This is a genomic window from Streptomyces sp. NPDC046215, assembly GCF_040646215.1.
In the GTDB taxonomy this organism is placed as follows: domain Bacteria; phylum Actinomycetota; class Actinomycetes; order Streptomycetales; family Streptomycetaceae; genus Streptomyces; species Streptomyces stramineus.
This window is the reverse complement of the sequence record NZ_JBEYZW010000046.1, coordinates 1-55,407: the sequence shown is the minus strand read 5'-3', so window position 1 is coordinate 55,407 and position 55,407 is coordinate 1. Positions and strand designations below refer to the sequence as shown.

General features: G+C 72.9%; 55 protein-coding genes and 1 tRNA gene (1 of these 56 only partly in view). 35 read left to right on the top strand and 21 right to left on the bottom strand.

Features of this window, described 5'->3' with window-relative positions:
• Both ABZ951_RS20690 and ABZ951_RS20685 read left to right on the top strand, forming a co-directional pair.
• Positions 1-182, top strand: part of the annotated coding region (locus ABZ951_RS20690) for a glutamate--cysteine ligase (protein ID WP_361280417.1) (this coding region is incomplete at its 5' end). The annotated region extends 1,000 nt beyond the left edge of the window; 182 of its 1,182 annotated nt are in view.
• An 88-nt stretch (positions 183-270) separates the two neighbouring features.
• Entirely contained in the window at positions 271-1,608 is a 1,338-nt protein-coding gene (locus ABZ951_RS20685; protein ID WP_344086063.1) for a cytochrome P450, read from the top strand.
• Positions 1,609-1,625: 17 nt separating this feature from the next.
• Here the strand turns inward: ABZ951_RS20685 and ABZ951_RS20680 are convergent, their stop codons facing one another.
• Positions 1,626-1,805 carry a hypothetical protein gene (locus ABZ951_RS20680; RefSeq protein ID WP_344086060.1) on the bottom strand — a complete coding sequence of 60 codons (180 nt, stop codon included), beginning with the start codon at positions 1,803-1,805 and terminating at the stop codon, positions 1,626-1,628.
• A gap of 1,052 nt (positions 1,806-2,857) precedes the next feature.
• Positions 2,858-5,197 carry an Orn/Lys/Arg decarboxylase N-terminal domain-containing protein gene (locus ABZ951_RS20675; protein WP_344086057.1) on the bottom strand — a complete coding sequence of 780 codons (2,340 nt, stop codon included), beginning with the start codon at positions 5,195-5,197 and terminating at the stop codon, positions 2,858-2,860.
• A gap of 355 nt (positions 5,198-5,552) precedes the next feature.
• Here ABZ951_RS20675 and ABZ951_RS20670 point away from each other — a divergent pair, with 355 nt between their 5' ends.
• On the top strand, positions 5,553-6,680 hold the full coding sequence (locus tag ABZ951_RS20670) for a M4 family metallopeptidase (protein ID WP_344086054.1): 1,128 nt from the start codon (positions 5,553-5,555) through the stop codon (positions 6,678-6,680).
• Between the two features lie 95 nt (positions 6,681-6,775).
• Here ABZ951_RS20670 and ABZ951_RS20665 read toward each other — a convergent pair whose 3' ends face one another.
• The 3 genes from ABZ951_RS20665 to ABZ951_RS20655 form a co-directional block, all read right to left on the bottom strand.
• Positions 6,776-7,453 (bottom strand): transglycosylase SLT domain-containing protein, encoded by a 678-nt coding sequence (locus ABZ951_RS20665; protein ID WP_344086051.1) that lies wholly within the window; start codon positions 7,451-7,453, stop codon positions 6,776-6,778.
• A gap of 1,145 nt (positions 7,454-8,598) precedes the next feature.
• A complete protein-coding gene (locus ABZ951_RS20660; protein ID WP_344086048.1) occupies positions 8,599-9,141 on the bottom strand; it encodes a hypothetical protein in 543 nt (180 codons plus the stop codon).
• Positions 9,142-9,243: 102 nt separating this feature from the next.
• On the bottom strand, positions 9,244-10,191 hold the full coding sequence (locus ABZ951_RS20655; protein WP_344086045.1) for an alpha/beta hydrolase: 948 nt from the start codon (positions 10,189-10,191) through the stop codon (positions 9,244-9,246).
• Between the two features lie 288 nt (positions 10,192-10,479).
• On the opposite strand from ABZ951_RS20655, the gene ABZ951_RS20650 reads away from it, so the two are divergent.
• Positions 10,480-12,537 (top strand): phosphocholine-specific phospholipase C, encoded by a 2,058-nt coding sequence (locus tag ABZ951_RS20650; protein WP_344086042.1) that lies wholly within the window; start codon positions 10,480-10,482, stop codon positions 12,535-12,537.
• Between the two features lie 69 nt (positions 12,538-12,606).
• On the opposite strand, the gene ABZ951_RS20645 is transcribed toward ABZ951_RS20650, so the two are convergent.
• The 5 genes from ABZ951_RS20645 to ABZ951_RS20625 form a co-directional block, all read right to left on the bottom strand.
• Complete coding sequence (locus ABZ951_RS20645) at positions 12,607-12,870, bottom strand: WhiB family transcriptional regulator (RefSeq protein ID WP_344086039.1); 264 nt, start codon at positions 12,868-12,870, stop codon at positions 12,607-12,609.
• Between the two features lie 133 nt (positions 12,871-13,003).
• Positions 13,004-13,354 (bottom strand): PRC-barrel domain-containing protein, encoded by a 351-nt coding sequence (locus ABZ951_RS20640; RefSeq protein WP_344086036.1) that lies wholly within the window; start codon positions 13,352-13,354, stop codon positions 13,004-13,006.
• A gap of 219 nt (positions 13,355-13,573) precedes the next feature.
• A complete protein-coding gene (locus ABZ951_RS20635) occupies positions 13,574-14,566 on the bottom strand; it encodes an iron-containing redox enzyme family protein (RefSeq protein ID WP_344086033.1) in 993 nt (330 codons plus the stop codon).
• A gap of 184 nt (positions 14,567-14,750) precedes the next feature.
• Positions 14,751-14,966: a CDGSH iron-sulfur domain-containing protein gene (locus ABZ951_RS20630; RefSeq protein ID WP_344086030.1), complete on the bottom strand. Its 216-nt coding sequence runs from the start codon at positions 14,964-14,966 to the stop codon at positions 14,751-14,753.
• Complete coding sequence (locus ABZ951_RS20625) at positions 14,950-15,603, bottom strand: HemK2/MTQ2 family protein methyltransferase (protein ID WP_344086027.1); 654 nt, start codon at positions 15,601-15,603, stop codon at positions 14,950-14,952. Before ABZ951_RS20625 ends, ABZ951_RS20630 begins: the two co-directional genes overlap by 17 nt.
• Positions 15,604-15,814: 211 nt before the next feature.
• On the opposite strand from ABZ951_RS20625, the gene ABZ951_RS20620 reads away from it, so the two are divergent.
• Together ABZ951_RS20620 and ABZ951_RS20615 are read left to right on the top strand one after the other, a co-directional pair.
• Positions 15,815-15,970 (top strand): DUF6131 family protein, encoded by a 156-nt coding sequence (locus ABZ951_RS20620; RefSeq protein WP_344086024.1) that lies wholly within the window; start codon positions 15,815-15,817, stop codon positions 15,968-15,970.
• Positions 15,971-16,179: 209 nt separating this feature from the next.
• The gene (locus ABZ951_RS20615; RefSeq protein ID WP_344086021.1) at positions 16,180-16,626 is read left to right on the top strand and encodes a nitroreductase family deazaflavin-dependent oxidoreductase; all 447 of its coding nucleotides are present in this window, start codon (positions 16,180-16,182) and stop codon (positions 16,624-16,626) included.
• A gap of 56 nt (positions 16,627-16,682) precedes the next feature.
• Here ABZ951_RS20615 and ABZ951_RS20610 read toward each other — a convergent pair whose 3' ends face one another.
• Positions 16,683-17,738 (bottom strand): ABC transporter permease, encoded by a 1,056-nt coding sequence (locus tag ABZ951_RS20610; RefSeq protein WP_344086019.1) that lies wholly within the window; start codon positions 17,736-17,738, stop codon positions 16,683-16,685.
• Positions 17,739-17,815: 77 nt separating this feature from the next.
• Here ABZ951_RS20610 and ABZ951_RS20605 point away from each other — a divergent pair, with 77 nt between their 5' ends.
• The 3 genes from ABZ951_RS20605 (at position 17,816) to ABZ951_RS20595 (ending at position 20,542) form a co-directional block, all read left to right on the top strand.
• Positions 17,816-18,262 (top strand): MarR family transcriptional regulator, encoded by a 447-nt coding sequence (locus ABZ951_RS20605; protein WP_344086015.1) that lies wholly within the window; start codon positions 17,816-17,818, stop codon positions 18,260-18,262.
• Between the two features lie 263 nt (positions 18,263-18,525).
• Entirely contained in the window at positions 18,526-20,040 is a 1,515-nt protein-coding gene (proP, locus tag ABZ951_RS20600) for a glycine betaine/L-proline transporter ProP (protein WP_344086124.1), read from the top strand.
• 70 nt (positions 20,041-20,110) lie between these two features.
• Positions 20,111-20,542, top strand: coding sequence for a GNAT family N-acetyltransferase (locus ABZ951_RS20595; protein ID WP_344086012.1), 432 nt, complete (start codon positions 20,111-20,113; stop codon positions 20,540-20,542).
• Between the two features lie 52 nt (positions 20,543-20,594).
• Here ABZ951_RS20595 and ABZ951_RS20590 read toward each other — a convergent pair whose 3' ends face one another.
• Together ABZ951_RS20590 and ABZ951_RS20585 are read right to left on the bottom strand one after the other, a co-directional pair.
• The gene (locus ABZ951_RS20590) at positions 20,595-20,741 is read right to left on the bottom strand and encodes a hypothetical protein (protein ID WP_344086010.1); all 147 of its coding nucleotides are present in this window, start codon (positions 20,739-20,741) and stop codon (positions 20,595-20,597) included.
• A gap of 131 nt (positions 20,742-20,872) precedes the next feature.
• Positions 20,873-21,463 (bottom strand): GNAT family N-acetyltransferase, encoded by a 591-nt coding sequence (locus ABZ951_RS20585; protein ID WP_344086008.1) that lies wholly within the window; start codon positions 21,461-21,463, stop codon positions 20,873-20,875.
• Positions 21,464-21,565: 102 nt separating this feature from the next.
• On the opposite strand from ABZ951_RS20585, the gene ABZ951_RS20580 reads away from it, so the two are divergent.
• The 6 genes from ABZ951_RS20580 (at position 21,566) to ABZ951_RS20555 (ending at position 27,073) form a co-directional block, all read left to right on the top strand.
• Positions 21,566-22,201 (top strand): hypothetical protein, encoded by a 636-nt coding sequence (locus ABZ951_RS20580; protein ID WP_344086005.1) that lies wholly within the window; start codon positions 21,566-21,568, stop codon positions 22,199-22,201.
• 104 nt (positions 22,202-22,305) lie between these two features.
• Complete coding sequence (locus ABZ951_RS20575) at positions 22,306-23,226, top strand: hypothetical protein (protein WP_344086002.1); 921 nt, start codon at positions 22,306-22,308, stop codon at positions 23,224-23,226.
• Positions 23,227-23,302: 76 nt separating this feature from the next.
• Positions 23,303-23,376: transfer RNA gene (locus ABZ951_RS20570), tRNA-Met, on the top strand.
• Between the two features lie 184 nt (positions 23,377-23,560).
• Positions 23,561-24,871, top strand: coding sequence for an aminotransferase class V-fold PLP-dependent enzyme (locus tag ABZ951_RS20565; protein ID WP_344085999.1), 1,311 nt, complete (start codon positions 23,561-23,563; stop codon positions 24,869-24,871).
• 56 nt (positions 24,872-24,927) lie between these two features.
• The gene (locus ABZ951_RS20560) at positions 24,928-25,626 is read left to right on the top strand and encodes a class I SAM-dependent methyltransferase (protein WP_344085996.1); all 699 of its coding nucleotides are present in this window, start codon (positions 24,928-24,930) and stop codon (positions 25,624-25,626) included.
• 136 nt (positions 25,627-25,762) lie between these two features.
• Positions 25,763-27,073, top strand: coding sequence for an MFS transporter (locus ABZ951_RS20555; RefSeq protein WP_344085993.1), 1,311 nt, complete (start codon positions 25,763-25,765; stop codon positions 27,071-27,073).
• Here ABZ951_RS20555 and ABZ951_RS20550 read toward each other — a convergent pair.
• Both ABZ951_RS20550 and ABZ951_RS20545 read right to left on the bottom strand, forming a co-directional pair.
• A complete protein-coding gene (locus tag ABZ951_RS20550) occupies positions 26,988-27,833 on the bottom strand; it encodes a sulfotransferase domain-containing protein (protein WP_344085991.1) in 846 nt (281 codons plus the stop codon). The two genes, ABZ951_RS20555 and ABZ951_RS20550, sit on opposite strands and share 86 nt — an antisense overlap.
• Positions 27,794-28,492 (bottom strand): sulfotransferase family protein, encoded by a 699-nt coding sequence (locus tag ABZ951_RS20545; protein ID WP_344085988.1) that lies wholly within the window; start codon positions 28,490-28,492, stop codon positions 27,794-27,796. The genes ABZ951_RS20550 and ABZ951_RS20545 overlap by 40 nt, the downstream gene beginning before the upstream one ends.
• 264 nt (positions 28,493-28,756) lie before the next feature.
• Between ABZ951_RS20545 and ABZ951_RS20540 the strand changes: the two genes are divergently transcribed.
• The 5 genes from ABZ951_RS20540 (at position 28,757) to ABZ951_RS20520 (ending at position 32,892) form a co-directional block, all read left to right on the top strand.
• Complete coding sequence (locus ABZ951_RS20540) at positions 28,757-29,938, top strand: YcaO-like family protein (protein WP_344085986.1); 1,182 nt, start codon at positions 28,757-28,759, stop codon at positions 29,936-29,938.
• 31 nt (positions 29,939-29,969) lie between these two features.
• The gene (locus tag ABZ951_RS20535; RefSeq protein ID WP_344085983.1) at positions 29,970-30,734 is read left to right on the top strand and encodes a methyltransferase domain-containing protein; all 765 of its coding nucleotides are present in this window, start codon (positions 29,970-29,972) and stop codon (positions 30,732-30,734) included.
• Positions 30,735-30,751: 17 nt separating this feature from the next.
• Positions 30,752-31,573 (top strand): class I SAM-dependent methyltransferase, encoded by an 822-nt coding sequence (locus ABZ951_RS20530; RefSeq protein WP_344085980.1) that lies wholly within the window; start codon positions 30,752-30,754, stop codon positions 31,571-31,573.
• Between the two features lie 25 nt (positions 31,574-31,598).
• The gene (locus ABZ951_RS20525) at positions 31,599-31,832 is read left to right on the top strand and encodes a hypothetical protein (protein ID WP_344085977.1); all 234 of its coding nucleotides are present in this window, start codon (positions 31,599-31,601) and stop codon (positions 31,830-31,832) included.
• A 103-nt stretch (positions 31,833-31,935) separates the two neighbouring features.
• Positions 31,936-32,892 (top strand): HEXXH motif-containing putative peptide modification protein, encoded by a 957-nt coding sequence (locus tag ABZ951_RS20520; RefSeq protein WP_344085974.1) that lies wholly within the window; start codon positions 31,936-31,938, stop codon positions 32,890-32,892.
• On the opposite strand, the gene ABZ951_RS20515 is transcribed toward ABZ951_RS20520, so the two are convergent.
• Positions 32,792-33,769 carry a phytanoyl-CoA dioxygenase family protein gene (locus tag ABZ951_RS20515; RefSeq protein WP_344085971.1) on the bottom strand — a complete coding sequence of 326 codons (978 nt, stop codon included), beginning with the start codon at positions 33,767-33,769 and terminating at the stop codon, positions 32,792-32,794. The genes ABZ951_RS20520 and ABZ951_RS20515 overlap by 101 nt on opposite strands.
• 128 nt (positions 33,770-33,897) lie before the next feature.
• Positions 33,898-35,040, bottom strand: coding sequence for a glycosyltransferase family 4 protein (locus tag ABZ951_RS20510; protein WP_344085969.1), 1,143 nt, complete (start codon positions 35,038-35,040; stop codon positions 33,898-33,900).
• A 320-nt stretch (positions 35,041-35,360) separates the two neighbouring features.
• Between ABZ951_RS20510 and ABZ951_RS20505 the strand changes: the two genes are divergently transcribed.
• Positions 35,361-36,575, top strand: coding sequence for a GDSL-type esterase/lipase family protein (locus ABZ951_RS20505; RefSeq protein ID WP_344085965.1), 1,215 nt, complete (start codon positions 35,361-35,363; stop codon positions 36,573-36,575).
• A 70-nt stretch (positions 36,576-36,645) separates the two neighbouring features.
• Here ABZ951_RS20505 and ABZ951_RS20500 read toward each other — a convergent pair whose 3' ends face one another.
• Entirely contained in the window at positions 36,646-37,362 is a 717-nt protein-coding gene (locus ABZ951_RS20500) for a DUF6585 family protein (protein WP_344085962.1), read from the bottom strand.
• On the bottom strand, positions 37,359-38,429 hold the full coding sequence (locus ABZ951_RS20495; RefSeq protein ID WP_344085959.1) for a BTAD domain-containing putative transcriptional regulator: 1,071 nt from the start codon (positions 38,427-38,429) through the stop codon (positions 37,359-37,361). The genes ABZ951_RS20500 and ABZ951_RS20495 overlap by 4 nt, the downstream gene beginning before the upstream one ends.
• Positions 38,430-38,593: 164 nt before the next feature.
• On the opposite strand from ABZ951_RS20495, the gene ABZ951_RS20490 reads away from it, so the two are divergent.
• The 8 genes from ABZ951_RS20490 (at position 38,594) to ABZ951_RS20455 (ending at position 47,682) form a co-directional block, all read left to right on the top strand.
• Positions 38,594-40,924: a helix-turn-helix domain-containing protein gene (locus ABZ951_RS20490; RefSeq protein WP_344085956.1), complete on the top strand. Its 2,331-nt coding sequence runs from the start codon at positions 38,594-38,596 to the stop codon at positions 40,922-40,924.
• A 733-nt stretch (positions 40,925-41,657) separates the two neighbouring features.
• Positions 41,658-43,112 (top strand): MFS transporter, encoded by a 1,455-nt coding sequence (locus ABZ951_RS20485; protein WP_344085953.1) that lies wholly within the window; start codon positions 41,658-41,660, stop codon positions 43,110-43,112.
• Positions 43,113-43,131: 19 nt separating this feature from the next.
• Complete coding sequence (locus ABZ951_RS20480) at positions 43,132-43,737, top strand: response regulator transcription factor (RefSeq protein WP_344085950.1); 606 nt, start codon at positions 43,132-43,134, stop codon at positions 43,735-43,737.
• A 255-nt stretch (positions 43,738-43,992) separates the two neighbouring features.
• Entirely contained in the window at positions 43,993-44,217 is a 225-nt protein-coding gene (gene rpmB, locus ABZ951_RS20475; protein WP_344085947.1) for a 50S ribosomal protein L28, read from the top strand.
• Positions 44,214-44,504 carry a hypothetical protein gene (locus ABZ951_RS20470; protein ID WP_344085944.1) on the top strand — a complete coding sequence of 97 codons (291 nt, stop codon included), beginning with the start codon at positions 44,214-44,216 and terminating at the stop codon, positions 44,502-44,504. The genes rpmB and ABZ951_RS20470 overlap by 4 nt, the downstream gene beginning before the upstream one ends.
• A 447-nt stretch (positions 44,505-44,951) precedes the next feature.
• The gene (locus tag ABZ951_RS20465; RefSeq protein WP_344085941.1) at positions 44,952-46,400 is read left to right on the top strand and encodes an MFS transporter; all 1,449 of its coding nucleotides are present in this window, start codon (positions 44,952-44,954) and stop codon (positions 46,398-46,400) included.
• Positions 46,401-46,603: 203 nt separating this feature from the next.
• Positions 46,604-46,966, top strand: coding sequence for a metalloregulator ArsR/SmtB family transcription factor (locus ABZ951_RS20460; protein ID WP_344085938.1), 363 nt, complete (start codon positions 46,604-46,606; stop codon positions 46,964-46,966).
• A gap of 233 nt (positions 46,967-47,199) precedes the next feature.
• On the top strand, positions 47,200-47,682 hold the full coding sequence (locus tag ABZ951_RS20455) for an ArsI/CadI family heavy metal resistance metalloenzyme (RefSeq protein WP_344085935.1): 483 nt from the start codon (positions 47,200-47,202) through the stop codon (positions 47,680-47,682).
• Between the two features lie 509 nt (positions 47,683-48,191).
• On the opposite strand, the gene ABZ951_RS20450 is transcribed toward ABZ951_RS20455, so the two are convergent.
• Positions 48,192-48,716: a hypothetical protein gene (locus tag ABZ951_RS20450; protein WP_344085932.1), complete on the bottom strand. Its 525-nt coding sequence runs from the start codon at positions 48,714-48,716 to the stop codon at positions 48,192-48,194.
• Positions 48,717-49,038: 322 nt separating this feature from the next.
• Here ABZ951_RS20450 and ABZ951_RS20445 point away from each other — a divergent pair, with 322 nt between their 5' ends.
• From ABZ951_RS20445 to ABZ951_RS20435, 3 genes are all read left to right on the top strand, one after another.
• Positions 49,039-50,097: a vWA domain-containing protein gene (locus ABZ951_RS20445; protein ID WP_344085929.1), complete on the top strand. Its 1,059-nt coding sequence runs from the start codon at positions 49,039-49,041 to the stop codon at positions 50,095-50,097.
• Between the two features lie 197 nt (positions 50,098-50,294).
• Positions 50,295-50,855 carry an RNA polymerase sigma factor gene (locus ABZ951_RS20440; RefSeq protein WP_344085926.1) on the top strand — a complete coding sequence of 187 codons (561 nt, stop codon included), beginning with the start codon at positions 50,295-50,297 and terminating at the stop codon, positions 50,853-50,855.
• Positions 50,852-51,844 carry a hypothetical protein gene (locus ABZ951_RS20435; protein ID WP_344085923.1) on the top strand — a complete coding sequence of 331 codons (993 nt, stop codon included), beginning with the start codon at positions 50,852-50,854 and terminating at the stop codon, positions 51,842-51,844. Before ABZ951_RS20440 ends, ABZ951_RS20435 begins: the two co-directional genes overlap by 4 nt.
• A 126-nt stretch (positions 51,845-51,970) precedes the next feature.
• Here the strand turns inward: ABZ951_RS20435 and ABZ951_RS20430 are convergent, their stop codons facing one another.
• Positions 51,971-53,392, bottom strand: coding sequence for an MFS transporter (locus ABZ951_RS20430; protein ID WP_344085920.1), 1,422 nt, complete (start codon positions 53,390-53,392; stop codon positions 51,971-51,973).
• A 111-nt stretch (positions 53,393-53,503) separates the two neighbouring features.
• Here ABZ951_RS20430 and ABZ951_RS20425 point away from each other — a divergent pair, with 111 nt between their 5' ends.
• The 3 genes from ABZ951_RS20425 (at position 53,504) to ABZ951_RS20415 (ending at position 55,276) form a co-directional block, all read left to right on the top strand.
• Complete coding sequence (locus ABZ951_RS20425) at positions 53,504-54,550, top strand: helix-turn-helix domain-containing protein (protein WP_344085918.1); 1,047 nt, start codon at positions 53,504-53,506, stop codon at positions 54,548-54,550.
• A gap of 46 nt (positions 54,551-54,596) precedes the next feature.
• Positions 54,597-54,827, top strand: a complete 231-nt coding sequence (locus ABZ951_RS20420; protein ID WP_344085915.1) for a 4-oxalocrotonate tautomerase family protein — start codon at positions 54,597-54,599, stop codon at positions 54,825-54,827.
• Positions 54,828-54,895: 68 nt separating this feature from the next.
• Complete coding sequence (locus ABZ951_RS20415) at positions 54,896-55,276, top strand: carboxymuconolactone decarboxylase family protein (RefSeq protein WP_344085912.1); 381 nt, start codon at positions 54,896-54,898, stop codon at positions 55,274-55,276.
• Positions 55,277-55,407: the final 131 nt, after the last annotated feature.

Here is a 55,407-nt window from a genome sequence, read left to right as displayed (position 1 = left end):
TGCTCGAACACCTCGCACCCGCCTTGGCGGACAACGGCGACGGCCACGAAGTGGCCTCCCTGCTGCGGGGGTTCCTCGCCCGCGGCGCCCCGGCCACCCGGCAGCGCAGGGCCCTGGCGACGGGCGGCATCCGGGCGCTCGGCGAGCTGATCGCCTGCGAGAGCCCCCGGCGTTCGTCCTGACCGCGGCCGGGCCCCCGCTGCTACCGTGAAGCCGGGCCGGGCCCCCGGGGCCGGGCCCCGACACCGATCCGACCGTCGGGAGTTGCGGATGACCGGCGACACCGCTCGCACGACGGCGGGGCTGCCGCCGGGCCCGCGGCTGCCGGCCGTGGCGCAGACCCTGCTGTTCTCGCGGTACCGCCACCGGCTGTTCCCGCTGCTGCGCCGCCGGTACGGTGACGTGTTCACCCTCCGGCTCGCGGCGCCCGCCCGGCAGCTGGTGATCCTCACCCGGCCGGAGGACATCAGGACCGTGTTCTCCGGCCCCGTCGAGGTCCTGCACGCGGGCGAGGGGAACATGATCATCGGCCCGGTGCTGGGCAGCCACTCGCTCCTGCTCACCGACGAGGACGAACACCGCCGCGCCCGGAGGCTGTTGGTGCCCGCCTTCAACGGCACGGCCCTGGCCGGCTACCGGGCCATGGTCGGCGAGCTGAGCCGGTCCGAGGTGGAGCAGTGGCCGGAGGGACGCGCCTTCGCCTCCCACCGCCGGATGCAGGCGCTGACCCTGGAGGTGATCCTCCAGGTGGTGTTCGGCGTGACCGACCGGGCGCGGCTGTCGGGGATGCGCCCGCAGGTGCGCGGCGTCGCGGACCTCGGCCCGTTCACCCTCCTCGGCCTGCCGTACCCGCTGCTCCACCGCTTCGGGCCCTGGCGCCGGCACCTGGCCCACCAGCAGGGGCTCGACCGGCTCCTGTACGCCGAGATCACCGAACGGCGCGGCGCCGCGGATCTGCGCGGCAGGACCGACGTCCTCTCCCGGCTGCTGCAGGCCGGAGCGGAGAGCGAGGCGGCCGGGGAGGGCGGCGGGTTCGGCGACGCGGAGCTGCGGGATCAGTTGGTGACGCTGCTGCTGGCCGGCCACGAGACGACGGCGACGGCCCTGGCGTGGGCGCTGCACGAGCTGGCCCGCCGGCCGGAACTTCAGCGACGGGCCCAGCGCGCCGCGGACGAGGGTGACGACGCCTACCTCACCGCCGTCGTCAAGGAGGCACTGCGCCTGAAGCCGGTCGTGCACGAGGTGGCACGGCGCCTCACCGAGCCGTTCACCGTGGGCGGATACCGGCTGCCCGCCGGGGCCACGGTGATGCCCTCCATCGGGACGGTGCAGTCGGACCCGGCCTGCCACGACCGGCCGGACGCCTTCCGCCCCGAACGGTTCCTGGACGAACAGCCCCCGCCCCACACCTGGATCCCGTTCGGGGGCGGCGCCCGCCGCTGTCCCGGCGCCGGCTTCGCGCTGCTGGAGGCGACGGTCGCGCTGCGCGAGGTGCTCACGCGCTACGACATCCACCCGGAACACCCCCGGCCGGAGGCCCAGCGGGCCCACCACGTGACGCTGATCCCGGAGCGGGGCGCCCGCGTGCTGGTCACCCACCGCCGCTGAGCCGGGGGGCCGGTGTGTCAGCGGTTCCGCCGGCTGCCGCTCCGGGGCCTCAGCAGCGCGGCCGCCAGGACGGCCGGGACGGTGACCAGCAGGGCGCGCGTGACCTGCGAGGTGTGCTGGTCCGACGGCCGGGTCGCGGACTTGACGGAGCTGCGGTAGAGGGGGCGGGGCGGACTCCCCGGACGCGTGGGCGGCACCGGGGCGGGAGGCCGGGCAGGGGGTGCGGGGGCGGGGGCGGGAGCGGGGACGGGGGCCGAAGGTGCCGCAGCGGGTGGTGCGTTGACGACGGGAACGGGCGCGGGCGGAGCCGGGGGCTCGGAGACGGGCGGAGCCGGCGGTGCGGGTGTAGCGGGCGTGACGGGCGCGGGAGGAGCGGGAGCCGGGGGCGCCGGAGGAACGGGCGGAGCGGGCGGAGCGGGCGGGGCCGGTGGTAGTGGAGGCGTGGGTGGCGCCGGCGGCGCAGGTGGTGCGGGAGGAGCCGGGGGTGCCGGAGCCGGCGGCACGGGCTCGGGTGCGGGAGGGGCTGGGGGTGCGGGAGGAGCCGGCGGCGGCGCAGGCGGCCCCGGGGCGGGCGGTACGGGCGCGGGAGGTGCGGGAGCGGGTGGTGCCGGAGCCGGTGGTGCCGGAGGTGCGGGTGGTGCTGGAGGCGCAGGCGCGGGGGGCTCCGGTGCGGGAGGCGCCGGTGCGGGAGGCGCCGGTGGTGCCGGAGGCGCAGGAGCCGGTGGCTCAGGGGCCGGAGGCTCGGGAGCGGGTGGAACGGGAGCGGGTGGAGCCGGCGGTTCAGGAGCCGGTGGAGCAGGGGGCGCAGGAGCCGGCGGTTCAGGAGCCGGTGGAGCGGGCGGTTCCGGTGCCGGCGGTTCCGGCGGTGCCGGGGCAGGCGGCGGCACCGGAGGCGGCGGGGCAGGCGGTGCCGGCACAGGCGGGGCAGGCGCAGGCGGCGCCGGCGGCGCGTCGCGGCAGGTCAGCCACACTTCCGCCGCCACGGAGAGGACGCGCGCGGAGACGTTCACGCACCCCGTCCCCGTATCGACCACCTCGGCCCTCGCGGCGCCGCCCAGCGCGTCCACCCCGACGTGCGAGGGCGGGTGCGGCGGCACCAGCCTGGGCAGCCCGGTGACGAGCGCGGTCACCGCGGGCGTACCGCCGACCGAGACATCGGCGCCCGCGTCCTCCGCGGCCGCCTCCCCCGTCACCACGAGCACGGCCGCCGTGGCCAGCGACACCGCGCCCGCCGTTCTCAGCCATCCCCTCACGCGAGGTCGCCGAGACGGTCCGCGCGGACGCACTCGATCCGGTAGTCGCCGGTGTCGGGATCCACGGTGACGCCGTGGGTCTCGCTGCGGAAACCGGGGAACTCGCGGTCGAACGCCTCCAGCGCGCCGAGGTAGCGCAGCAGCGGCCCGTCGGCGGCGCCGACGCACTCCCCGGGCATCAGGACGGGGATGCCGGGCGGGGTGACGGTGACCATGGCCGCGGCCACGCGTCCGGCGGCGTCGGCGAGGGAGACCCGCTCCGTGCCGGAGCGGATGAGCTGCTGGTAGCACCACTGGGGTGGGGCGACGGGCTCCGGCAGTTCCTGGAAGGCCGTGTCCAGCAGGGTGACGAGGCCGGCCCGGCGCAGGTGGTCGTGCATGGAGTGGCACAACTCGCTCAGCGTCGTCCCGGCGTAGCGCCGTGGGTATTGCGCGAGGAGCCCGGGCAGCACTTGTTCGAGCGGGGCGTCCGTGTCGTAGAGGGACTTGAAGTCCATCAGGGCGTCGAGCAGCGTGCCCCACTTGCCCTTGGTGATGCCCATGGAGAAGAGGATGAGGGTGGTGTAGCTGTCGGTCTTCTCCACGACGATGTTGCGGGTCGCCAGGTAGGCCGTCAGGACCCGGGCGGGGATGCCCCGTTCGGCCTGGGCGCCGGTCGCGTCGATCCCGGGGCAGGTGAGCGTCACCTTGACCGGGTCCAGCAGCGCGTACCCGTCGCGGAGCCCGGGGAAGCCGTGCCAGTCGGCGCCCGGTTCCAGCTGCCAGCAGGAGGGTTGCGTACGCAGCAGGTCGGCCGGGGCGTCGGCGAAGGCGTGCTGTTCCCCGGTGGCCGGGTCGGTGACGGTGGGGGGCTGCCAGACGCCGAAGAACCAGGCGGGCCGGTCGCCCGCGGTGGCGATGCGGCGGCCGGTGCGGACGACGGCCTGACGGAAGCGGACGGCTTCGGTGACGGCCTCGTCGATCAGCCAGTGCCCTTGCGGCCCGTCCATCATCCCGGCGGCGACGTCGAGCGAGGCGATGGCGGGGTAGAGCGGCGAGGTGGTGCCGTGCATCATGAACGCCTCGTTGAAGCGCTCGTGTTCGACCGGGGCCCGGGGCGCGGACTTGACGTGCACCATGGCGCTCTGCGACAGCGCGGCCAGCAGCTTGTGGGTGGACTGGGTGGCGAAGACGGTGGGGCGCCCGGGGCCGGGGAAGGTGTCGGGGCCGACGGACATGCCGTAGCGCCCGGCGTAGAGGGGGTGGAAGCGGGCGTAGGCGAACCACGCCTCGTCGAAGTGGAGGCGCGGGGTGCTGGGGGCGAGTTCCGTCGCGACCTGTAGCGCGTCGTAACAGATGCCGTCGTAGGTGGAGTTGGTGAGCACGGCGTACTCGGCACCGGCCGGGCTCCCGCCCCGGATGAGGGGGTTGCGGGCGATGCGGTCCGCCACGGCCGCCGCCGCGATGCCCGCCGGGGGCAGGGGGCCGGCCAGCCCGTAGCCGTTGCGGGTGGGGACGAGGTAGACGGGCCGGGCGCCGGACAGGATCAGGCCGTGCAGGACGGACTTGTGGCAGTTGCGGTCGACCAGCGCGATCTCGTCGTGGGAGACGCAGAAGTGGCCCACCATGCGGTCCGCGGTGGAGTCGCCGTGGAGGACGAAGTAGGTGCGGTCGGCGCCGAAGATGCGGGCGGCGTTGCGCTCCGCGTCCCCGATGGGGCCGGTGTGCTCGAAGAGGGAGCCGAGCTCCTCGACGGAGATGGACAGGTCGCTGCGGAAGAGCCGCTCGCCGTAGTAGTCGAAGAAGGCGCGCCCGACGGGGGACTTCAGGAAGGCGACGCCGCCGGCGTGGGCGGGGGTGTGCCAGGAGTACTCGTGGGCGTCGTCGAACCGCCGCAGCGCCTTGAAGAAGGGCGGGAGCACGGTCTCGCGGTAGGCGCGTGCCGCGCCGGCGATCCTCCCGGCGATGAACGCGGGGGTGTCCTCCAGCGGCCAGATGTAGCCGACGACACTCTCCGCGACCCACAGCGGCAGGCGGTCGAGGTCGTCGTCGGCGTCGTCCGCCATGACGAGGAGAACGGGCAGGTTCTTGAAGCGCCGCCCGATCTGGCGCAGCACCGCGGCCCCGCCGGGCTCGCCCTTGGTGCCGTCGCCGTCCGAGAGGTGCCACTCCACGACCGCGGCCGCCAGGGCCGACTCCGTCCGCAGGACCGCCCGCGCGTCGGCCTCGGTACGGGCCCAGCGCACCTCGGGTCCGTGGGCCTCCACCGCCTTGCGGATCCTGCGCAGCTGTTCGCCCTGGGCACCGTCCCCCAGCGGGTCCTCGCGCAGTGCGAACAGCACTGTGTCGCCGGCCATTTCCGTCCCCCAAGGTGAGCTCGTCAGGTTTACCTGAACGACAGTGTGGTCAGGGGGAGTTGATCCGATCATGGGCGACCGGCCAAACCACCCGACAGGGGGACGGCAGCGGCCGGGAACCGATAAAGGAATCGAACAGGGGACGGGCGCGGTCGGCCTGGGTCCGGCGGCCGTGGGCGCCACAAGTGCGGTGCAACGCTGGGGAGTTGGAGCACTCGGCAGTATGGTGTGGCCGCCGTGAACCCGTGGGAGCGGGCTGCCGGGAGAGCGCCCGGAGCGTCGCGCAGCGCGGGCCGTCGGCGTGCGTCTCCGTGCACCGCACCGTGATCCACCGTCCCACCGAGAGGACATCCCCATGCCGTTTCCCCTGCGTTCACGCTCCAGACGCCCGTTACGCGCCGCGCTGCTGACTGCGGCGCTGTGCTCCGCCGTCGCCGCCGGCCTCACAGCGGCCCCCGCACAGGCGGCGGGCTCCCCCGCCGGGGCCCGCCCCGCGGGAGGCCCGGCCACGGGTGTCGGCTGCGGAAGCACCGTCGGAGAAGTCCCGCTCGACACCACGTACAACACCACCACCGGCCGCTACGAGCTCGACGACCCGGTGCGGGGCCACCACAGGACGTACGACATGGAGCACAGGACCTCGGGGAACGGCACCCTGGTCACCGACGACGACAACGTGTGGTGCGAGGGCGGCGAGCAGGCCGACGCGGTCGCCGCGCACTACATCCACGCCGTGTTCTGGGACTACTACCTGAGCGTCCACGGCCGCAAGGGCGTCCGGGGCGACGGGCGGGCGCCGTGCAGCCGCGTCCACTACGGGAACATGTACGTGAACGCCTTCTACAGCCTCACGTCGTCCTGCATGACCTACGGCGACGGCACGGACCCCCGCAGGCCCCTCACCCGGATCGACGTGGGGGCGCACGAGATGGCGCACGGCGTCACCGCGGCCACGGCCGGCCTCAACTATTTCGGGGAGACCGCGGGGCTGGGCGAGTCGGTGAGCGACGCCTTCGCCGTGGCGGTGGAATTCCACGCGGCCAATAAGGCCGACCCCGGCGACTACCGCATCGCCGAGCACGCGGACCTCATAGGCGACAAGACCCTGCGCCACCTGGACCGACCGTCGAAGGACGGTGCCTCGAAGGACTACTGGTACCCGCGCATCAGCGAGATCAACCCGGCCTACGCCGCCGGCCCGGCCAACCACTTCTTCTACCTGCTCGCCGAGGGCAGCGGGCCCAAGGTGATCAACAGCGTCTTCTACGACAGCCCGACCTACGACGGTGTCCCGGTCACCGGCATCGGCCGGGCGGCCGCCGAGAAGGTCCTGTTCAAGGCGCTCACCGAGCGCATGACGCCGAACTCGAACTACCAGAGCGTGCGCGCGGCCACCCTGTACGCCGCCGCGGGTCTCTACGGGCCGGACAGCCCCGAGCACCGGGCGGTCGGCGCCGCCTGGGCCGCGGTCAACGTCAGGTGACCGGGCTGTGACATGCCGAAGGGCGGCAGCGGTCCCTTCCGGGTGCTGCCGCCCTTCGGCGGTGGTCCGCTCGGCCTTTTCAGTGGGCGGGCTTTTTAGTAGGCGGAGTTGACGTGGTCCATCGAGCCGTACTTGTCGGCCGCGTAGTTGCAGGCCGCGGTGATGTTGGCGACCGGGTCGTAGATGTCCGTGGAGGTGCCCTCGACGTGGTACGCCTTGAAGGTCGGGTCAATCACCTGGAGCAGGCCCTTGGACGGGACACCGTTGACGGCGTTGACGTCCCAGTCGTTGATCGCCCGGGGGTTACCGGTCGACTCACGCATGACATTGCGCTTGATGCCGTCGTAGCTGGCGGGGATGCCCTTGGACTTCAGGATGTCCAGGGACTCCTTGATCCAGCCGTCCAGGTTGTCGGCGTAGGCCTTCTTCGCCGGCGCGGGGGCCGCGGCGGGCTTGACGGGCTGGCGGGCCTCGGAACGGCTCGCGCGGTCCGCGTCGGCCTTGGCCTTGGCCTTCACGGCGGTGCCGGCGTCGGCCTTGGCCTGCGCGACGGCGGCGGCGGAGCGCTCGGCCAGCTGCTCGTCCTGCGTCTCACCGAAGGCGTGGACGTTCTGGGCCACCGGCTTCACGGCGACGGACTGCGTGTCCGCGGCCGAGGCGATACCGGGCACCGCGGCGAACACCACGGCGGTGAGGCCGGCGGTGGCGATGCCTGCGGCGGAGAACTTGTGGGCCTTGGTCAGACGGGCGGAGCTGGAGATCGTGGAGCGCATGCGGAGATGAACCTCTTCCCAATCGCGTAGGTCGCAGTGGCCAGGAGCGGCGCGAAAAAAGCGCCGCGTCTCGATCGACGGCGCCGTTGCGACTTCAGCAATTGTTAGCGGCGGGAAATCGCCCTGGCAAAGGTGTGACCTACTACGCCGCTTCGTGAAAAGGGTCAGAGAGAAACGCATGGAATGCCCGATTTGCACCTCAGGGTGGCCCACTAGCCGGCTTCGTAAGTGATCTGGGTCCCATGGGCGGGCTCACACGGGAGGGCCCTTCAGGCCACGTTCTGCGACGGGTCGGATACGAAGTGCGCGGGGTTGAAGGGGCGGGGTAGGGGGTTCGTCGGCCCCGCTCGGAGGCCGGGGACGGGAACGGGACGCACGCCGCCTGCGCCACGGGCGAGCCGGGCCGCGCCGCCTGCCCCGGGGGTACCTCGCCCGGGCGTACCGAGCGGGGGGCGGCGCGCCCTGTGCGCCGCCGCGACACGCGGGGCCCGCCGAGGCCCACCCCGCGCCCACACCACTACGAGGGGCCTGGCGCCCGCCGCGGCCCCGCCCGGGACAGGCGGGGGCCGCCCCGCCCGGGCATACGGGGCGAGGACACAGCACCCGCCCCATTCACCGGCGCCACAGGCGGGCCCCGCCGCGGCCCCCAGGACATACGGCCCACCCTGCACCGCACACCATCACCTGCCCTGGCTCCCGCCACACGGCCACCTGCCCCGTCCCGCCCCGGGGCCCCGTGCGGCACGCCTATACATGGGCACCTCGCGCGCGCCGGGTTCCCGGACAGCCCGGTAGCGGAGGTTTCAGAGCCCTACCGGAGGCCGGACCCGTACAAGCTCAGGCGGGGAGCCCGGCCGCCCGGGCCCCAACCATCCGGCGCGGCCGCCCACCGGCCCCGGGGGGCGGGCACGGCTGCTCAGCTCCAGTCAGCCCACCGAACCGAGCGCCCGACCCCCGCCCCGCGGGGCGCCAGGCCAGGCCAACGGCAGACATACCACACGGGTCCGGCCCCTGCCCCGCAGGGCACGGCGTCCGGCCGGACCGCTCGGTGCGGCGACCCGCTTACCGTCACACCGCCTGCACGCCCCGCCCGACAGGGCACACGGCGAGCCGCACACGCGCCCCCGCCCGGCAGGGCACCCCTCTCAGAGCCAGCTGAGGCGCGCGCCCGTCACCGGATCGGCCGAAGCCGGCGCGTGGGCCAGTTCTCCGGCTCGTACGCCGTCCAGCAACCGGCTGACCGCCTCGACGATCTGCGGGGCCGTCTCGCGCAGAGCCCTCGCGTCCCCCGGAGGGACCTCACCGGGGGCCACTCCCGCCTCCCCGAGCAGGCCGTCGAGGTCGGCCAGCCGCTCGCCCACCCACCCCAGCGGGTCGGCGGACAGCTTTTCGACGAAGACCCGGCCGCCCGGCTCCCAGTCCCTGAAGCGCGGGTGGTGGTGGGTCCGGTCGAAGCTCCCGGGGGGCCCGGCCACCGATTCCAGCAGGTCGGCCCGCCACAGGGGGCGGTCGATGCGAATGGGGCGCGCCGAGTAGATCGAGCCCGTCAGATCACCGGGCTCCAGGAGGCGCAGCTCCAGCCGCACACCCCGCTCCGCGCCGTCCTGCCCCGGTTCCGGGGCCGGGTCGATGAAGTACAGGTCGCTCACCACGACCCCGATCCGTTCGAAGCCGAATGCGTAGAACATGGGAGACCGTCCTCACCTTCGGGTTGTCCGGGTGGGAAACCACGCCGCTGTGCGCACTGGCGTTCCCTGCCCCGGACGGGCGGCGGGCACACCTCCTCGCGGTCACGGCCCGCTCCGCGGGGACGCCGAGGCGAGCCCGGCCAGGTCCCGCAGCGCGGCGTTGACCGCCTGCGGGGCGTGCAGGTGGCTCACGTGGCCGCCCCGGGGCACGGTGACCAGCCGGGCCCCGGGGATGAGGCCGGCGACCCGCTGCTTGTGCCGCACCGGGAAGAAGGGGTCGTCCTCCCCGGCGATCACCGTCGTGGCCACGGAGGCGTACACGCCGAGAGCGACGTAGTAGTCGCACACCACGACGTCGGCGAGGAGCGCGAACATCGCGGAGGAGGGGAACGCGCCCGTGAACCGGGCGAGCCGCTGGAGCAGGTGTCCGCCCGGTGCGCCGGGCACCGCGCTCGTCCGCCGGTGCCGGAACGCCACGGTGGCGAGGCCGGCCCGCACCGCGGGCGCGCGCCACAGCAGCCGGGCGGCGGCCCGCGCCGGGGCCTTGGGCAGGGGGGTGACGTCGGCGAGCCGGCCGGGGAGCGTGTCGATCAGCGCCGCGCCCACCACCCGGGGGCCGAAGAGCTCGGGCCGCTGGGCGGCGAGCGCGGTGATCGCCATGCCGCCCACGGAATGCCCGACGAGGACGACGGGCCCCCGGGGCGCCACGGTCTCGATCACCGCGGCGAGATCCCGGGCCAGCCGCGCGACGGTCGCCCCGGAGACCGTCGCGGGGCCGGAACGGCCGTGGCCGCGGTGGTCGAAGAAGGCCAGCCGGGCCAGCCCGGTGAGGTGTTCGCGCTGCTGCTGCCAGTACCACAGGGCGGTGTTGAGCCCGTTGACGAAGAGGACGGTGGGCACGGGGCCCGGCGCTTCGTCGATCTCCACGTGCAGGGTGACGCCGTCGTCGGTGCGGACGGTCAGTTCCCGGGCGCACGGCGCGGGCCCGCGCTCCGGCGGACGGCCGGCCGCCGGGCGCGCCGCGCCGGGCCCGGCGTGAGCGTCTGCCATGCCGTCACTATCCCAGCTCGCCGCCCGAGCCCGGAGCACCCACGCGCGACAAGCCCCGCGAATCGGCCCGGCGCTAAGCGGAACCGCGCGGGGTGGAACCGCACGGGACGAAGCCGCGCACGGCCGAGCCGTGCGGTCCGGCCCGTTCCGGATCGGGCGCCGGTCCGCTACGTTCGCCCCGCGTACCGCACCCTGTCACTCCGACGACACGCCCGCTTGGCCGGGACTCGCTGCCCTTGGAGCACCCTGCTCCATTCCGGCCCCACACCCCACGAGGTCTCCAGACTCATGCCTGAACTCAATCGGCGGCGGTTCCTCCAGATCGCCGGCGCGACGGCGGGCTCCGCCGCCCTGTCGAGCAGCATCGCCCGTGCGGCCGCCATTCCCGCCACGCGGCGCTCCGGCACCATCGAGGACGTGGAGCACATCGTCGTCCTGATGCAGGAGAACCGTTCCTTCGACCACTACTTCGGCTCGCTGAAGGGTGTCCGCGGGTTCGGCGACCCCCGCCCCATGACCCTGGAGAGCGGCAAGCCGGTGTGGTACCAGTCGGACGGCACGAAGGACGTGCTGCCCTTCCGGCCGGACGCCCAGGACCTCGGCATGCAGTTCATCGCGGGCCTCAACCACGACTGGGCGGGCGGCCAGCGAGCCCGGAACCACGGCAAGTACGACAAGTGGATACCCGCGAAGTCGGCGGGCACCATGGCCTACCTGACGCGTGCGGACATGCCGTTCCACTACGCGCTGGCCGACGCGTTCACCGTGTGCGACGCCTACCACTGCTCGTTCATCGGAGCCACCGACCCGAACCGCTACTACATGTGGACGGGGCACACCGGGAACGACGGCAAGGGCGGCGGCCCCGTCCTCGGGAACGAAGAGGCCGGCTACGGCTGGACGACGTACCCCGAGCGGCTGGAGCGCGCCGGGATCTCGTGGAAGGTCTACCAGGACACGGGCAACGGCCTGGACGCGGCCGGAAAGTGGGGCTGGATCGACGACCCCTACCGGGGCAACTACGGCGACAACTCCCTGCTGTACTTCAACGCGTACCGCAATGCCGAGCCCGGCGATCCGCTGCACGACAAGGCGCGCACCGGCACCGACGTCAGGAAGGGCGGCGGCTACTTCGACATCCTCAAGGCCGACGTGAAGGCGGGGAAGCTCCCGCAGGTCTCCTGGATCACCGCCCCGGAGGCGTTCTCCGAGCACCCCAACTGGCCGGTGAACTACGGCGCCTGGTACATCTCCCAGGTCCTGGACGCCCTCACCGCCGACCCCGAGGTGTGGAGCAGGACCGCGCTGTTCATCACGTACGACGAGAACGACGGGTACTTCGACCATGTCCCCCCGCCCTTCCCGCCGGCGTCGGCCGCGCAGGGCGCCTCCACCGTGGACACCGGCCCGGACGTCTTCGCGGGCAACAGCCGCTACGGCGCCGGCCCCTACGGCCTGGGCCAGCGCGTCCCCATGATCGTCGTATCTCCGTGGAGCACGGGCGGCTACGTCTGCTCGGAGGTCTTCGACCACACCTCGATCCTCCGGTTCATGGAGCGCCGCTTCGGCGTGGCCGAGCCGCAGGTCTCGCCCTGGCGGCGGGCCGTCTGCGGCGACCTCACCTCGGCCTTCGACTTCCGCCTCGGGAACACCGGGCCCGCGACGCTCCCGGACACCGCCGGTTACGCCCCGAAGGACCGCGAACGGCACCCCGACTACCGTCCGAAGCCGCCCGCCCGGCCCTCCCTGCCCAAGCAGGAGAAGGGGTCCAAGCCGACGCGCCCGCTGCCCTACGCCCCGCTGGTGGACGGCGCCGGGACGCCGTCGACCGGGCGTTTCACCCTCACCTTCAGCGGGGGCGAACAGGCCGGGGCGTGCTTCACGGTCACCTCCGGAAACCGCACGGACGGGCCGTGGACGTACACCACCGGGGCGGGCCGGAAGATCTCCGACACCTGGAACACGGCCTATTCGAAGGGCGTCTACGACCTGTCGGCGCTCGGCCCGAACGGGTTCCTGCGCACGTTCAGGGGCTCCGGCACCACCGCCGGGCCCGAGGTGACGGCCCGGCACGTCGCCGGGCAGGGCCTGATCGAGCTGACCATGACCAACGCGGGCGGCGCCGACTGCCGTCTCACGGTGACCGACGCGTACAGCGGGAAGCGCGCGTCGTTCACGGTGCGCCCGGGCGGGCGCGTGGTGCACCGGGTGGATCTGCGCCACAGCAAGCGCTGGTACGACCTGGCCGTGGGGTCGGACCAGGACGGGACGTTCCTGCGGAGGTTCGCGGGGCACGTGGAGACCGGTGAGCCGGGGGTCAGCGACCCGGCGATCATCACGGCCTGACGGGCCCGGGACGGCCCGGCTCCGGGAGCGCCCCGTGCGGGCTTCCCGGAGCCGTGGTCCGGCGCCGGTTCACCGGCCCCGCCGGCGGGCCATGCTCTCGTAGCGTTTCCCGGCCTTGCGCAGGGCGCGCCGTTCGATCTCGTCCGTGCCGCCCCACACCCCGAACTCCTGGCCGGATTCCAGGGCCCAGGCGAGGCACATCTCCTGGACCGGGCAGCGGCGGCAGACCGATTTCGCGCTCTCGGCCTGGCCCAGGGCCGGGCCGCCCGTGCCGATCGGGAAGAACAGGTCGGGGTCCTCTTCGCGGCATGCGGCGTGCTGTCGCCAGTTCACGTGTCAGTCCCATCGAGTCGTCTGCTGGTGCTCTTTCCCTTCGGTTCGCCCGCCGGGCCCCTGCGTGGCCGCAAACGGGCGGGGCCGGCCGGAAGAATCCGGCCGGCCCCCGTCCCGGTGGCCGGGCGCCGCCTCAGCCGCGGAATCCGCTGTAGTAGCCGGCGATCTGTTCGTGGTACCCCACGTCACCGACGTGCTTGTCCTTGTCGAATTCGGGGGCGTCCTTGATCTGGGCCTTCGAGCGGTCCACGTAGATCTTCTCCTCGGCGGCGTCGATCCGGGTGACGGTGCCCGCCGGCAGCAGCACGTGCTTGCCGAAGATCCACATGCCGGTGTCCACGACGAGGTACGAGGAGTCGACCTCGTCCGAGTGCTTGTCGACCTTGCCGATGCTGCCGTCGGTCGCCTCGACCTTGAAGCCGGTCAGGCTGGTGCCCACGGTGTGGCCGGCCTTCGGGTGGTAACCCCAGATGTTCTGCGTCATGAGATGTCTCCTTCATCGACGGTGCGGGCCGGGAAATCAGCCTCCCGATAAAGGGTGACCTGCCCTCAGCAACTCGGGTGCCCCGGCGTCTTCGGCCTACACGTGTGCACCGGAATTTCCTCGTCGATATCGAAAGGTGATTGCCTTTCATATTTTCCGCCCTGACGGATTTACATAAGGCCCGTGTTTCCGGGTAGACGTGCGCCCACAGCGGTCGCGTCAGGGTGCGGCGGGCTCCAGGGCCGTGCGCAGAGACGTCCGGCCGGAGTGCCAGGCGCCGAGGAGGGACTCCTCGAACCGCTCCTCCAGCCGGCAGGTGGCCTCGATCCCGAAGACCACGTCCCGCGCCAGCTCCGGTTCGCTCTCCAGCAGTCCGCCGATCACCTCATGGCGCACGAGCTGTTCGTGGACGGCGTCGGCCTCCACGTGCTCGCTGTAGAACAGCTCCGCGGCGGGGCCCGCGGCCAGCCGCCGCATGGCCTGGAGGAGGCGGCGGGCGGCGGGCGGTGAGGTGATCTCCAGGGTGGCGAAGTGGCCGACGAGGCTGCCGCGCCGCGCACGGTGCAGGCCGAGCAGGGACATGAGGTTGCCGGTGGCCAGGGTCGCGGCGGGCACCGCGTCCAGGTAGTGGCCGTAGGTGTCGTCGAGGCGGAGGTCGCGCATCAGGGCGGCGAAGAGCCGGGAGTGGATCCGGTCGGCGCGGCCGGCCCCGAACTCGTCGTACTCGACGGCGACGAGGGCGGCCTTCGCGCGGCCGGTCAGCCGGGGGATCATCCAGGCGTGGGGGTCGGCTTCCTTGAGCTGGTAGAGAGAGCGGTGGACCGCGTACTCGCGCAGGTGCCACAGCTCGCCGCGGTCGCGCAGGAAGAACGAGGCCCCCTCCCCGTCCGAGGGCTCCGCCAGCAGGCCCGCGAGCGCTTCGGGCACCTCGGCGGTGCCGGGCACCTCCGCCCGCAGCGCCGCCAGGAACGCGTCCTCCATGAGGCCGCGCAGCCGCAGCAGGCCGGGGTCCCACTCCCAGGTGTCGCGGACGCCGGGAAGGCCCCGGTAGTGCAGCTCGTAGCAGGCGTGAAGGGCGAGTTGGAGGTCCTCCCCGTAGGGGTCGGCGGCCGCCACCTCGGCCGGGCCCGGCAGGGCCGCGCCGGCCGGGGGGCGGCGGAGCGTGTCCAGGAGCGCGGCGGAGATCTCCCCGCGCGCGAGCGGGCTCGGCATCGTGGTCTCCCGTGGTCGTCACGTCGGTCCGTGGGGTGTTCCGTATACGGGGCTTCGGTGGGCCGGATTCGGTGCGCGCCGGATTCGGTGCGCGCCGGATTCGGTGCGCGCCGGATTCAGTGCGCCGGGTCTCGGTGCGCCGGGTCTCGGTGTACCGGTCTCCGGTTTTCCCGGGTACCCGCCGTCAGGTGCCCCGAGGCCGGCGGCCCCGGTGGCTGGTGTCGCACCAGGGGTAGATCTTGCTGCGCCGGCAGGTGCACACCGCGACGACGGGGCGGTCGGAGCGCGCGACGGTGCCGTCGTCCAGCACCACCTCGACCGGGCCCTCGACGAGGACGGGGCCGCCCGGCTCGTGCGAGACGCGGCGGGCGGCCGCGGGCCGCTCAGGGACGCCGGGCACGGATGACCACCAGCTCTTCCTTGTCCTGGCCCGGCTCCAGCAGCCCGCGCTCGCGCAGCCAGCCGGCGCGGGCGCGCAGGACCGGCCCGAAGGGGATCAGCCGGCGGTCGACGATGTCGGCGTCGAGGCCGGACCGGGTGAGCAGTTCGATCGTGCGGGGGGCGGAGCTGAAGGCCGACTGGACGAGCAGGAGCACGCCGCCGGGCAGGAGCAGCGGGGGGACCTGGGCGCAGAGCCGGTCCAGGACGGCGCGGCCGTCGGGCCCCGCTTCCCAGGCCCGGTCGAGGCTGTGGCGCGGGAAACCGGGGTGCGGGGTGGGGACGTACGGCGGATTGGCCAGGACGAGGTGGAAGCGCTCTCCGGCCACCGGCTCCAGCAGGTCGCCGGAGAGCGCGCGCACCCGGCAGCCGGCGAGCAGGGCGTTCAGGCGGGTGGTGAGCACCGCGCGGACGGAGGCGTCCACGGCCGTGACCCGGGCGGCGCCCCGGCGGGCCGCGGCGATGGCCAGGGCGCCGGTTCCCGTGCCGACGTCGAGGACTTCGGCCCCGGGGGGCAGGCTCTCGCGCTCCAAGGCGGTCACCAGCAGGTGGGAATCCTCTTGCGGGGCGTACACACCGGGTGGTTTCAGAAGCCACATGGGCTGCGGGTACCCCTTGCTTCCCCCGTGAATCGTGGGCCCCGCGATTTCGGGGCGGGGCCTCGTCGGGCCCGGAAAACCGGTGCAGCGGTGACGCCACCCTATTCATGGCGACGGAGAGATTCATGGGGGCGGAGAGGCAGCGATTGCCGGTGGGCCGAACGAGGAACATAGTGGAATTGAGCTTGCACACGCGAGATCGGAGGACACCGTGATTGCCCTCGGAGTCATTCTGCTGATCATCGGGTTCCTGGCGGACATCGCCATCCTGTGGACCATCGGCATCATCCTGCTCGTCATCGGGGCGGCCCTGTGGATCCTCGGCGCGGTCGGGCACGCCGTCGGAGGCCGAAAGCATTACTGGTAACGGTCGGGCGATGTGAGGGAACGCCGGGAGCCACGGCACCCGGCCCGGGTGAAGGGCGGCCCCGGGCGGGCGCCGTCCGGTGAGTTGGGCGGGGCGCCCGGGGATGATTGCCTCGCCGCAGGTTGTTGAGCGACGGTGTGAGTCGGCCCCGGCGGGGTACTCCGCCGCGGCCGTGACCGACGTGAGACTTCGAGGACGGGACGGGCAGCATGCCTCTTGAGGGTGAGTACGAGCCGAGCCCAGAGCAGTGGGTGCGCGATCAGGTCGAGTTGTACGAGGGCTCGGGCGGCACGGAGGGGACGACGCTGCGGGACATGCCCGTCGTCATCCTCACAACCCGGGGCGCGAAGAGCGGCAAGATCCGCAAGAGTCCGCTGATGCGGGTGGAGCACGAGGGCACGTACGCCGTGGTCGCGTCCCTGGGCGGCGCCCCCAAGCACCCGGTCTGGTACCACAACGTGGTGGCCGACCCCCGGGTGGAGCTCCAGGACGGTCCGGTGCGCCAGGACATGACGGCGCGTGAGGTCACCGGCGAGGAGAAGGCCGCGTGGTGGGAGCGGGCGGTCGCGGCGTACCCCGACTACGCGGACTACCAGAAGAAGACCGACCGGGAGATCCCCGTCTTCGTCCTGGAGCCGGTGCCCGCCGGGCACTGACCGGACAGATGGAAGGGCCCCCGCCGCGGTCCGCGGCGGGGGCCCTTGCCGATTCCTCAGGAAGCGGGCGTCCGCCGGGCGCTGCGCGCGTCCCGCAGGTAGAGCAGTCCCGCGCAGGCGATGATCCAGACGGCGAGGACGGCGATGCCGCGCGCCAGGCCGTCGTTGTGGAAGTACGCCAGCCCCTGGATGGCACGGACCCCGGCGCCGACGGGCAGGACGTCGGAGAGCGGGTGCAGCCAGCCGGGCAGGTAGGGGGCGGGCATGACGCCGCCGCTGGTGGCGTTGCCGAGGGTCAGGAGGACGACGGAGGCCAGGCCGGCGCCCGCGGCTCCGGTCCACCTGATGCACACCATGGTCGCGCCGCCCACCGCGATCGCCATGAGCGCGGTCATCCCGGCGATGCCGGCGAAGGAGCCGGGCAGCGCGCCGAAGCCGGTGCTGCCGGCGAGGAGGGCGATGATGATGCCGCCCAGGACGCCGAAGAGGCCGAGGCTGGCCAGGCGCTGGCGGAAGCGGAGGGTGGGCGCGGCCTGGTAGGTCATCATGCCGAACAGGTAGCCGGCGAGGACGAGGCCGAAGGCCGCGTAGAAGATCGACAGTCCCCGGGTGTCGCCGGAGGAGGCGGGGAGGATGTCCTCCTGGGCCAGGTGGTGGCCGCCCGCTTCGGCGACCGCGCCGAAGGCCCCGGTGAGGGTGCCGGTGACCGAGGGCCCGTTGGCGCCCGCGAAGAGGAGCTTCGGGGTGCCGCCGCCGGTGAGGTAGGCGGCGTAGACGCGGCGGTGCTCGACGGCGTCGCGGGCGGCGCTCTCGTCGGCGTAGGGCCGCAGGGCGAAGCCGCCGGGCAGGGCCTTCTCCAGGCCGCCCTCCAGGCGGTGGATCTCCTGCGCGGAGCCCACGGCGGCCACGGGGAGGTCGTGCGGCTTGGGCGCGTGGAACGCGGCGAGGTAGACGCTGACGAAGATCGTCCCGATGGCGAGCACGACGGCCACGGGGAGGAGGACGCCCTTCAGGCCGCCCTGCGGGTGCCGCGGCGGCGCGGCGTCGGGTATGTCGGGGTGGGCGGGGGCGGGCCGCGGGGCGGCCGAGGGGGTGGTGGTGGGGAGTGACACGTCGACGACCATCCAAACTTGTAAGCTGCCTTACAACAGTAGCAGCCCATATAAGCTGCCTTACAAGTGGTGGTCCCATGAACGACAACACCTCCTACACCGGCTACCTGGCCTGGCAGTTCTCCCAGGCCATGGGCGCCCGGCTGGAGAAGGAGCTGCGCACGCTGGACCTGACCCTGGCCCAGCACAGCGCACTGCAGCGCGCGCTCAACACGCCGGGCGTCTCCAGTGCGGACGCGGCCCGCGGCGCCGGCATCACGGCCCAGTCCATGGGAGCCGCGGTGAACGGCCTCGTCGAGCGGGGCCTCATGGAACGCCGCCCCCACGCGACCAACCGCCGCGTGCTGTGCCTCCACATCACCGAGGAGGGCCGCCACCTGGCGGAACGGGCGCGGGCGCTGGTGGGCGGGGTGAACGACGACGCCCTGGCCATCCTCTCCCCGGCGGAACGGGCGACGGCGCACGACCTCCTGCACCGCCTGGTCGAACACCTCAACCCGGCGGCGCTGCCGCCGCACACGTGACGGGGATACCGGGCGCTTCCGCCCGGTGAACCGGCCCCGCAGAGAGGACCTGCCGCCGCGGCGGGTCACCGGACGCCCGACGGCCCCGCGATGTTCAATGCATAAACCACAAGATTTGGCCCATGAGTAGATGAACGTCCCAGGAGCCCCAGGAACCTGGATCCCCGACCCGCCGGCAGGTGACCATGAGCGCCGATCGCAACAAGAACCCGAAGGACCGACGCCGCGCCCCCTCGCGCGGTGGCGCGGCCGCCACCGACCGGATGCTCCGCACCCTGCTGCGCCGTGGCAAGACCCCGCTGAACATCGAGGACGTCACCGTCACGGACCGGCCCGAGGTGCGCCGGGCGGTGCAGGCCGCCGCGCTCGGCAACATGATGGAGTGGTTCGACTTCGGCGTGTACGCCTATATGGCGGTCACCCTGGGAAAGGTCTTCTTCCCCTCCAGCTCGTCCGGCGCGCAGGTGATCTCCACCTTCGCCACGTTCGCCGCCGCCTTCCTCGTCCGCCCCCTCGGCGGGCTCGTCTTCGGTCCCCTGGGCGACCGCATCGGACGCCAGCGGGTCCTCGCCGCCACGATGATCATGATGGCGGTGAGCACCTTCGCCGTCGGCTTCCTGCCGTCCTACGGGACGGCCGGGTTCCTCGCGCCGATCCTGCTGCTCGTCTGCCGCCTGGTGCAGGGCTTCTCCACCGGCGGCGAGTACGCCGGGGCCACCACGTACATCGCGGAGTACGCGCCGGACAAACGCCGGGGCTTCCTGGGCAGCTGGCTCGACTTCGGCACCTTCGTGGGCTACGCGCTCGGCTCGGGCCTGGTGACCGTGCTCACCGCGCTCCTCGGCACCGACGGCATGACGGACTGGGGCTGGCGGCTGCCGTTCCTGGTGGCCGGTCCGCTGGGGCTGGTCGGCCTGTACATGCGGATGCGGCTGGAAGAGACGCCCGCCTTCCGCGCGGAGACCGAGGCGGCCCAGGCGCGGACACCCGGCACCGCGCACGAGGAGGAGGCCGAGGAGGCCCGCCAGTCCGGGCACGGCCGACTCAGGAACATCTTCACCGACCACTGGCAGGCGGTCCTGATCTGCATGGGACTGGTGGTCGTCTACAACGTCACCAGCTACATGGTCACCTCGTACCTGCCCACGTACATGACCGAGACGCTCGGCAAGGACGCCACCACCGCCCACCTGCTGATCCTCGGCACCATGATCCTGGTGGCCCTGACCATCACCGTCGTGGGCCGCACCTCCGACCTCTGGGGGCGCCGGCCGATGTTCATGGCCGGCAGTGCCGCCCTCATCGCCCTGGCCGTCCCCTCGGTGATGCTGATCCGGGCCGACGGCGCCCTGCTGCCGGCGTTCGGCTGCCTCGTCCTCGGCCTGCTGCTGGTGATCTTCGCGGGCACCTCCGCGGCGACGCTGCCCGCGCTCTTCCCGACCCGGCTGCGCTACGGGGCCCTGTCCGTCTCGTACAACATCTCCGTGTCGCTCTTCGGCGGCACGACTCCCCTGGCCGTCTCGGCGCTGCTGGAGTCGACGGACAACGACATGGTCCCCGCGTACTACCTGATGGCCGCGGGCGCGGTCGGCCTGGTCTCCGCGTTCTTCCTGCACGAGACGGCCGGCAAGCCGCTGCGCGGGTCGGGGCCGATGGTGGAGACGCCGGAGCAGGCCCGGAAGCTGGTCGCCGGCAGCCGTACCGAGGCCGGGCGCCATGCCCGCGACATCTGGACGCGCCTGCGGCACCCGGGCCACCGGCACCACGACGGGCAGTAGCCGGGGCGGCGGGGCCGCAAGGGCTGACCTTCCCGGCCGCCCCCGCCCCCGGCTGATCTAGAGTGCCGCCATGAAGATCATCGACCTTGAGCCCGGCGACGAGCGGCTGACGGCTGACGTCCTCCCCGTCCTGCGTGAACTGCGCCCGCACCTCACCGAGGACCTGTTCCGCGAGATCTACGCGGAGGGCCACGGCCAGGGCCTGCGCTTCTCGGCCGCGTTCACCGACGAGGGCGCCTGCGCGGGCGTGGCCGGCTGGCGCATCCTCGTCAACACCAGCACGGTGCGCTCGCTGTACGTCGACGACCTGGTGACCACGGCCGACGCGCGTTCCACCGGTGTCGGGCGGGAGCTCATCTCCTACCTGGAGCAGCGCGCCCGCGCCGCGGGCTGCCACATCCTGAGCCTGGACTCCGCCACGCACCGCACGGGCGCGCACCGCTTCTACCTGCGGGAGCGGCTGGACATCGCGGCCTTCCACTTCGCCAGGAAGCTGGACTGAGACAGCCCCGCCGCGCGTGCGGGCCGGGTGCGGGCCCGCACGCGCGGCCGGTTCAGCGCCGCTTGCCCAGCCGTCCGAACAGCCGGCGGGCCTGGGCGCGCTTCCTCGGGTCGGCGGCGGCCCGCCGCGCCGAGTTGATGGTGTTCTGCCCCTGCGGACTGCGGGCGAACTGCTTGATCCGTGCGAGCAATCCAGGCATGGCGCCTCCAGAGAACGACAACGAGCTTTGACGGGCGGCCCGTTGAGGAGTGCGTACCCGCCGAGGAGAGGGTCACGCCCCCGCGCCCGCACCAGCGGGAGGGAACGGCGCACCGGGCCGACTCACGGTCACTACCGCCGCTCGTCGCTTGTGATCCGGGCGTGCAGGTGCATGTCGTGCCAACCGTCGGCGTGCGGCCCCGCGCTGCGCTTGGTGCCTTCCCAGGCGAAGCCTGCCTTCGCCGCCACCCGGCACGAGGCCGTGTTCGCGACGGAGTGCATGATTTCCAGCCGGTGGAAGCCGGCCTCGCCGAAGGCCCAGCCGGCCACCGCCGTGACCGCGCGGCCGGCCACCCCGGATCCGCGCGCGCCGGGCAGGATCCAGTACGCGCATTCCGCCTGCCCGAAGAAAAGGTCCAGGTCCCGCAGCGAGATCCTGCCGAGCACCTCCCGGTTTCCGGTGCGGACGATCGCCCAGTGGGCGGCCGTCTCCCGTTCCCACTCCTCACCCCACCCGGCGATCCACTCGCGCGCCTCGTCCTCGGACGCGGCGTGCCGCCCGTGCCACCGCTGGATCGTGGGGTCCTCGAACGCCTCGACGACAGCGGGCGCGTCCGCCGGGCTCCAGGGCCGGAGGGACAGCTCGTCGGACACCCCTATCGACGGCTGGGCGGACCGCCGGAGACGGCCGGGCGGAACGGTGGAGGGAATGAGTGAGGGCATGAACCACATCATGCCGACCGGTGCTTGCCGCGTCGCCGGGATTGACGGCCGACCCCACCCGTTCGACGGCCTCGGGGCGCCTGTCTATGATCGGCCGGTTCCATGAGCAGCATGAACGGGGAAACGGTCTTGAAGACCAAGAAATGGATACGCACGGCAGCGGTAGCGGCTCTGGTCGTCTCGGCGGCCACGGCGTGCGGGTCGGACGAGCAGAAGGTCAAGGGAACGCCGGTGGCGAGCCCGAAGGCGTCGCCGGACGCGAAGGTCGCGCCCCTGCGTCCCGCGCCCGGCGACAAGGCCCCGCCACTGGAGCAGATCAAGTACGGCCTCGAAGGCCGGGTGATCGCCATGGCCGGCATGGTGGCGAAGCCGACGACCAGCACCTGCGACACCGGTGAGGTCACCGACCAGCCGCAGAAGTTCACCTGCACCGTCACGTACATGGGCACCGAGGTGCCCTTCAGCGTGGAGACGAAGGGCGGCTTCATTTTGATGCAGTACACCGCCACCCCGACCAAGGGCGGAGTGATCAGCCGCGAAGGTGTGCACGCCCAGGCGTGGAAGAACTACGGCGTCTACGGCGGAAAGGCCGCGAGGTCGCTGCGGTGCGATGAGATCCCGGAGGTCCGCCTGGTCCCGGTCGACAAGCCCAGCGGGTACAAGTGCTACGTCGGCGAAGGTGGCCTGAAGGGCGACTACGACGTGATCGTCGGCAGCAACGGCATGCGGTTCCATTAGCCGGACCCGTCTACGTTGGCCGGGACTGTTGGCGAACGAGTGACTGGCGGGAGCCGGGGGCCGGGCGCTACAACGGGTGCATGCGTATACGTTCGTTAGCAATTGTGGGAAGTATCGTCGCCGCGCTGGCGGTCGGCGTGCCCGGGGCGGCGACGGCGGCCGGCCCGCCGCCGGCCGCAGCGGCTCTGGAGCGGTGCGCCGCGCCCGCACAGGTGAAGGTGTTCCGAGAGGGCGGCGTCCCGCTGCTGGACTGGCGGGAGAACCTGGAGTTCGACGGGCGCGGCACGCTGTGGGTCGCGCACATCGCCAAGCACCGGGTGGAGGGGTACGCGCCGGACGGCACCCTCAGGACGAGCTTCCCGGTGAACGGCCCCGGCGGCCTCCGGCGCGGCCCGGACGGCATGATGTACGTCAACTTCGGCGTCAATCCTCTGTCGTCCTGGGCCTCGGGCGGCGGCGTCATGCGCTTCGACCCGGCGGCCGCCCACCCCAGGCCGGAAAAGGTCGTGGAGGGGGTGTCCGGCGTCAACGGGCTCGCCATCGACGCCGAGGGCAACTTCTACCTCAGCCGCGAACTGGCCACCGGCATCGTGAAGATCCGCCCGGACGGCACCAAGGACGCGGAGTGGACGCGGAAGGCGAACGTCTTCGGCGCCAACGGCCTGGAGATCGTGGGCGACCAGCTGTACGCGAGCGTCATCACCGACGCCTCGTCACCGGTCGTCCGGATCCCCCTGAAGAACCCCGAACAGCACACCAGGGTCACGGAGCTCAGCCCCAACCCCCTGAAGCTCAAGCTCCTCGACGACCTGACCTTCTTCAACGGCAAGCTGGTGGTGGCGAGTTTCCGCGACGGCGAACTGATCGAGGTGGACCCGGCGACGGGCAAGTCGTGCGTCCTGGTGTCGGGCCTGCGGATGCCGAGCAGCGTCCGGGTGGCCCGCGGCTTCGGCGACAGCGACCCGCGACGCGACCTGTTCGTCGTGGAGGCGTCGGGCCGCATCGTGAAGGTGACGGCGGGCTGACGCGGGCCGGGGCCGGCCGGCTTTCGGGAACCGGTTCGCTCTCACCGCGTCGATGCCGTAGTGTTCACCTTACCGACGCGGGGTGGAGCAGCTCGGTAGCTCGCTGGGCTCATAACCCAGAGGTCGCAGGTTCAAATCCTGTCCCCGCTACTTGTGAGATGAAGGCCCGGCAGCTTGGCTGCCGGGCCTTCATCGTGTCCGGGGCGAACACCCCTCGGCGCGCCTCCCTCCCCAGAGCCCTCACACCATCGCGCCCCCGCCACTCCCCCGCAGCCGCGCGGCCTGTGATTCTGGATGCGGTCCCGCTCCACCGACTCCTCATCCTGGAGGTTCGATGGTTCTGCCCAGACGTCACCTGCTCGCTTCCTTCGGTGCCGCTGCCGCCTCCCCCGTGGCGGCCCACGGCCGGGCCGCGGCGGTGCCCCCGTTCGTTCTCCCCGCCGGTGCCCGGCCCGAGCACGTTGCCCGGGACGAGGGGTTCTGGCGTGCGGTCGCCCGGCAGTACCGGGTGAGCCGGGAATTCGTCAACCTGGAGAACGGCTACTACGGGATCATGCCGGAGCCCGTGCGCCGTGCCAACGCCCGCAATGTCGAGCGGCTCAACTCGCTCAACTCCTACCTTCTGCGGACCACTTACAAGGCCGAGGCCGAGGAGGTCCGGGCTCAGGTGGCCGCCGTCGCCGGGGTGCCGGCTGAGGAGATCGCGCTCACCCGCTGCGGCACCGAAGCCCTGCAGAACCTCATCGGCGGCTACAACCGGCTGCGGCCCGGCGACGCCGTCATGCATGCCGACCTCGACTACTACAGCATGCAGTACGCCATGAACTGGCTGCGGGAGCGCCGCGGTGCCTCTCTCGTCCGGATCGCGATCCCCGAACCCGCGACGCGTCAGGCCGTGCTGGACACCTACGCCACGGCGCTGCGCGAGCACCCCCGCGTCAAGTTGCTGCTGCTGAGCCACATGAACAACCGCACCGGCCTGGTCACCCCCGTGCGCGACATCGTCGCCGCCGCCAGAAACCGCGGCGTCGATGTGATCGTCGACGCGGCCCACTCCTGGGGGCAGCTCGACTTCGCCCTGCCCGACCTCGGCGCGGACTTCGTCGGCCTGTCCCTGCACAAGTGGATGGGCGCGCCGCTCGGCACGGGCTTCCTGCACATCCGCGGGGATCGCCTGGCCGACATCGACGCCGCCTTCGCCGACGAGACCTACCCGGCCGGTGACATCCGCTCGCGCGTCCACTCCGGGACGATGGACGTCGCGCCCGTCCTCTCCGTGCCCACCGCGCTGGACTTCCACCGGGCGCTGGGCGGTGGGCCCGTCAAAGAGGCCCGGCTGCGGTATCTGCGCGACCGCTGGGTCCGCCGGGCGCGGGACGTCCCAGGTCTGGAGGTGCTCACGCCCGACGACCCCGCGATGTACGGGGCGATCACGTCGTTCCGGGTCACCGGCCGGACCTCCGAAGCGGACAACACCGCCATCGCACGGTACCTGTTCGACCAGTACAAGATCTTCACCGTCCGCCGCGGCGGTCCGGTGCGGGGCGACTGCGTCAGGGTGACGCCCGCGCTGTTCACGGGGCCGGACGACATCGACCGGTTCAGCGTGGCACTGCGGGACGTGGCCCGGCGGTTCCGTGCGTGAGCCCGCCGTCGCGGTGCGGTCTTCTTCCGGCGTCCCCGCCGTGTTGCGATGGGTGAATGAGTGAACTGACGCGCGAGGGGCACCGAGGCACCGGTCCGGGGGCGATCACGCCGGACGGGTGTGCCGTCGAGCTGTACGAACGGCTTCCTGTGGGCGATGAGCCCGACATCGTCCAGCGGGCCGTTCCCGCCCGGGCCCGGATTCTCGAACTGGGCTCGGGTACGGGCCGTATGACGCATCCCCTGGTCGAGCGGGGCTTCACCGTGACGGCCGTGGACGAGTCCTCGGCGATGCTGGAACGGGTGCGCGGTGCCCGGACCGTCCGCAGCCCGATCGAAGAGCTGGAGCTCGGCGAGCGCTTCGACGTGGTGCTGCTGGCCTCCTTCCTCGTCCACACCGCTGATCCGCGGGTGCGGGGGCGTCTGCTGCGGGCCTGCCGGCGGCACGTCGCGGACGAGGGATGCGTGCTGATCCAGCGGGAGGACGCGGGCCGGCACGAGAACCTGCCGCGGGAGAGGGCGGCCGGTGACGGGCTGATCAGAGTGGTGTCCTCCGAGCCGGTCCGCCCCGGGGTGCGCTCCGTCCACGTCGAGTACGTCTTCCCGGACGCGCGGTGGACCCAGACGTTCCTGTCGTGCCCCCTGACCACGGAAGCCTTCGAAGGGGCCCTGGCCGAGGCAGGGCTCGCCGTCGACGCCTACCTGACCGACGACCGGACGTGGGTGCGCGCCCGGCCGGTCCTCGACCGGCCGTAGCCCCCGGCCGTTGAAATCGCGCCCTCAGGGCCGTGAGCCATGTCGCCGTGCCCCCTGTTTCGTTGATCGCGGAGGAGAGCCGGGGATGGGCGCGCGGTGCCGGGCCGGGCGGGGCCGGCGGTAAGGGGTCGGGCTCGTGCGGGGGAAACAGGCTCGTCGGGCGTGGGCGCCGCTGGCCGTGCCGCGGTTCCGTGCGCACTTCGCGGCGCGGCTGCTGAGCTGGTCGGGCGGCGCCGTCGCGCCGGTCGGGCTGGCGTTCGCCGTGCTGGGGCTGCCCGGCGAGGGGGACGGCGGCGGGCTGGGGCTGGTCCTGGCGTGCGGCACGCTTCCGCAGGCGCTGCTGTTGTTCGTCGCCGGCGTGGCGGCGGACCGGTGGCCGCGCGTCCGGATCATGGTGACCGCGAACACGGTCTCCGCCGCCGCCCAGGCGGGTGCCGCGCTGCTGCTGTGGTCGCACCTCGCACGGCTGTGGCAGCTGGCGCTGCTGGCGGCGGTGTGCGGAGCGGCCTCGGCGTTCTTCCTGCCGGCGTCCTCGGGCCTCCTGGCGGACATCGTCCCGGCGGAGCTGCGGCCGGCGGCGAACGCGCTGCTGAGGCTGGGGCAGACCGCGACGCGGGTGGGCGGCCCGGCGGTCGCCGCGGCGCTGGTGGTGGCCGCCGGGCCGCCCTCGGTCCTCGCCTGCGACGCCCTGTCGTTCGCGGGGGCGGCCCTCCTGCTCGCGCCGCTGACCTCGCGCGGTGCCGCGTCCGCGCCACGGGCGGCGTTCGGGCACCAGTTGCGCGACGGCTGGGCGGAGTTCCGGTCGCGGCGCTGGCTGATGGTCATGACGTGGCAGTCGGCCCTGGTCCTTCCGGTGTGGACGACCGGCTACCAGCTCCTGGGGCCGGTGTACGGGCAGCGTGCCCTGGGCGGCGCCAGTGCCTGGGGCGTGGTGATGTCCGGCTTCGCGGCGGGCCTGGTGGGTGGTTCCGGGCTGGCGCTGTGGTGGCGGCCGCGGGGCGTCGGGGTGGTGGCGTGCGCGGGCACCGCGGTCATAGCGGCGCCCCAGGCGGCGATGGCGCTGCGCGCGGGGACGGCCGGTCTCGTGGTGGCCGCCGTGGCGGCCGGGGCCGCGGCGTCGCTGTCGACGACGGTGTGGACGGGGCTGCTGCAGGACGTGATCCCCGCGGGCCGGCTGGGCCGGGTGACGGCGTACACGGCGTTCGGCCAGGCGGTGACGGTGCCGCTCGGCTACCTGGCGGCGGCCCCCGCCACCCGGGTCCTCGGGCTGCGGGGGACGCTGGGCCTGGGCGCGGTGCTGATCGCCGTGCTGGCGGTGCTGCCGCTGCTGGTGCCGGAGGTGCGGCTGCTGGGCGGGCCGGTCACGGCGTCCGGTCCCGGGGGTGCGGCGCGGCGTCCGCCGCGAAGGCCGCGGGCTGCCACTGCGGTGCGAGGATCCGGCGCGTGACGTCGTCCACGTAGTCGATCTGCTCGGGCGTGAGGTAGTCGCGGAAGCCGCCGATGACACCGCGGCGGGTCTTGTACGAGTCGGGGTCCCCGGGCACGGTGGGGCGCAGCCGGTCCGTGCCCAGCGCGTCGGTGAGCTCCATGGCGCGCATGGCCTGGAAGTCCGCGAAGTCGGCCGCGGCGCGCAGCGTCTCCTCGCCCACCGGGGGCAGGCCGCAGAATTCCAGTACGCGCCCGAGTTCGCCGGCGGTGTCCGCCGTCAGCCGCTCGTACGAGGTGAGCAGGAACGAGGCGGGGACGTCCTGCCGGGCGTGCCAGATGTCCCAGAAGGTCAGGCAGGTCTTGATGCTGCCCTCCTCCTCGGTCAGGAAGTCTCCGATCCCCCGGGTGTACGGGGGCTTCTTGCGGTGGGTCCGCTGGAAGTAGCGGGACACCGCCGTGTCCCGGATGTCGCGGACCAGGAGGATGACTTTCCGGTCGTGGTAGAAGTCCTTGTTCCGGGACAGCTCGGCCGGGGTCCGCCAGGCGACGAAGTCGTCGTGCCAGTAGACGATGCGCGGGACGCCGGGGTCCACGGCGCTGTACTCGGTCAGCGTCAGGTCCCGGCAGACTTCCATGGGGATGCCGCGCGCCGCCGAGATGGCCTTGGCCATGAGGACCCGCAGCCACGTGCGTCCGCATTTGGGGAAGGAGACGACGTACACGTCGCCGTCGGCGTCGATCATTTCCCCGGGGCCGGTGACGAAGGGAGGGAGGGGCACGGTGGTCCTTCCTGTCGCGGACTGCCGTCGGCAGCCGCCCGGTTGCGGTGCGGGAAGGGTGCGTCCGGTACCGGCACGCCGAGGAAGGGGGCGAGCCGTTCGTATCCCTGGCCGGCGGTGATGTCGAGCACCAGCAGGTCGTCGTCCCGGCCGGCGAAGTGGCGGGTCGCCTCGGCGGTGTGCCGCCGGGCGATCCGGCGGAACCGTTCCGGGGAGAAGGCGTGGCAGCCGTACACCGCGGCCCGCAGGAAGCGCTGGAGGTCGACGTAGACCTGACCGCGGTGCCCCTTGCTCTCGACGGGCCGTTCCCAGTGCTTGCGGCAGGAGCACAGCCAGCTCTCCTCCTCGCGGACGGTGAGGACGAACTTCGCTCCCGGCCACAGCACGTCCAGGTCCTGGTAGCAGTGGGCGACGGTGATGTCGGTGATCCCGTCGTACCGGTCGAGCAGCGGGAAGCGGGCGGTGCCGGCCAGCAGGGTCGCGTAGGTGTCCGGGTCGGAGGGGTAGTGGACGACGTCGAAACCCAGGGTGTGCAGGGCGCTGGTGAGGGAGGTCGTGCCGGTGCGCGAGAGGCCGATGCCGAAGACCTTCGGCATCGTGCGGTGCGGGGAGGAGGGCGGCGGCGCGGGAGGGGGCCGGTCGGTGCCGTCGGCTGTCACGGTCGGCCTCCTCGGCGGATGGCGGGTCACGGATCGCGGGTCACGGATGGCGGATTACGGATGACGGAGGGACAGGACACGCGGCTCCGGCACGCACGGGGGCCGCGCTGCTGACACCGTGCCCCACCGCCGCGTTTCCTTCAACAGCGCCTCTGCGAGGGCCCGTTTAAGCCGGAGGGCCGGACGCACCGTTGTGCGCGGCCGGGGCCTTTGGTCCAATCATGGCGACGGCGGAACGCGCACGCACGGGTGCCGGGAGGCACGATGTCCACGCTCGGGCACGCCCCGGTACGGCGCTGGGAGCCTCAGGTGTTCACGCCGTTCGCGGAGAGCCCGGGTGTCGTCTTCGCGCGGACGGCGGCCCGCTCGGCGGAGTTCGGCACGGCGGGCGTCTCGGGCGCGCACGGCGCCGGCGACGTGATCGTGGGCAGCGGAGCGGGGGGCGACCGTGCCGACGTGGCCCGGCGGGCCCGGGGCGAGCTGCTGGAGCGGATGGGCAACATCCTGGCCGGACGGCAGGCCGAGAGCGCCGCCCGGTGGCCGGGCTCCTACGAGGACTGGCGGCGGCGCGGCGTGCCCGCCCTCGACCCGGCCGCGCTCTCCGGCTCCACCGGCGACCGTGCGCGGCGCGGCCTGTGGGTGCCGGCCCGCTCCCTGCTCACGGGCGACGAACTGCTGGTCCCGGCGGGCGCGGTGTACCTCAGGCACCGGCCGCCCGCCGGCCGCGCGGCATGGATCAAGGCCGGGTCCACGGGCCTGGGCGCCCACCCCGACCGGCGGGAGGCCGCCGGCCACGCGGCCCGGGAGATCCTCGAACGCGACCTGATCCGCCGCAGTTGGTACGAGGCCGGCGCGCCCGCCCCGCCCGCGGCGCGAGCGCTCCCGGCCGATCTGCCCTCTCCCGTGCGCGACGTTGTGGAACGGCGGGGCGAGCACGTCACGGTGCTGTCGCTGCCCGCACCCGCGGGGACGGTCTGCGCCGTGGTGTGCGTCCACGCCGGCGACGGCACGGCGCAGAGCTTCGGCGCGCGCTGCGCCCCCGTGCGTCACCGCGCGGCGGCCGTGGTGAGCGCGGCCTACGAGGCGCTGATGGTCCGGTGGAGCATGACCGGCCCCGCCGCGGTCCACGCCTGGGCCGAGTGGGGCGGCCGGACTCCGCCCCGCTCGGCGCTGGAGCACGCCCTGTGGGCGTTCCACCGCCAGGACAGCCTGGGCCACTGGCTGAACCGCCCCCGGCGGGCGGCGGCGTCCTGGGAGGCGGGGCCGGACGACGGTCCGGCCGCGCTCGCCGCGTACACCGGTGAGGACGTCCTGCTGGTGGAGACGGACACCCCGCAGATCCGGGCCGAGGGCATCTCGGTGGTCCGGCTGATCGCTCCGGGAACGCGGCCGCTGCCGTCGGGCGACGGCGGAGTGCCGGGCACACCCCCGCACCCTCTCGGCTGACCCGTCGGCACCCCTTTCAGGAGGCCCCAAGATGACCGGATCCGGCCCGCCCGACTACACCGCCTTCGCCCCTCACTACGACTCCTGGTTCGCCCCCTCCGACCGCGTCACCGAGGACACCGTCGGGGCCCTGGCCGGTCTCGCGAAGTCCGCGGGCGCGGGTCCCGTACTGGAACTGGGCATCGGTACCGGGCGGATCGCCCTGCCCCTGACCGCGCGGGGGGTGGAGGTGCACGGCGTCGACCTCTCCCCCGCGATGGTCGGGCAACTGCGCGCCAAGCCCGGCGGGCGGGACATCCCCGTCGCCCTCGGCGACTTCCGGACCGCGGAGGTGACGGGCGGCCCCTACGCGCTCGTGTACGTGGTCAACGGCGCGTTCGCCGAACTGCCCACCCAGGACGCTCAAGTGGACTGCTTCGCGCGCGCCGCCCGGCTGCTGCGGCCCGGTGGCCTCTTCGTCCTCGACGCGCACGTTCCCGAGGCCCTCGCCCAGGGGGCGCCGGCCGGGGGCCAGCTGCTGCCCACCCGCGGCGGTGAGACCGTCCTGCGATTCCGCGAGGTGGACCGGGCCGAGCAGCGTTACCGCTCCCACTACGTCGTCCTCGGGAGCGGGCCGGCGGGCGGCGCGGAGATGCACCGCACGACGGTGTCCTTCCGCTACGCCGCCGCGTCCGAGCTGGATCTGATGGCCCGGCTCGCGGGGCTGCGCCGGCGCGACCGCTGGGCGGACTGGACGGGCTCCCCCTTCACGTCGGCGAGCGCCTTCCACGTCTCCGTCTACGAACGTCCGGCGTGAACGGGAAGGAGCGTGCCATGGCCGAGGACCCCGACGTCTACATGGCGGAGAACAGGCGGCAGTGGGAGTCCTGGACGCCCCGGAAGGCCGCCTCCGCCCGCTCCGGCCTCGACGACTTCCGGCGCGGCGGCCTGCGCGTCCACCAGGTGGAGCGCGACGAGGTGGGGGACGTGTCCGGCCGCACGCTGCTGCACCTGCAGAGCCACATGGGCGTGCGGACCCTCTCCTGGGCCCGGCTCGGCGCGCGGGTGACGGGGGTGGACTTCTCCGCCGAGGGCACCGCGACCGCGCGTTCCCTGGCCCGGGACATCGCCCCTTCGGCCCGCTTCGTGTGCGCGAACGTCTACGACCTGCCCGACCACCTGGACGGGACGTTCGACGTCGTCTACATGTCGCACGGCACCCTGGGGTGGCTGCCCGACCTGGGGAGGTGGGCCGAGACCGTCGCCCGGTTCACCGCCCCGGGAGGGCGGTTCCACCTCTTCGAGGCGCACCCCACCGCGTGGCTCTTCGACCCAGGGACGGACGCACGCGAACTGCGCGTGACCCACGGGTACTTCCACCCCGGCGAGCCGCTGCGCTGGCGCTACCGCAGGCCGCACGCGGCCCCCGGGACCGACACGGACGGCTGGGAGTACTGCTGGGGGCACAGCATGGGGGACGTCGTCACCGCCCTGGTGGCCGCCGGGCTGACCATCGGCCACCTCCGCGAACGGCCTTTCGTGGCCTGGCCCATGTTCCCCTTCCTGGAGCGGCGGGACGACGGGTGGTGGCACCTGCCCGACGACGTCCCCGCCATCCCGCTGTCCTTCTCCCTCATGGCGCACAGACCCCTGTGAACCCACCCGACGGGGGCGGCGGAAGGTGGCCGAGAATCGGGCCCGCGCCCGGCCCCGGCACCCGCGCACCATGGCGATCACCGTCTCCGGGCTGCACGATGACATGCGGGTGCGCCGGTGCTCCGGCGCACCCACGGCCCCTGCCCCCTTCGCTACCCAGGGAGTGAACATGCCCCAGGACATCGTCGAGATCGAGGAAGTACCGGCCGAGGAACTCCCCGAATTCGCCCTGTTGATCGACATACCGTTCGAGGACTGAGCACCGGGACTGAGCCCGGCACATCCGGTCCGTACTCCGGCGGCCTGCCGGCAGCCATCCGGCCGGCCGCTGCGCACGACGTCTTGACGGGAAGGGGCCAGGATTGGACATCGAGCCCGACCACCCCTCGGCCCGGGAGGACCAGGAGGCTCTGCGGCGCCTGCTGCTCAAGGCCGCGCGGGCATGCGGACTGCCGGAGCCGGCGGCCGGGCTGACGATTCCCCCGCACCCGGCGGCCGTGGAGGCGGTGCACCGCGCACAGCGCGCGCGGCGGACCGGCCCGGCCGGCGCACCGGACCGGCACCCGCTCCCGAGCCCGGCGGCGGGAGCGCTCGTCCCCGTGGACCCGGAGGACCAGCCGCATCTCGCGCGCAGCCTGACGCGCGCGCTCGCCCGGCTGCCGGACCGTACGGCGGCGGACGGGAAACCGGTCACCGCCTCACCGGGGAGGTGGACCGCGACCGAACGGGCCGTCCTGGCGGACACCCTCGCGCTGCTCGGCGCCGTGTGGCCGCGGATGCTCGGTGAACTGCGGACGGTGGTCGCCCAGGTGGCGCTGCTGGACGGCATGGCGATCGACGGCTACACCGACTTCACCGTGCACGGTGCCGTTCTGATCAACCGCAGACGGCTCTCGCCGACCCGTGCCGGGCTGCCCGGCCCCGTACGGCTCGCCGAGGCGCTGGTCCACGAGGGGACGCACAACCGCTGCAACGCGGCGGCCGTGAGCGCACCGTTCCTCGCACCCGCCGCCGACGATGGCGCCGGCCTGCTCGCGACGCCGCTGCGGGCCGACCCGCGGCCCTTGAGCGGGCTGTTCCAGCAGACGGTGGTGCTGGCCCGCTGCGTGCGGTGGTACCGGCTGCTCGCCGGAGGGCAGGCCGCAGGTGACCGGCACGACCGGCTGCTCGGCGACCTGCGCGCGGCGGTGACCACGCTGGAGGCCCACCGGTCCGGGCTCACCGGGCACGGCCGTCGGCTACTGGACCAGAGCGCCCTGGTCGCCTCGGCCGGCGGCGGGGCCACGCCCGCAGCAGGTCGCGGACACCGCCCCCGGTGAGCCGGGAGCGCAGTGCCGCCAGGGGCTCCAGGGGGCCACCCAGCAGCCTCGGGTCCGCGTAGGGGACCCAGCCGGTGGCGTGCCGGGGGTATCGCGGCGGGCCGAGGCAGAGGCGTTTGGTGATCACGAAACGCGTCTCGTCGGTGGTGTTGGGCTGCGAGGCGTGCAGGTGGTCCGCGGCGAAGAACAGGATGTCCCCTGCGGCCAGTTCGATGTCCATGGGCGGGCCGGTGTGCTGGCCGGGGAGGAGCGTGTGCCGTCCGTCATGCCGCGGGGCGCGGCGGTACGCCTCGGGGTAGAAGACGAGGCCGTTGCCCCGGCGGACCGGTCCGACGGCCATCCACAGGTTGACCGTGTTGACGGCGGTGTTGAACCACGAGTCGACGTGCGCGTCACGCGGTGTCAGGAACCCTTCCAGGCCGGCCGGCGCGCCCGCGGCCAGGGACCGCTGCGGGGGCATGACGCGGATCCCGAGGTGACCGCCGAGGTAGAGGCGCGCGCCCTGCGGTTCCAGGGCCCGCGCGACATCGCGCAGGACCGCCTCGGCGAGGGGCCGGAGCCGGGTCTCCAGATCGGTGCGGATCGCGCTGATCTGCTCGGTGTCCGCGTGGAGGTGCAGCCTCTCCAGGGAGGCCCCGACCCGTGCGGCGGCCGGGCCGGGCAAGATCCGTGCCACCGCCTGCCCCGTCTCGCGCCGGATCTCCTCCAGGGCTCCGGTGTGCTGGAGCCCGCGCCGCACCGCGATCAGCGCGCCTTCCAGGACGTGGTGCAGCGGGACGGGGATCGTGCGCGCGGCCGGGGTCACCATGCGCACGGGCGCGGGCCGAGGTCCCGGCGGGCCGCCGGGAGTGCCGGTCCGGTCGGGCTGTTCGCTCACGGGCGCTCTCCTGTCGTCGCGGTGATGCCGGCGTGCGGTGCCGTGCGGGGGCGAAGGCGGAAGCCGGACACCCGGCGGGTGACCGCGGGGCGGGGCAGGCGGCGGTCCGCCGGTCGCCGGTGCCCGCGTCACCGCTGCCCGGTGACGGTCGCGGGCGCGCGGCCGGGCAGGACGCGGTCGACGCGCGCCCGCCAGGTGTACCGGGTGGTCAGCTGGTGCCGGGCCGTGGCGCCGAGGGCCTGCCGGGCGGACGCGTCGGCCGCCAGGTGGGCGACGGCGTCCGCCCAGGCCGCCACGTCACCGGGCGCGCGGAGCAGGCAGTTGACCCCGTCGGTCAGCACCTCGCGGAGCACCGGCAGGTCCGAGGCGATGATGGGCTTGCCGTGTGCCATGTACTCGAACAGCTTCATCGGTGAGACCCAGCGGCTGATGTCGGCGACGCCGTCGGCGCACCCCACCGTCGTCCGGTAAGGCGCGAGGACGATGTCGAAGGCGCGGTAGTAGGGGTGCAGCGCGGCCGGCGGGTGGTGGCCGTGGAAGAAGACGTTGGGGTGGCGGCTGCGGCTCTGCCAGTGGGAGCGGTCCTGGTCGGTGCCGCCGACAAGGTGGAAGTCGACGGCGGGCAGGCGTTCGGCGAGCGCGAGGATGACGTCGGTGCCCCGCCCGGGGTAGAGGTGCCCGACGTAGCCGGCGGTGACGGCCTCCGGGCGGCCGGGCAGCGTCGCCACGGGGCCGTCGAGGGGTACGGGGTCGGCGCAGTCGGAGGCCGTGACCAGGTCCAGGTCCGTGCGGGCCCCCAGCCGCGGGAACGCCTTGCGGTAGTCGTCAGCGAGTGCCTGGGTGACGAAGACGACGCGGGTGAGGGCCCGGTGGCGGAACAGCAGCCGTTCGACGCCCCGTACGGACCGCTCCGGCCGGAGCAGATGGGTCTCGTAGACCACCGGGGCCCTCCCGGCGGCCGCGAGCAGCGCGAAGGGGTCCCTTCCGTACAGGACGTCGGGCACGGCCCGGCGCCGGAGGGCGCCGCGGACCCGGCGGGCGCGGAGCAGCGGCCCGAGGGCCGGCACCGGGGGGAGGGGCACGGTGTGCACGGGGAAGCGGTTGCGGGTGCCGTAGTACCCGTGGAGGTCGTCGGTGCGGGCGGTGCCCGGGACGGCGTACAGCTCGATGTCGTGTCCGGCGTCGGCGAAGGCGTCGCACATCCGCATGACGTGGACCCCGTTGGCATAGACGGAGGGGACGCTTCCAGAGTGCAGGTAGGCGATCCGCATGGCCGGTGACCTCCGGGGCCTCGTGACGGGCGAGGGGTGGCCCTCTCATTCGGTCAGGGCGGCGCGGTCAGGGGAAGACCGGGAACCAGCCGACCGCGCCGGTCCCGTCCCCGGAGCCGTCCTTCCGGCCCGGGCCGCCGTGGGGGCGCCGGAGGCGCCTCCGCACGTGGCCTGAACGGCACATGCGCGGACGGCGGCGGGCCCGGGCCCGGCAGCGGCGGTCGGTCCAGGCGTTGAGCAGGACCCGTTCCGCGGGGGAAGGACATGCGCGGAAGGAAAATTATTGGCCAGACCACGCATCCGGCGGGCAGACTGCGACCATGAACGACCGGCTCGATGACGTCCCCGGCGCCCCCACGGCGGCCCGGGCGACGGACTGGATCACCACCCCCCTCACCCCGGAGCTCCTGCGCGGCGCCCTGGACGTGGAGCGCACCGACCACGGGCTGCTGCCGCACCGGCTGCCCGCCCGGGCCCGCGCGCAGTGCGCCGACGGCCTGCTGGCCATGGCGGAGGCCCAGCCCTCGGGCGTACGGCTGGCGTTCCGCACCCGGGCCACCGCCGTCGAGCTGGACGCGCTCCGCACCAAGAACGCCTACAAGGGCGCACCGCCCCGCCCCGACGGCGTGTACGACCTGCTCGTCGACGGCCTGCCGGCCGCGCAGGCCGGCGTGAGCGGCGGCAACGTCGTGATGGTCGACATGGCCACCGGGTCCGCGGAGACCCTGCCCGGCCCCGCCGGCACCGTCCGCTTCACCGGTCTCCCCGACCGTGTCAAGGACGTCGAGATCTGGCTGCCGTACAACGAGATCACCCAGCTGATCGCCCTGCGCACCGACGCCCCGGTCGAGCCGCTGCCGGACGCGGGCCGCAAGAAGTGGCTGCACCACGGCAGTTCGATCAGCCACGGCTCCTTCGCCGCGAGCCCGAGCGCGACCTGGCCCGCGCTGGCCGCCTCCCTCGGCGGCGTGGAGCTGACCAACCTGGGCTTCAGCGGCAGCGCCCTGCTCGACCCGTTCACCGCCCGCGCCCTGCGCGACACCCCCGCCGACCTGATCAGCGTCAAGATCGGCATCAACCTCGTCAACACCGACCTGATGCGGCTGCGGGCCTTCGGCCCCGCGGTGCACGGCTTCCTCGACACGGTCCGCGAGGGCCACCCCACCGTTCCGCTTCTGGTCGTCTCGCCCGTCCTGTGCCCCATCCACGAGGACACCCCCGGCCCCAGCGCCCCGGACTTCAGCAACGGCACGCTCCGCTTCCGTGCCGCGGGCGACCCCGCGGAGCGGGCCGCAGGGAAGCTGACGCTCAACGTCATCCGGGACGAACTGGCCCGTCTGGTGGCGCAGCGGGCGGCCGAGGACCCGAACCTGCACTACCTCGACGGCCGCGAGCTCTACGGCGAGGCGGACGCCGCCGAACTGCCGCTGCCCGACGACCTCCACCCGGACGCCGCCACCCACCGCCGCATCGGCGAACGCTTCGCCGCCGTGGCCTTCGCCTCCGGCGGCCCGTTCGCCACCGAGCGGGCCTGAAGCACCCGGCGCGTCCCGGGCCGCCGCGCGCGAGGTGCGGCCGGACAGGCTCTCCCCCGTGCTGCCGGCGTCAGCGCGCGCCGTGCGGGCCCAGGTGCTCGGCGAGCGCGCCGAGGACGCAGAGGTTCGGGACCCCGGCTGCCCGGGGTCCCGGACCGTGCCACCTCCCGTCGATATCGAGCCCGACGGCCCCTTCCCGGGCCCCGAGGTGCCGGACCCTCGGCCACGGCGCGCGGAGCTCTCCGTAGCCGATCTCGTCCCGGGTCAGCCAGATGTCACCGAAGGTCAGGCGCCCGCCTTCCTCAAGTGCCGCCAGGGCCTGCGGCAGTTGGGCGCGGGTGACGCCCCGCTGGATCGCGGAGCACCATTCCGCCGCGTCACCGTGTTCCGGCCCGCCGTGCAGCACGACCCTCTTCCCGTCGATGTCGGTGAGTGCGCAGGAGGTGCCGTCGCAGGCCGGGTCGTGCCGGTGAAGGGTGCTCGTCCCGAACACGGTGGTGGTGTCGTAGCGGATGACGTGGATCCGCCCGGTGACGGCGATGGTCGCGCCGTGCTCGTACAGATCCAGTCGCGCGTCGTCACGCGCTTTCGCCGTGAACGGCCCGCGGTGCGGGACGAACGCGGGCAGCGCGGCGATCCCCCGGGCCCACAGGGTTCCCGTGCGGGCCGTGTGCGCGGCTCCCGTGTAGGTGGCAGAGCGCTTGCCGAGGTGTTCGCGGCCCGCTGCCGCCGAGATCCTCGCCAGCAGCAGTTCGTCACCGCGCGTGGGCCGCCCCGGGCGGGTCACCTCGGTGTTCCGGTGAGGCCGAGGCAGGACTCGTCCCCGCTCAAAATCATCCGGTGCGTCCGCCGCAGCATCCGGCCCGGGGAGACGCCCAGGTCGTCGGCCAGCCGGCGGCGGGTGCGGTCGAAGACGGTCAGGGCGTCGGCCTGCCGGCCGCTCAGGTACAGCGCGCGCATGAGCATCGCGGCAGCGGGCTCGTTGAGGGGCTGCGCACCGGTCAGGGCCGACAGTTCGGCGACCGCCTCGCAGTGCCGGCCCAGCCGCAGCTGCCAGTCGAGCTTCCGCTGCGCGATGACGACCCTGCGCTCGGTGAGCCGCAGCCGCTCCAGCTCGGCCAGCGGGCCGGGCAGGCCGGCCAGGGGCTCGCCGCGGAAAAGGTCGAGCGCCCGGGCGCAGGCGCCGACCGCCTCGGTGAGTTCGCCCGCCCGCGCGGCCGCGCCGGCCGCGGTGACCAGTTCCTCCACGCGGGCCACGTCCACAGTGACGGCGCCGGGGAGCAGCCCGTAGCCGCACCGGTCGCGTGCGATCACCGTGTCCGGGCCGCCTCCCGCACGCAGGATCTTGCGCAGCCGGTAGATGTACACGGGCACCACGTTGGTGTTCGGCGGTTCCTCCCCCCACACCCCGACGAGCAGTTCCTGCCGGCTGACCGTCCGGCCCTGGCACAGCGCCAGCGCCGCCAGTACGGCTTGCTGGCGCAGGGGCCCCAGGTCCAGGGGCAGCCCGTCGCGCCGGGCCCCCAGCGGCCCGAGCAGCGATATCCGTATCCGCGGTGCGGGCACGGGGCGGGCGGTGGCCGGCGGCACCGGGCCGGGTGCCCGTCTGCGGGGGCCACGGCCGGGGGCGACCAGCCCGCTGTCGAAGGCGTGGACGATGGCGGCGGACCGGTCGCGCAGCCCGAGGGTGACGAGGGCCCGTGCGAGGTGTGCGGCCACGGCGTCCTCGGGGATGGCGAGGGCGGCGGCGATCTCGTCGTCCCTCAGGCCGCAGCCGACCGCGTAGAGCACCTCGCGCTCCTGGTTCCCGAGCGCGGTGACGGCCGGCAGGCCGGTGCTGGCGGTGATCTGCATGGGGGCTCCCCCGGGCTGGGGCCGCTTCCTGCGGCGCGTGCCGTCGACACTGCCGCCGATCACCGGGCGACGGACAGGCCGCAGGACCGGCCGTATGCGGCCGGTGGCCGCGCTAGAGTCCCCCAACTGGGGAAACTTCATATCCGAGGCGGAGGCCCTGACCTGTGGCCAGTGAGTTCAGCGCACTGTTACGGCGGCTGCGGCACGACGCGGGATTGACTCAGGAGGGCCTGGCGGAGCGCGCCGGAGTGGGCGTGCGCACCATTCGCGGGCTGGAGACCGGTGAGCGGGCGGACCCCCGGGTGACCACGGTGCGGCTGCTGGCCGACGCGCTCGGGCTGGCACCGGAGCACCGCGAGGCGCTCTTGGCCGCCGCCGTCCACCGGACCGGGCACGGGGACGAAAAGGACGAGACGACCGGCCACGTCGGGCAGGTCACGGAGCGGCCGGGCTCGGCGCTCCAGGAGATCCTCGCCGGCGTCGGCGAGCAGCTCGCACAGGCGGTGGCGGCCCGCTGGCAGCGCGAGGAGGAGCACCGGCAGGTCCACGACCCCTATCCACTGCCGGTGCGCTGGCTGCCGGCCCCCGAGGAACTGACGGACCACTGGGCCAACATCCGCGCTCTGCCCGCCGGGGTCCGGCACGGTCCGCTGGACCTGAGCGGGCGGCTGGACGACATCGCCGGCGTGTACCGGCGGATCCCGTCCGGGCGGCTGGTGGTGCTGGGCCGGCCCGGCTCGGGGAAGACGGTCCTCGCCGTGCGGTTCGTCCTGGACCACCTGGCGTCGAGGGCCCGCGCCGACGCCGTGCCGGTGATCTTCAGCATCGGCTCGTGGGACCCCACCGCCCTGACCTTCCGGGACTGGCTGACGCGCCAGCTGACCCGTGATCACCCGGGGCTCGCCGCCCCGGGCCCCGCGGGGCCGAGCCTGGCCGCCGCGCTGGTCGACAGCGGCCGGGTGCTCCCCGTGCTGGACGGCTTCGACGAGATAGCCGACGGTCTGCGCCGCCCCGCGCTGGAGGCGCTCAACGCCACCACCTTGCCCCTGCTGCTGACGAGCCGGCCGGCCGAATACGCCGCCGCGGTGGCCGAGACCGACGTGCTCACCTCCGCCGCGGCGGTGAACTTGAGCGACCTCACCCTGAGCGACCTGGCCGATTACCTGCCGCGCACCACGCGCAAGGCGGGCGGCGGCGACCCCGCGAGGACCGCCTGGGACCCCGTGCTGAGCGAGCTGCGCGAGCGGCCGCACAGCCGGGCCGGTGCCGACCTCGCCACGGTGCTCACCACCCCGCTGATGGTCGCGCTGGCCCGCGCCGTCTACAGCGACACCCCCGGCCACGACCCTGTCTCGCTCCTGGACACCCGGCGGTTCGCCGGCCCCGGGGAGCTGGAGGAGCACCTCCTCGACAATTTCGTCGCCACCGTCTACCGCCCCCGGCCCGAGTACCGGCCGGGCGGCAGTGCGCGCCGTGAGGTCGACCCGGAGCGCGCCCGGTACTGGCTCGGCTATCTCGCCCACCATCTGACCCGCCTCGATACCCCCAACCTGGAGTGGTGGCGCCTCGGTTCGGGGCTGCGCCGCTCCACGCGCACGCTGGTGACCGCGCTGATGGTCTGTCTGGCCACCGGGCTCGTCGACTGTGCCGTCGGCACCCTCTTCGACTCCCTCGGGTTCCAGCTCGCGGACGGGCTGACCGTGGGGGTCGTCGCCGGGCTCATGTTCGGGATCGCGTACTGGTTCATGGTCGCGGCCGGGAACACGGCGGTGGCACCGTCCGGTGTGCGCATGAAGGTGTCCGGCCGGACGGGCGGGACGGCGCGGCGGGCCGTTCCCCGGCTCCTACTCGGATTGCTGTGCGGCCTCGTCTTCGGCTTCGGTTACGGCTTCGTCCGCGGGGTGCACAACGGCGTCATCCACCACACCGGGCTGCCGGCCGCCCTGTACCACGGTCTGTGCGACGGCACCGTGTACGGGCTCGCGTTCAGCCTGGCGGCCGGCCCCAGCCTCGGCCTGCTGAGCCTCCTCGAAACACCACTCGACATCCGGTCCGCCATCAGCCCGGTCAGTCTTCTGCGCACCAACTGCCGGACGGTCGTCACGCAGCTCCTCGTGTGGGGGCCCACGTTCGGGGTGCTGGTCGGGCTCGGGGCCGACGTGGTGGTCCGGCTCCTGCCGGCCCTGCTGGGTCCGATGGTCTGGGGGACCACGGCCTCGGTCAAGCTCGGCCTCATCAGCGGGCTCGGCGGTGCGCTCGGCTACGGCCTCAGCCTGACCGCCTGGGGCCAGTGGGTAGTCCTCTCCCGGATCTGGCTGCCGCTGACCGGCCGGCTGCCCTGGTCCGTCGTCGGCTTCCTCGAAGACGCCTACGAGCGGGGCGTGCTCCGCCAGGCGGGCGCGGTCTACCAGTTCCGGCACGCTCGCTTGCAAGACCACCTCGCCCGCACCTACCGGCTGCCGGGCGCCGCCCGGCAGCCGGAGCGGCGCGGGTGATCGGGCGGCACGGAAGCGGGCCTCTCCGAGCTCTGCCGCAAGGACCGCACTGTCACGGCGGCGGCCGACTCGGCTCTCGCGGCCCTCGCCACCCTCGCAGCTCTCGCGGTTCTCGCTCAGGCTCTGCCCGGGCCCGTCACCGTCCTCACCGCCGGCCCCAGGACCGCAGGCCCCAGGACCGCTCGCTGCCCTGCGGGCCCGCCATCGAGATCATCGAATCCTGAGGAACGCTAACTGAATGCGGGCAAGCCACGGGCGTGCATTTTGCACGACCTGATAACGGAGCGGGACACCCGGAACCGTCGCCCGACCCGACAGTCTCCCGACCACCTGAACACCCGCGCCGAGCAGCTGAGTTGCCTCGTTCTCGCCCCGCACCCCCCGCCCGCGGCGGACCGGAAGCACGGGGGCTGAACCCGGCCGGAGAAGCCTGCCGGAGGACATAAATCGCTTGCGGGCCCACCGAGGCGAAAAGTAGCGTGACGGCGCTCCTGGAGCTGCGCGCTCCGTTCACATATGTCCCGAGGTGATGACTTATCTCCCAGGCCCTGTAGCCGCCTGTCGTGAGGCTCGACCCCCTGCCGTTCGCCGGCAGCGCGCGGTCGCCTCAGCAGCGGCGTACCCCTCGGCCTGGGCATCGTCGTACCCCTGTCTTCCTGTCGCGCAGTGAGCGGGACGGGCGTGCCCGGCCTGCCCTTTTCCCCCTTCTGTCCGCCAGAACAGGAACCGCGCCGTGTCCGCCGACACCGACACTCCCCCACTTCGCTCCGCCTCCCCCGAGCGCCGCACAGGCCGCCGCCGCACCATCACGCTGGTCGTCGTCCTCGTCGCCGAGCTGATGAACGCCCTCGACGGCTCCGTCGTCTACACGGCCCTGCCGTCCATCCAGAACGACACCGGGGCCTCCACCGCCGCCGTGCAGTGGATCCACGCCGCCTACGCGCTGACCTTCGCCCTCGGCCTGATCACCGGTGGCCGCCTCGGTGATCTCTACGGCCGCAAGCGGATCTTCCTGCTCGGAACCGGCGTCTTCACCGCGGCGTCGCTGCTCTGCGGTCTCGCCGGCACGCCGGCCCTGCTGATCGCCGCCCGTGTCGTCCAAGGCGGGGCCGCGGCGGTCATGGTCCCCCAGGTCCTGGCGACCCTGCACGTCACCTTCGACGAGGGGTCCAGGGCCAAGGCGTTCGGCCTGTACGGCACGGTCATGTCGCTGGGCAGCGTCGCCGGGCCGGCTCTCGGCGGCGTCGTCACCGGTGCCGATCTCTTCGGCCTCGGCTGGCGCCCGATCTTCCTGATCAACCTGCCGATCGGCCTGGCGGCCCTGCTCCTCGGCCTGCGCCACCTCCCCGAATCCCGGGGCCAGGACGCCCGGCGCCCGGACCTGGTGGGCATGGCCCTCTCCGGCCTGGGCCTGTTGCTGATCGCCTATCCGCTCACCGTCGGCGGTGAACACCACTGGCCCGCCTGGAGCTTCGTCATGCCGGCGGCGGGTCTCGTGATCCTGGCCGCCTTCGTGCTCCAGCAGCGGTCGAGGACGGCTCGGGGCCGTGCCCCGCTGGTCGTCATGGCCCTGTTCGGAAACAGGGCCTTCAGCGGGGGCCTGGCCGCACAGCTGGTGTTCGGGCTGCTGTCCGGCGTGTTCTTCCTGACGTGGACGCTGTTCATGCAGGACGGCCTCGCCCTGTCCCCCGGACAGGCGGCCCTGGGTTTCGTGGTGGCCTCCCTCGGCGAAATGAGCGGCGCCTGGCTGGCGATGAATCTGGCCGGCCGCCACGGGCGGCGCGCCCCTCAGGCCGGGGCCCTGCTGGCCGCTGCCACGCTGGCCGGTTACGCGTGGCTGATCGCCCATCTGGGCACCGGCCTGCCGTCGGGCCTGACCGTGACACCGATGCTGCTGGTGGGACTCGGACTGGGCATGATCGGTGCAGCGCTGACCGACATGACGCTCGGTCAGGTCGACCGCGCTCACGCCGGCTCCGCGTCAGGGGTCTTCAACACCTCGACGCAGCTCGGCATCGCCCTGGGCACGGCGCTGACCTCCGTAGTGTTCTTCGCCCACTCCCCGGCGCGCAGCCGGGGAACGACAGTCACCACGGCCTTCACCGGCACGGTCTGGTACGTCGTCGGCGCCCTGCTGACGATGTGGGCCCTGATGCTCCTGCTCCCCAAGCGCACTCCCACAGGCTGAACGAGGAATCACCACCCCCATGATCCGAGTGCTGATCGCCGACGGCCTGCGACTGCCCCGCGAGGCGCTGGCCGCTGTCCTGTCGTCCCAACCCGGCATGCACGTGGTCGCGCAGGTGCAGCGGGGCGCCGATGTGGTCCCGAGCGCGCTGCGGGCCCGTCCGGACGTGGCGCTGCTGGACGTCAACCTGCCGGGAACGGACGGGGTTTCGGCCGCGACCGGGCTCAAGGCCGCCCTGCCCACCTGCCGCGTCGTCCTCGTGACCGCGCCGGAGCGGCCCGACACGCTCGCGACCGCCCTCAAGAGCGGGGTGGAGGGGTGCGTGGGCAAGAACGCGTCGGTCAGGGAACTGGCCGAAACGGTCCGCAAGGTGGCCCGCGGCGACCGGGTCCTGGACCCGCAGATCGTCGCCGACGCCCTGGACGCCCCCGACAATCCGCTCAGCCGGCGCGACATCGACATCCTGCGCCTGGCCGCGCGAGGACACACACCCACGGAGATCGCCGAGGCGCTGCACCTCTCGCCGGGCACGGTCCGCAACAACCTGGCCGCCATCAACCGCAAGGTCGGAACGCGCAACCGCATCGAGACGCTCCGCATAGCGTCCGCCCGCGGCTGGATCTGACGCCCGCCGCCCTTGATCCGCCCCTGCGAAGGAAATGCAATGTGCACGGAAAGCGATGCACCGTGCCCGCGGTTCGGGAATTTCCGAGGTCCGCCACGGCGCCTCTGACATCCTTGTATCCGCTGGTCGGCGCGCCGTTGGCAGGGAATGCAGCCTGCAAACCCATGACGGGTCCGGGACGGATCCGAGAGCGGTCACCAACGCACGGCCAGCACATGAACGAGCGACGACGACCGTCGCAGACCGGGAGATTCCATGTCCAGTCGATGTGATGTATGCGGCAAGCAGCCGAGCTTCGGAAAGCGGGTGGCACGCGCCGGACTCCGTGCCCAGGTCCGGCACGTCAAGGGGCGGTCGAATCGCCGCTTCAACCCCAATATCCAGCCGGTGCGCGCCGTCAAGGACGGCACGCCCGTCCGTATGAAGGTGTGCACCTCGTGTATCAAAAAGGGAAAGGTACAGCGCCGCGCCTCGGCGTGAGCCCGGTGCGGCAGCGCCGCCTTGAACGGGACGAGTTCCCCTGTCACGACTGCGGCGCGCCGACCGCGCCCCTGGACGGCCCGGACGAGTGGTACATGGTGCACGACCGTGTGTGGAGGTGCGCTCGCGCCACGGAGGACAGCGTCCTTTGCGTCGGGTGCCTGGAGGTCCGGCTCGACCGCCGCCTCCTGCACACGGATTTCACCGCCGCCGTCCTCAACGATCCGCATGACGATCAGCACAGCGAACGGCTGCTGAATCGTCTGCGGCCCGCGGGCTCGGGCTGACGGAATACGCGCGGGCGCCGCGGGACGCACAGCCGACACCGGTCGGCGATATCGACGGGAAGCCGAAAGCGGCCTCGCTCACGGTCGGCTTCCCGTCGAAGATCTCGGAGCCTGTCAGAGCGGGGCGAAAAATAAGGTTGCGTGGGCCGGAGCCACCCTTACCCTGGAGAACTGCGAAGCGCGCCCGCGTTTCGTTTCGTTTTGTGTTCCGAGGTGATGACGTATCTCCCAGGCCCTGTAGCCACTCGTTCTGAGGCGCTCTTTCCGGTGATCCCGCCGTGGCGGGCCGCCGACGCATGCCTCGACGGTGGCGCACCCGATGGCCTGGGCTTCGTCATACCCCTTTCCGCTTCTGTTCCGCTCCTGCGCGCAGGAGGCGAACGGGCATGCCCGGGCCTGCCCCTATCCCCTCTATGCAAATCTTTGCGAACAGGAATCGTTGTTTCCGTGTCTACCGACACCCATACCTCCGGCCTCCCGCGCTCCGGCGCCGGGCCGGGGCGCGCCCGCATCGTCACCTTGGTGGTGGTGCTGATCGCGGAACTGATGAACGCGCTGGACGGCTCGATCGTCTACACCGCGCTGCCGTCGATCCAGGCCGACACCGGGGCCTCCAGCGCCGCGGTGCAGTGGATCCCGGCCGCGTACACCCTCACCTTCGCCCTCGCTCTGATCACCGGCGGCCGTCTGGGCGACCTCTACGGCCGTAAGCGGATCTTTCTCGTCGGCACGGGTGTGTTCACCCTGGCGTCGCTGCTGTGCGGCGTCGCCACCGGACCGGAGCTGCTGATCGCCGCCCGGGCCGTGCAGGGCGCCGCCGCGGCGGCGATGGTGCCGCAGGTCCTGGCCACGATCCACGTCACCTTCGACGGGGAATCGCGGGCCAAGGCGTTCGGCCTCTACGGGATGATCATGTCGCTCGGCGGCGTCCTCGGACCCGTCCTGGGCGCCGCTCTGACCAGTGCCGATCTCTTCGGCCTCGGCTGGCGTCCGATCTTCCTGATCAACCTGCCGATCGGTCTGGCTACGGTCCTGCTCGGCCTCCGGAGCATTCCGGAGACCCGGGAGCGGCGGGCCCGCCGCCTGGACCCGCTGGGCATGGTCCTGTCCAGCGCGGGGCTGCTGCTGATCGCCTACCCGCTCACCGTCGGCGGCGAGCGGCACTGGCCGGCCTGGAGCTTCGCCATGCCGGCCGCGGGTGCCGCCGTGCTGGCCGGCTTCGTGGCCCAGCAGCGGGCGAAGACCGCCAAGGACGGCTCGGCGCTGGTCGCGCTGTCCCTCTTCCGGGGCGGGGCGTTCGCGGGCGGGCTCGCCGCCCAGCTGGTCTTCGGGCTGGTCTCGGGCATGTTCCTCCTGACGTGGACGCTGTTCATGCAGGAGGGGCTGGGCTTCTCGCCGGCCCGGTTCGCTCCGGGTTCGATCGCCGTCTCGATCGGCGGCATGGCCGGTGCCGTGCTCGCCTCGAAGATCGCGGCGCGGCAGGCCCGGCGCGTCCCGCAGGCGGGTGCCGTGCTGCTCGCGGTCACCCTGGCCGGCTACCACCTGCTGATCACCGAGCAGGGCACCGGCCTGCCGTTCGCGGCGGCCGTGGCCCCGATGGTCCTCCTCGGGGCGGGCTTCGGCATGATCGGCGCGGGTCTGGCCGGCCTGACGCTGGGCCGGGTGGCCCCCGAGGACGCGGGGTCCGCGTCCGGGCTGTTCAACACCGCGATGCAGCTCGGCACGGCCCTGGGCATCGCGCTGGCCTCGGTGGTGTTCTTCACCCACGCCCCCGCGGGCAGCCACGGCACCACGGTGACCAGTGCCTTCGCCGGCACGATCTGGTACGTCACCGGGGCCCTGGCGGTGATGTGGGCCCTGATGTTCCTGCTGCCCCGCCGGACATCGCGGGCCTGACCAGGACGGCGTCCCCTGCCGCGTCAGCGGAGGGGACGCCGTCTTCGCGAACCGGTCACACACGGGGGCCGTCTGCGCGACGGTGTCGCCGCCGCCCGACAACGCGGCGGGCACGCGCACAGCTTCGGCGCGTCTCGCCCGGCTCGTCAAACGAGCCTCCCCGTGACGTTGTCCGGCACATCGACGGGTGCCAACATAGACACATGTCGAATCTGAGTGGTGCGGAGTTGCCGGTCCTCGACAGCGGTGAGGTCGCCCCCTGCTGCCCACCGCTGACCGAGCGCCCGATGAGCGCGGAGGAGGCCGAGCGGGCGGCGGCGATGTTCAAGGCGCTCGGCGATCCCGTGCGGCTGCGGCTGTTCTCCCTGGTCGCCTCACACCGGGACGGAGAGGCGTGCGTATGCGACATCTCGGACGTGGGGGTCTCACAGCCGACGGTCTCCCACCACCTGAAGAAGCTCAAGGACGCCGGACTGCTGACCTCCGAGCGCCGGGGCACCTGGGTGTACTACCGCGTCGAGCCGTCCGTGCTGGCCACCATGGGCCGCCTCCTCGTCTCCGCCTGAGCCTCGCCTCCGAGAGCCCCGTCGCCGCGCCCACCCGGAGCGGGACGATCACCGGCGCCATCGCACCGCCGAGGCGGTGTCCGGCGGGACGTCCCGCCCCGTCGGACACCGCAGCCCCAAGATCACCCGAACCCCGATCATATCGACGCCCATCTATATTGACGTTTACCGAAATCAGTGGCAGGCTCGACATTGCATCGACAACCGTCGATACAGAAGGTCAGGAGACCACCATGTCCCGTGCCCAGCTCGCCCTGCGTGTCGCCGACCTGGAAGCATCGGTCGCCTTCTACTCCAAGCTCTTCGGCACCGAGCCGGCCAAGCGCCGCGACGGCTACGCGAACTTCGCCATCACCGAGCCCCCGCTCAAGCTCGTCCTGATCGAAGGCGAGCCCGGAGAGGAGACCCGGCTGGACCACCTCGGCGTCGAGGTCGATTCCACCGAGCAGGTCACCGCGGCCACCGGCCGACTTAAGGACGCCGGCCTGGCCACCTTCGAGGAGAACGACACTTCCTGCTGCTACGCGCTCCAGGACAAGGTGTGGGTCCACGGCCCCGGCAAGGAGCCGTGGGAGATCTACGTCGTGAAGGCCGACGCCGCGACCCTCGGCAAGAGCGCCGCCAAGGGGGGCGATACCTGCTGCGGAACCGGCGACCGGCCCGCCGGACTTGGCAGTGCGGTCACGACGGCGACCGGGTGCTCCTGCGGCAGCTGATCAGCACGTCGCGGGCAAGCCCCCGAACCTCGGCAAGGAAGGAGACGCTACGCGCCTGCCTCGCGGTTTTTCCGGCTCCGCCACGCGTTCCCGGCCGTGGCGAAGAGGATTACGGAAAGGGCTATCAGCACCGCTCGCGGGGCCGTATCCCGAAAGACGACCGCTCCAACTGCCGCCGCTACTCCGGCAAGGGCGGCAATCACCACGAGCGGGGACGCTCCGTTCGGCGACTCCTGCTGTCCCATGTGAGTTCTCCATCCTCCGACTGCCGCCGTCGTACCGTTTCTTGCCACCGGGCTACCGGCAGCCCTTGCCCGGCGAGTGCCGCGCCATTTCGCATCGACGTTGCGACAATACCCAGCATCACTTCTTCCTGCGGCAGGATCCTGAGCCGGTTTAGCGCATTTGTGAATGGCGAGACGTCAGATACCCCGCGACACTGAGCACTTGATGATGCGAGGCGGCCTCACCTCGGCACTTTTCTTGCAGCGAACCCGGCAACGAGGCCGTCAGGCGGCCCGGCAGAGCCCCGCCGGACCGGTCGGCGCCGAGGTGCTGGCCGCGGTCGCGGGCAGCGGACGGGCAGTGCGGACGGTGGCCGCGGTCCGCGAGCGGTGCCGCGCGAAGACGACGAGGCGCAGCACCGCGAACCGCGCGACACCGGCGAGCGCGGAGGCGGACAGGTAGACGACTTGCTCGAGCACCGCACCGGGTGCTGCCACCAACTGCCGCAGGGTGAGCATCGCTACGCAGGTCACCGCGTAGGCGACCGCCGCGGACCCGGCTGACTGCGCGTGCTGGCGCCGGGTCGCCCGCCCGCCGGCGCCGAAGGTGAAGCGGGCGTGCAGCTCGGTGGCGAGGAGCGTGGAGACCACGGTGACCAGGGCGTTGGCCAGGGCCCAGGGGATCCGGGAGGCGAGGGCCGTCACGGCGAAGCTGGAGGCGAGCCCCACTCCGCCGCCGCAGAGCACGAAGCGGGCGAAGGCGGCGAACGTGCCGGTTGTCGCCTGCTCCTGGCGATGTGCCGTCCCCATGCTCCGACTCCCTTTGCCCGCTCACCCCACGAAACGCGCGCCCCTCGGCCTGTGCGGCCGAGGGGCGCGCCCCCTGTGGTGCCATCATGGCGCATAAATGGCGCCATGGCGAGCCACTATGACACCAAGGTCAGCAGTCCGTGGCTCGGCCCCCGCCCGCGCTCCCCGGTGCGAGACCGCCGTGGCCCGCGTCCGCGCCGCCACCGGCCCCGCTGCCGAACACCGCGCCGCCGGGGCCCGGGTGCTGGATCGTCAGACGCCGTTGTCAGTGCCTCCCCATAGAGTGAAATCACTCAGCGAGGCTCGGAGAAGGAGCAGAAGCATGTCCGCCAACAGGATCCAGCACAAGGTGAATCACGTCGCGCTCGTTGTGGACTGTTCGGGTTCCATGCGTCCGCATCAGAGTCAGCTCGTGCGTGTTGTCGATGAATTCGTGGCGGGGTTGAAGGCCGAGTCGGACAGCCTCGGTCACGAGACCCGGATCAGCCTTTACTCCTTCGACCACAAGGTGGAAAACCTGGTCTGGGACATGGACGTGAAGCATCTGCCGTCCATGCGGGGGCTGTACGCGGTGAAGAATGGCGCTACGGCCCTCATCGAGGCTTCTTTGAAATCCCTGGACGACCTGGGTCACATCTGGGAGGAATACGGTGAGCACAGCTTCCTCCAGATCGTGGTGACGGACGGCGAGGAGAACGCCTCCGGTGGTGACATGCGGCACGACGGCGACATGACCGTCCTCGGCCCGTGGCTCGACAGGATCGCGGCGAGGATGGCCGGGCTCCCGGGCCATTGGACCTCCGCGATCCTCGTGCCGAACTCCCTGGCCAAGCGCACCGCCCAGAACTACGGCTTCCCGGCCGGAAACATCGCCATCTGGGACGCCGACTCCCAGGAAGGCGTCGAGGAAGCCATCGGCACCGTGCGCGCCGCCGCCACCAGCTTCCTTCGCGCCCGCGAGCAGGGTGTGCGCGGCACAAAGAATCTGTTCGCCGTCGGTCAGGACATATCGATTGACGAGGTGCGGGCGAATCTCGAACCGATTCCGGCGAACAAGTACCGGCTCCTGAAGGTCGACAAAGAGGTCGAGATCCGACCCTTCGTCGAGTCGCACCCCGGCGTGACGTACGAGCGTGGCGCCTGTTACTACCAGTTGGGCGCCCGGGCTCAGGTCCAGCCGAACAAAGAAGTCATCGTGGTGGAGAAAGACACCGACCGCGCCTACACGGGCGACGCGGCGCGCAGCCTTCTCTTCGGTACGGGAATTCAGGGGACCGTCTCGGTGAAGGCGGGGAACAACCCCAAGCTGGAGGTCTACGTGCAGAGTCGTTCGGTGAACAGGAAGCTCAAGCCCAAAACGCGTCTGCTCATCATGCTCTGAGACCCTTTGAAACACGAGCCCTCCCGGGCCGGGGCGGCGAAAGCGACGCGACGGGCTGACCCGACGAGCTTTCGCCCCCCATGCGGCCTTCCCATGCGGCCTCCCGCGCCCCGCTCCCGGGGCGCGAACGCTTTCGCGAGGTGGCGACAAGAAGGGGAGGGGGCCGCGGAAGGCGTGGCCCGTGGAAGGGGAGGTCCGTGACAACGGACGAGGTACTGCTGGCGCGCTCGGGAACCGACGCGTCGGCCTTTGAACCGCTCGTGGAGCGCCATTCGAGGGCTCTGCACGGATACTTCGCGCGCCGGGCGCCCGGCGCGGCGGACGACCTGCTGGCCGAGGCGTGGCTGCGTGCCTACGCGGGTCGCGGCACCTACGACGCGGCCCGCGGGCCGGTCCGGGCGTGGCTCTTCGGCGTGGCCCGGAACGTGCTGGCCGCGCACTGGCGCGGGCAGGAACGGCCCGCGGCCGCCGCCGTGCTCGCCGGCGAGGCGAGCAGCGATCCGTGGCACGCCGTCGACCGGAGGCTGGACGCGGCGGCGGTCGCGCCGCTGATGCGCCGGACCCTGGCCGAGCTGCCGGCCGTGGAGCGGGAGCTGCTGCTCCTGGTCGCGTGGGAGCAGCTCAGCCCCACCGAGGCCGCGGCCGTCGTCGGCATCCCCGCGGGGACGGCCAGGTCCCGGCTGCACCGGGCGCGCACCCGGCTGCGCGCGGCGCTCGGCCCCTCCGCCCCGCTTCACCTGACAGGAGACCTCGCATGAGCGGACAGGACAGGAACACGGACGGCACGGACTTCCTCGACTTCCCCGGTGCCGAGGGGTTGCGGGCCGCGGGCCGGGTCGCGCCGCCCTCGGCGGACGCGGTCGCCGCGGCGCTGGCCGCGGTGCGGTCGGCGGCAGGCCGGGCGGAGGGGGACGGGCTGGCCGTCGAGCTCCGGCGGGAGCCGGTGGCCGCGGTCGTCCCGGTGCGGACGTGGCGGCGGCGCCTTCCCGTGCTCGTCTCGGCGGCGGCGGTCGTGGCGATCGCACTGGGTGTCGCGCTCCAGCCCTGGTCGGACTCCGGGGACGCGCAGGTCTCCCCGGCGGCGCAGCCGTCGGCGCCCGGGCGGACGGAGGCGGCACCGTACTGGAAGGTGCGGACCCTCGAGTGGAGCCGGAGCAGCAACCAGAACCGGCAGCCGGACGGGTCGTACAAAACCGTCTGGCTGAGCCGGAGCGGCACGCGCGAGATGCCTGCCAACGGTGTGGTCCAGGACTACCCGCAGGGGGACACGGGCGGGACGGCCTACGTGATCTGCGGCAAACCGGTCCTGTGGGACGACCTCAAGAAACTGCCCACCGACCCGGAGGCGCTGCGGGCGCAGCTCGTCGGGAAGGCCACCGGGGAGGAGGCGGAGGAGGGTCTCTTCAACGGCATCGAGGATCTGCTCGCCCAGTCACCCGCTGAACCGCGACTGCGGGCCGCACTGTTCAAGGTCCTCACCAGGATTCCCGGGGCGCGGGTGACGGAGGACGTCAAGGACAGCACCGGGCGCGCGGGCACGGTCGTCGAGCTGGACGCCGGCACCTGGCGCCGGCAAATGATCGTCGACACCAAGGCGTTCCATGTGCTGGAGGTCGCGGACATGGCGCGGAACGACGGTCTGTCGTGGGGAACGGAGAAGCTCCGGGCCGGGGATCTCCTCCACCGCACCGTCTACGTCTCCGTCGGTCCCGCCTGGGAGGCGCCGAAGCCGTCGCCGCGGACGTAGCGGCCCCTGCGCCGTGGGTACTTCGGCCCAGGGCCCTGACGGCCACCGCTGACAACGTTCGGGGGCCGCCCGGCCCGCCCTGTCGGGGGTGTCAGGGCAGGCCGGGCGGGAACCAGGGAGGGCCGGTCAGGCCCTGGCGGGGGTGTTCGCGCGGTAGCGGAGGCCGGCCAGCGTCGCCAGCAGAGCCGTGACGATCATGTAGATCCAGCCGTGCCGGAAGGCGTCCATCGTCGGGTGTTCCGAGCTGCCGAGGATCGCGGTGAGCAGGGCCACGCCCAGCGCGGAGCCGATCTGGCGGGACATCATCAGCGTGCCCGAGCCCACCGAGAGCTGCTCGGCGGGCAGCCCGCTCGCCGCCCCGAACAGGGCCGGCTGGATCAGGGCATTGCCCGCGCCGACGAGGATCGCACCGGGCAGGTAGGCGGCCGCGTAGTGCGGCGTGGGGGCGGCCGCCACGAGCCACCACGCGCAGCCCACGGCGAACACCAGGCCTCCGGCCACCGCGGAGGCCCGGGCCCCGATGCGGCGGATGATCTTCCCCGAGAGGGCGGAGAGGATCATGACGGTCACCGGGGTGGGCGCGATGCCCAGGCCGGCGCGCAGTACCGAGTAGTGCCACTGGCCGGTCAGGAAGAGGGCGGCCTCGAAGAGCATCGAGGCGAACGCCAGGTAGTAGAGGAAGATGCCGATGGTGCCGACCCTGAACAGCCGGCTCGCGAACAGGGTGGGGCTGATGATCGGGTCCGCGGTGTGACGGACGTGGCGCACGCACGCGAGGATCAGCACCAGGGCCGCGACGAAGCAGCCGAGGGTGCCGGGCGAGGTGTAGCCCCAGTCGGGCGCCTCGACGAAGGCCATGGTCAGCGCGCCGGACGCGAGGAGGATGAGAGCGGATCCGAGCAGGTCGAGCCCCTGTGACGCCTTACGGGCCACCCGCGGCAGCAGGCGCGCGCCGGCCAGGACGGCCACGGCACAGACGGGGATGTTGATCAGGAAGATCCACCGCCAGCTGATCTGCACCAGCAGGCCGCCGAGCACCGGGCCGCTGCCCGCGGCGACCGCGGCGACCGCCGTCCAGATGCCGATCGCCGTGGAGCGTTCGTGCGCGGGGAAAGCCGGCAGGGCCAGCCCGAGAGACGTGGGCACGAGGACGGCGGCGGCCACCGCCTGCACCACACGGGCGATGATCAGCACGGTCAGGCTGGGGGCGACGGCGCAGCCGACCGAGGACAGGCCGAAGAGGACCATGCCGATCAGGAAGCTGCCCTTGCGGCTCGTCTCGTCCGCGAGACGCCCGGCGGGGATGAGGAGCGCCGCGAGGACGATCGTGTAGCCGTTCAGCACCCACGACATGGAGGCCAGGGATGCCTGCGGGAAGGACTTCTCCAGGGCGGGAAAGGCCACGGTGACGGCGAACAGGTCGAGGATCGCGAGGAACTGGGCGGCCGACGCGACGGTCAGCACCAGCCAGCGCCGGGGATCCGCCGGTGCGGGATCGGCGGGAGCGGCCGCGTCATCCACCGGGCGGGTTTCGGAAGTTGAGGTCATGGACGTATCCGTCGTCTCTCCGTTGGTCGAGAAGGAGGCGCTTCCCACTATCGGCGTCCACGAACAGCCCCTTCGAGTGGCAGATCTGCCATGAGCCGTTAGATTACTGCCATGACTCAGAAGCCCGGCAGGCCCGCGACCGTGGCCGTGGCGGTCACCGACGGCATGCCGATCCTCGAACTGGCCGTGCCCTGCCATGTATTCGGCACGCCCCGGCCCGACCTGCACACTCCCTGGTACGACTTCCGGCTCTGCAACCTCACCGAGGGCGACGCCGTCCCGGCCCGGCAGTGGTTCACCACGCACACCCCGCACGGCTACCGGGAACTGGTCGAGGCGGACACGGTCATCGTCCCCGCCAGCGCGGACGTCCGCGGCCGGCCTCCCGCCCGGCTCCTGGAGGCCGTCAGGGAGGCTCACGACCGCGGCGCGCGGATCGTCTCCCTGTGCTCGGGGGCCTTCGTCCTGGCGGCGGCCGGGCTGCTCGACGGGCGCCGGGCCGCCACGCACTGGGAGCACGCTCCGCTCCTGGCCGAGCGCTATCCCGCGGTGGACGTCGACCCCACCGTCCTCTACATCGACGACGGAGACATCCTCACCAGCGCCGGCAGCACCGCCGGCATCGATCTCTGTCTGCACGTGCTGCGCAAGGACCTGGGATCCCGGGTGGCGGGTTCGGTCGCCCGTCACCTGGTCGTCCCCGCCCACCGGCCCGGCGGGCAGGCCCAGTACATCGAGACGCCGGTGCCGCCCGCGGAGACCGACAGCGGGCTGGCCCCGCTGCTGCACTGGGCCGCCGAGCGCCTCCACCTGCCCCTCACCACCCCCGAACTGGCCCGGCGGGCCGGCACGAGCGAACGGACGCTGGTGCGGCGTTTCCATCAGGCGACGGGCACCACACCCCTCCAGTGGCTCCAGGCGCAGCGCATCTCGCGCGCCAAGGAACTGCTGGAGACCACCGACCAGCCGATGGACAGGATCGCCGAGCAGTGCGGGCTGGGCGGCGCCGGCAACCTCCGGCTCCACTTCGCCCGCAGTGTCGGCATTCCCCCCAGCGAATACCGCCGCGCGTACCGCGCGGCGGACAGCAGGGCCGGTGGTTCCGCCGCCGGTTCTTACACCAAAGTCGCATATCCGCCCGCCCCGCTCCGCGGGTAGAAACAGAGGTGACCCCTCTCGTCCCCCCCCTGGGAAAAGGATCTGTATGCCTGTCATCTCTGTCGACATGTGGCAAGGCCGGGCCGACGCGGACAAGGCCGCCCTGGCCCGTGAGCTCACCGACGCCTTCCAGCGCGCCTGCGGGAGCACACGGGAACGCATCTACGTCATCATCCGCGACGTCCCGAAGGAGAACTGGGCGATCGGCGGCGAGATGAGTACAGACCTCCCGACCGTCGCCCCTGTGTCCGGGACCACGCCGCCCCTGGCGGATTGACGGTGCCGCCCTCGGAGAAGATCTCCGACGGTCATCCCCCGGCCGGCCGTGCCGCTCCCGAACCGTCCGTGTCCGAGCGCTACGCGGCAGGTGACCGCATCCGCAGGGAAGTGCTGGGCGACGAGCACGTCAACTCCATGCTGAGCGACTGGCCTCCGGCGAAGCCCCTGCTCGACCTGATCACGGAGTACCCGTGGGGCTCGGTCTGGGCACGCGAGGGCCTGGACCGCCGGACGCGCAGCCTCCTCAACCTCGCCCTCCTCACCGCCTTGAACCGGCCCGAGGAGCTGCGCCTCAACGTCCACGGCGCCCTGCGCAACGGCTGCTCCGTCGAGGAGATGGCCGAAGTGGCCCTGCAGTGCGCCGCCTACGCCGGTGCTCCGGCCGGCATCGCGCTGATGAAGGCCGTCCATGAGGTCGCGCGCGACGGCGGGCCGGACCAAGGGTGAGTCGGACCAAGGGTGAACAGCAGGGGGCGGGGGCGGGGCGGTGTGGGCCGGGGCCCCCCCCGGTGGCGGCGGGCCCCCCCCCCCCGCGGCAGCGCCCGCGGGGGGGGCGCGGCGCCGACCGCCCCGGCGGC

Excerpts from the sequence above, each read along its gene's own strand:
- ABZ951_RS20685 (WP_344086063.1), top strand. The coding sequence starts at position 271 with ATGACCGGCGACACCGCTCGCACGACGGCGGGGCTGCCGCCGGGCCCG.
- ABZ951_RS20675 (WP_344086057.1), bottom strand. The coding sequence starts at position 5,197 with ATGGCCGGCGACACAGTGCTGTTCGCACTGCGCGAGGACCCGCTGGGG.
- ABZ951_RS20670 (WP_344086054.1), top strand. The coding sequence starts at position 5,553 with ATGCCGTTTCCCCTGCGTTCACGCTCCAGACGCCCGTTACGCGCCGCG.
- ABZ951_RS20665 (WP_344086051.1), bottom strand. The coding sequence starts at position 7,453 with ATGCGCTCCACGATCTCCAGCTCCGCCCGTCTGACCAAGGCCCACAAG.
- ABZ951_RS20660 (WP_344086048.1), bottom strand. The coding sequence starts at position 9,141 with ATGTTCTACGCATTCGGCTTCGAACGGATCGGGGTCGTGGTGAGCGAC.
- ABZ951_RS20655 (WP_344086045.1), bottom strand. The coding sequence starts at position 10,191 with ATGGCAGACGCTCACGCCGGGCCCGGCGCGGCGCGCCCGGCGGCCGGC.
- ABZ951_RS20650 (WP_344086042.1), top strand. The coding sequence starts at position 10,480 with ATGCCTGAACTCAATCGGCGGCGGTTCCTCCAGATCGCCGGCGCGACG.
- ABZ951_RS20640 (WP_344086036.1), bottom strand. The coding sequence starts at position 13,354 with ATGACGCAGAACATCTGGGGTTACCACCCGAAGGCCGGCCACACCGTG.
- ABZ951_RS20635 (WP_344086033.1), bottom strand. The coding sequence starts at position 14,566 with ATGCCGAGCCCGCTCGCGCGCGGGGAGATCTCCGCCGCGCTCCTGGAC.
- ABZ951_RS20625 (WP_344086027.1), bottom strand. The coding sequence starts at position 15,603 with ATGTGGCTTCTGAAACCACCCGGTGTGTACGCCCCGCAAGAGGATTCC.
- ABZ951_RS20615 (WP_344086021.1), top strand. The coding sequence starts at position 16,180 with ATGCCTCTTGAGGGTGAGTACGAGCCGAGCCCAGAGCAGTGGGTGCGC.
- ABZ951_RS20605 (WP_344086015.1), top strand. The coding sequence starts at position 17,816 with ATGAACGACAACACCTCCTACACCGGCTACCTGGCCTGGCAGTTCTCC.
- proP (WP_344086124.1), top strand. The coding sequence starts at position 18,526 with ATGCTCCGCACCCTGCTGCGCCGTGGCAAGACCCCGCTGAACATCGAG.
- ABZ951_RS20595 (WP_344086012.1), top strand. The coding sequence starts at position 20,111 with ATGAAGATCATCGACCTTGAGCCCGGCGACGAGCGGCTGACGGCTGAC.
- ABZ951_RS20590 (WP_344086010.1), bottom strand. The coding sequence starts at position 20,741 with ATGCCTGGATTGCTCGCACGGATCAAGCAGTTCGCCCGCAGTCCGCAG.
- ABZ951_RS20585 (WP_344086008.1), bottom strand. The coding sequence starts at position 21,463 with ATGCCCTCACTCATTCCCTCCACCGTTCCGCCCGGCCGTCTCCGGCGG.
- ABZ951_RS20580 (WP_344086005.1), top strand. The coding sequence starts at position 21,566 with ATGAGCAGCATGAACGGGGAAACGGTCTTGAAGACCAAGAAATGGATA.
- ABZ951_RS20565 (WP_344085999.1), top strand. The coding sequence starts at position 23,561 with ATGGTTCTGCCCAGACGTCACCTGCTCGCTTCCTTCGGTGCCGCTGCC.
- ABZ951_RS20560 (WP_344085996.1), top strand. The coding sequence starts at position 24,928 with ATGAGTGAACTGACGCGCGAGGGGCACCGAGGCACCGGTCCGGGGGCG.
- ABZ951_RS20540 (WP_344085986.1), top strand. The coding sequence starts at position 28,757 with ATGTCCACGCTCGGGCACGCCCCGGTACGGCGCTGGGAGCCTCAGGTG.
- ABZ951_RS20535 (WP_344085983.1), top strand. The coding sequence starts at position 29,970 with ATGACCGGATCCGGCCCGCCCGACTACACCGCCTTCGCCCCTCACTAC.
- ABZ951_RS20530 (WP_344085980.1), top strand. The coding sequence starts at position 30,752 with ATGGCCGAGGACCCCGACGTCTACATGGCGGAGAACAGGCGGCAGTGG.
- ABZ951_RS20510 (WP_344085969.1), bottom strand. The coding sequence starts at position 35,040 with ATGCGGATCGCCTACCTGCACTCTGGAAGCGTCCCCTCCGTCTATGCC.
- ABZ951_RS20505 (WP_344085965.1), top strand. The coding sequence starts at position 35,361 with ATGAACGACCGGCTCGATGACGTCCCCGGCGCCCCCACGGCGGCCCGG.
- ABZ951_RS20495 (WP_344085959.1), bottom strand. The coding sequence starts at position 38,429 with ATGCAGATCACCGCCAGCACCGGCCTGCCGGCCGTCACCGCGCTCGGG.
- ABZ951_RS20480 (WP_344085950.1), top strand. The coding sequence starts at position 43,132 with ATGATCCGAGTGCTGATCGCCGACGGCCTGCGACTGCCCCGCGAGGCG.
- rpmB (WP_344085947.1), top strand. The coding sequence starts at position 43,993 with ATGTCCAGTCGATGTGATGTATGCGGCAAGCAGCCGAGCTTCGGAAAG.
- ABZ951_RS20460 (WP_344085938.1), top strand. The coding sequence starts at position 46,604 with ATGTCGAATCTGAGTGGTGCGGAGTTGCCGGTCCTCGACAGCGGTGAG.
- ABZ951_RS20455 (WP_344085935.1), top strand. The coding sequence starts at position 47,200 with ATGTCCCGTGCCCAGCTCGCCCTGCGTGTCGCCGACCTGGAAGCATCG.
- ABZ951_RS20450 (WP_344085932.1), bottom strand. The coding sequence starts at position 48,716 with ATGGGGACGGCACATCGCCAGGAGCAGGCGACAACCGGCACGTTCGCC.
- ABZ951_RS20445 (WP_344085929.1), top strand. The coding sequence starts at position 49,039 with ATGTCCGCCAACAGGATCCAGCACAAGGTGAATCACGTCGCGCTCGTT.
- ABZ951_RS20435 (WP_344085923.1), top strand. The coding sequence starts at position 50,852 with ATGAGCGGACAGGACAGGAACACGGACGGCACGGACTTCCTCGACTTC.
- ABZ951_RS20430 (WP_344085920.1), bottom strand. The coding sequence starts at position 53,392 with ATGACCTCAACTTCCGAAACCCGCCCGGTGGATGACGCGGCCGCTCCC.
- ABZ951_RS20425 (WP_344085918.1), top strand. The coding sequence starts at position 53,504 with ATGACTCAGAAGCCCGGCAGGCCCGCGACCGTGGCCGTGGCGGTCACC.
- ABZ951_RS20420 (WP_344085915.1), top strand. The coding sequence starts at position 54,597 with ATGCCTGTCATCTCTGTCGACATGTGGCAAGGCCGGGCCGACGCGGAC.